Origin of the sequence: Allofournierella sp. (genome assembly GCF_017889395.1) — a bacterium.
Taxonomy (GTDB): Bacteria; Bacillota; Clostridia; order Oscillospirales; family Ruminococcaceae; genus Allofournierella.
Genome location: NZ_JAGHKE010000010.1, coordinates 1 through 49,005, shown reverse-complemented (window position 1 = coordinate 49,005; position 49,005 = coordinate 1). Strand labels below are relative to the sequence as shown.

The window sequence follows — 49,005 nt, the reverse complement described above, 5'->3', positions numbered from 1 at the left end:
CCCTAGTGCTTTGCATGGCGCCTGCCGGCGGCCTTCTTCTGCCTGCCCGGGCAGAAGGCCAACCGCCCCGGGAGTTTGCCAACGTGGTACTTTTCGCCTATTTCAGCGACGAGCCAAATAAGGACTATTTCAACGCCCCTTCCGCCCAGCCGGACAAAAGCCGTGCCCAGGCGTTGATGGAGCTTTACGACGGCGAACAGGGCCGCTCCTTCCGCCAGTACATGAACACCATCTCCGGTGGTCAGTTCCGGGTACACAACATCTTCCCTCAGTGGGATGGCCAGACCCTTACCGCCTGCGAACTGCCGTTCACCATCCAGCAGGCTCAGACCAGCAGCATTGACTCCTCGATTCTCACCGAGCTGGTGCGGCAGCTCCCCGCGCTGCAGGGTCAGACTCTGGACTACGACGGTGACGGCTGCATCGACAACCTGAGTGTGGTGCTGCTGGGCAAGGCGGACAACACCACCGGTTCGCCGCCCTCGCTGTACCCGCATCAGAACACCCTGCCCGCCGGCCTGCAGTACAGCGGCAAAGAGGTGGCCAATTACAACATGCTGAACACCGACCGTCTGCTGGACTCCACCCAGGCGGACGGCTCCGGCGTGATCTGCCATGAATTCCTGCACACCCTGGGCTACCCGGACCTGTACACCCGGGACGGCTCGGTCCCGGTGGGGGCCTGGGATATCATGGCCCTTTCCTCCCGGTATCTGAGCTGGCCGCTGGCCTATCTGCGCGCGCATTTCACCGGCTGGACCCAGCTTCCCGAACTGACCAGCTCGACCCGGAACGTTTCCATCTGCGCCCCCGGCGAAGCCGGCAACCAGGCCTATGTGATCCGCTCGCAGCGCAATCCCTATGAGCTGTTTGTGGTGGAGATGCGCCGCCAGACCTCCCCCTACAGCGACGATACTCTGGACTCCCGCGTCGGCGGCACCGGCCTCATCGTCTACCGGGTGGACACCACGGTGGACGGCCTGAGCAACTACTTCGGCTCCACCGGCGTGTACGTATTCCGCCCCCAGCCCGGCCAGAACGGCTATGTGGAGGGCAGCGAGCGGGCCACCGTGGGCAACGCTTTCCTCTCTGCCGAGAGCGGCCGCACCTCCATCGGCAGTGCGGACCCGAATGCCGGGCTGGCCCAGGGTGCGCTCACCTTCTCGGATGGCACCAATTCCGGCATCGTGATTTCGAATGTCTCCTCGGCCCAGAACGGGTCCATGACCTTCTCGGTCACCATTCCCCAGGCAGATCCTCAGACCCTGTGGCAGGATGCCCAGTTCCCCACTCACTCCGGCGCAGCGCTGGCCCAGGGGCCGATCCGCGGCCAGATCATGGCCGTCGGCTACGATCTGCCCTATACCGGTGATGAGCTGCAGCTCTACGCCTTTGCTGACCCCGGCTGGGCCCCTGTAACCGCGCAGCCTCTCACTCAGGCGGGCGGCTTCGATCGGGTGACTCTGACCATCCTGCGCGACACCCCGGTGGTCGCATGGCGCGCCAGCGACGGCGCATTGTACCTGTCCATGCTGGCAGATGGCGCATGGAAAAGCCTTGGCCTGCTGCCGGATGTGGACGACTACTCTCTTACCGCCCAGGGCGGGACCCTGCATCTGGCCTATGTGACCGGCGGCTATGCCCAGGCAGGCTATGCCACCATCACCAAAAGCGGTCTGATGCGGCAGGGCTACTGTGCCTCCGGCCGGATGTTCGACAATCCGAAGGTCGCAGTGACCAGCCAGGGCCAGGTGTATCTGGCTTTCCAGGATGTGACCAACAACAACGAGCTGTTGATCTATCAGGCGCAGGATGGCGGCTTCTCCCGCCTGGCCAGCCCGGGCAGTGCCAGCTCCTATGATCTGGCCGCCGGCAGCAACGGTCTGCTGGCTGCCCTGGGCGGCGAGACCCCGGTGCTGAAGCAGCTGGACGGCGACACCTGGAACGATCTCGCCAAGCTGGACCGCGCCGCCTACGAACCCCGCCTGGCCTTCGGCACGGATACCACCTTCCTGCTGGCCGCACCCAATGGTGCTTCGGCCAAAGACCTGCAGGTCTATCAGCTGGTAAACGGCACGTTCACTCCGGTGGGTGAGCGCGTGGACAAAGGCGGCAGCAACGCGACTCTGACCGTATTCGGCGACCGCCTGTTCACCTCCTACCATATGGACGGCAAAGCTATGATCCGCTTCAACGCCCCCGATGTGACCGATTCCCTGCTGTCCATATCGGTCACACCGCCTTCTCTTACCTCTTACCATCAGGGCGATGAGGTTTCTACCCAGGGACTGCGGGTATTCGCCAACTATGCCTCCGGTCCCAGAGAGCTGAGCAGCGGAGAGTACACGCTGACCGGCTTCGACACCACCCAGACCGGCACCCGACAGGCTACTGTAACATATCAGGGCATGAGCGCCAGTTTTTCCTTCACTGTTTTTGAAAAACCCGCTCCCACCGTGACTCCCAGCCCTGTTCCCACCGCTCAGCCCACTGCAGTTCCCACAGCGCAGCCTACTGCCATCCCCACGGCGCAGCCCACCGCTGAACCCACGGCGCAGCCTACTGCTGCTCCCACAGCACAACCCACTGCTGAACCCACGGCGCAGCCTACTGCTGCTCCCACAGCACAACCCACTGCTGAACCCACGGCGCAGCCTACTGCTGCTCCCACAGCACAACCCACTGCGGCTCCCGCAGCGCAGCCTACCGCAGCACCTGCGGCGCAACCCACTGCGGCACCTGCTGCTACCATTCCCCCCAGCACCGCTGTGATCCGTCCTGCGCGTCCCACTGCACAGCCCACGGCAGTTCCCTCTGCCACTCCCTCGGCGGAGCCCACAGCTCCCCCCACTGTGCAGCCCACAGAGCAGCCTTCCGCCACACCGAGTCCCTCCAGTGAACCCGCCACCGCGAACTCCTCTTCGTCCGGCGGTCTGCTCCAGTCCAAGCCCGCGCTTGTGCTGGCCGGCCTGGTCGGGGTATGCGGCTGCGGTGCCGTTGGCCTGTGGTTCTTCCTGAAGCGCCGGTAACGCATCGGCCAAGCTCCGCCCGGGCTTGCCGGTCCTCTCTCCTCACACCGGCACTGTTTCGGTCAAAGCAGGGATAAATTCCTGTTTCCCCGCTTCGTTTTGGAGCGCACGAAGCATTTTCCCCATCGTTTTCTTTCCTTCCTTAACCCGGCTGGTTCCCAGCCGGGTATTTTTTTGTGTTATAATAGAAAAGATAGGGACCGGGCGGCAGAGCCACCGGAAGCACAGAGGGGAGAATCGATGCATATGATGGAGCATCTGCAACGCTTTTTCGAGGAGATGGACGAGTTCGTCTATATCTCAGATATAAAAACGCACCAGTTGGTCTACATGAATCGCCGGCTGCGGGAATCACTGGGCTATCAGCAGACCGCAGACTACGCCGGCAAACGCTGCTACGAGGTTCTGCAGGGCAGTACCCAGCCCTGCGCATTCTGCAACAACCATCAGCTGAAAGAACAACATTTTCTCTCCTGGGTTCACAAAAACCCGGTCTTCAACAAACGCTATCTGATCAAGGACAGTCTGCTGACCGAGCAGGGTCACAGCTACCGCATCGAGGTTGCCGTGGATGTGGACGCCGAGGTCATATGCAATACACCCTACTATTACGCCCGCAGCGAAACCATCCTGAATGAATGTATGCGGCAGATCTTCTCCACTACCAATCCAAACGATGCGCTGGAACTGCTGCTGAGTTATCTGGGCCAAACCTTCCAGTGTGACCGTGCCTACGTGTTTGAGATCGGCACCGATGAGCAGGTGGACAACACCTATGAATGGTGCCGGGAGGGCGTCACCCCGCAGAAGGATATTCTGCAGGGCGTGCCCCTTTCCAGCATCGACTGGTGGATGCAGGTATTCTCCCGGGATGAGGTGATCCTAATCCGGGATCTGGAGGATATCCGCCTGCAGTATCCCATGGTCTATGCCATGCTCAAGCCCCAGGATGTGACCACTCTGGCGGCAGGGCCGGTGACCAGCGAGGGCAAGGTGATCGGCTTTTTGGGAGTGGACAATCCCAATCGGGAGATGATGGGCATGCTTGCGCCCATCATCAATGTGGTGGGCCGCTTCGTGGCCTCGCTGCTGGGCCGCCGGGATCTGCTGCGCCGGCTGCACATCTTAAGCTACCACGATCCTCTTACCAATCTTTACAACCGCAACGCCATGAACGCTATGTTCGAGCAGGATACCCGTCTGGGCAGTCTGAGCCAGCTGGGCGTGATCTACTGTGACATTACCAGTCTCAAGCAGACCAACGATTCGCTGGGGCACGACGCAGGTGACCGGCTGATCCGCCATTGCGCCGCTCTGCTGCAGGAGACTCTGCAGACCCCCTGGATCTACCGCTCCGGCGGTGACGAGTTCGTGGCTCTGTTCCGGGACCTGCCCCGGGAGCGCTTTGAGGAAAACATCCAGTCGCTGCGCCAGCGCATTCAGCAGGACCAGCATCACATGGCCGTGGGGTTTGCCTGGTCCGATCAGCCTCCCTTTGATCTGGACGCACTGATCGGCCAGGCCGACCATGTTATGTACCAGGACAAACGGGACTACTACCGGATCAACGGCTCCATCCCCGGCATCGACCGGCGCAAAAGCGACCGCCGCCCGGAAAATGCCGCGGCGGACAAAAGCAGCCTGTTTTACCATTTCCTGGCCTCTACCTACCACGACATGGAATTCCTGTTCCAGTCCATTTCCCAGCAGAACACCGTAAGCTATTTTTATTTCGGCGACATGGCAAAGGATCTGTTCTATATTTCCGACAACATGCGGGATGAATTCGGCTTCCGCAGCAATGTGGTGCCGGGTCTTCTGAAGGAATGGGCCAAGCGCATCCCTTCCCCGCAGTACCGGGACATGTACCGCCGCCAGATTCAGACCATGCTGCAGGAAAAGCGCACCGTGCATGATCTGCGCTATCAGATCCGCAACGCCGCGGGCAAAACCGTCTGGATTCGCTGCTTCGGCCTGATGCAATGGAGCGAGGACAAGACCAAGCCCCTCTTCTTCGCCGGGCGGGTCACCCATCAGGACGACGACTTCGTGGTGGACCCGGTGACCAATTTCCCCCGGGTCACCGCCATGTTCGGGCGGATGGATCAGCTGCGGCAGACCGGCCAGCAATGCCTTGCCATCGGCTTCAGCCTGAACAGCATTACCGAACTGAACAACGCCCGCAGCCGCACCTACAGCGACCATCTGGTGAGCAACATCGCCGACGAGCTGATGAAAAATCTGATGGGCAAAATGTCCTTTTACCGGCTGGAGGGCATGCGCTGCCTGGCCCTGGTGGACCCGGCCTGTGCCGAGAGCCGGGAGGAGCTGGTGCACCAGATCCGTGAGATCGTGGAGGCCGGTTACCGGAGCGTGGGCCTTTCGGTCCATCATCCCTGCTCCTTTGCCCTGATGGACTGCCCCAAAGACCAGCTCTCCCCCTCGGATTTTGTGGAGAACATGGTCTCGCTGATCAAGGTCGCCAAGCAGGATTCCCGCCAGCTGTATGTGGTGGATTCTCCCGAAAACGGCGAGAAGATCAAAAACATGTCCAACATCGCCCTGGCCCTGAGCCGGGACGTGCTGCGGGGCATGGAAAATTTCCGCATCGTGATCCAGCCGGTGGTCTCCGCACAGGATGGCCGGGTGGTGGGCGGCGAGGTCCTGCTGCGCTGGTCCTTCCAGGGGCGGGATGTTTCTCCCGCCATCTTTATCCCCCTGCTGGAAAAGGGCAACCTGATCCAGCTGGCGGGCCGCTGGGTCTTTGAGCAGACGGCCTGCAACTGCATGCGCCTTGCCGCCTGCATGCCGGAGTTTTATCTTACCTTCAACGTGAGCCTGCAGCAGCTGTCCGACGAGAAATTCACCGACTTCATGCGCGCCACCCTGGAAAAATACCGGGTCAGCGGCGAGCGCCTGGTGGCGGAAATGACCGAAAGCTGCATGGACGAGCAGCCCGAACACCTGATGCGCTTCGTGGATGCCTGCCATGAGATGGGCATCGGCATCGCACTGGACGATTTCGGCAGCGGGTATTCCTCGCTGCGCATGCTGCTGCAATATCCTTCCAGCATCATCAAGCTGGACCGTTCTCTGCTGCTGGAGATGGCAGCCTCGGAGGACAAGATGAACTTCCTCTCCAGCATCGTATACGCCTGCCACCGGTTCGGCAAAAAGGTATGTATGGAGGGCGTTGAGACCCCGGCCCAGAACCGGATGATCCGGGAATCCGGCTGCGACATGATCCAGGGCTTTTACTATTACCGCCCCATGGAGCTGGAGGATGTATACCGCCTGATCTCCGGCGGCGCCGGAGAAGCCCCGGCAACAAACGAGAAGGAGGAGCCATGACCAACAATGCACTGCCCGGCAGTCAGGTCCGTACCTGGCTGAACGAATTCTGCCTTCGATATTTCCAGCTTCGGGACCCGGAAGGCACGCTGGCGCTGCTCTCTCCGAATTTTATCAGCGTGGGAACCGGCGATGGCGAGGTAGCCGTCAACAAGGAGCAGTTCCGCCGCCTTCTGCGAGACGAGCTTCAGGCCGTGCCCTGGCCGCTCAGCTATAAAATCGACAACTACACCCAGCACCAGCGGGCGACCACCTGCTGGGATTGCTTCTGTGATGTTCACATCGGGCTGGAGCAGCCGGAATACGGCATTCATGTGATCTATCACATCCGCCTGACCGCCGGCTTCCATCTGGAGGGCGAGCGCTGGTTCATCGATACCATGCACGCCTCCGAGGCAAGCCACACCCAGGAGGAGGGCGAGTTCTTCCCTCTGTCCTTCGCTTTGCAGGGCACCAGCCAGATCAACCGCAGCACCCAGAAGGAACTGATCGAGATCCTTGCGCAGCTCATGCCGGGCGGTGTGGTGGGCGGCTACGTGGAGGACGGCTTCCCGCTTTATGTGGCCAACGACCGAATGCTGCAGATGGCCGGTTACCAGAGCTATGAGGAGTTCTCCCGCCAGATTCAGGGCCTGGTGATCAACAGCATCCACCCGGACGACCGGGAGTTTGTGAAAATGGTGGTGGCGCAGGCCCTGGCCAAGGGCGATCAGTACGAGGTACAGTACCGCATGAAGCGCCGGGACGGCACCGACATGTGGGTCCACGACATTGGCCGAAAGACCGTTGCCGACAATGGCCGCGAGGCCATCATCAGCGTGCTGGTGGACATCTCCGAACAGATCAATGCCAAAAAGGACCTGGAAAAGGCCGCCGATAAGGCCCCCCTCACCGGTCTTTTCAATCGAAAGGCCGGCCAGAACCGGATCGAAAACGCCATGCACAGCAGCGCCGGATATCTGTTCGTCATTATGGATCTGGACAATTTCAAGCAGGTGAATGACCTCTATGGCCATCAGCAGGGCGACCGGGCGCTGCATGAGTTTGCAGCCCTGCTCACCCACACCTTCCGCCGCACCGACATCCTGTTCCGGCTGGGCGGCGATGAGTTTGGCGTGTTCTTCTCAGCGCCCCGGGACCTGGGCGTGCTGGAGCGCAAGCTGAACAGCGTGGTAAAGAGCTATCAGGCGCTCACCCAAAAGCACTGGCCCGCAGCCCGCTCTTCGGTCTCCATCGGCGGCGTATACGGGCAGCTGCCCCGGGAGTTTTCCGAGCTGTACCGCACGGCAGACCAGGTCCTCTATGAGGTGAAAAACGCCGGCAAGGGCGCGGTGCTCATCCGCCCTTTGTGATTCCCGGCGCAAAAGCGTAAATTTTTCTGTAAACAAAACCCGCCGTTCCCAACTGCTTGTGAGGAACGGCGGGTTTTGTGGTTTTAACTTTATCCATCACGCTCAGCCGGGCGAATCCCATCTTGTGCCGGAACATCCTCCTTTCAAAACAGGCATCGGTATACCTTATTTATATTGGCTTTGAGAACTGCTTTGCGGGCCAAACCTTTTCCCGAGCAGCTCTTTTTCTCCACGCATCGTCTTCTGATTCGCGCTGAAAAGCCGGATTTTTCTTTTGTCTATATGCTTTTTGCACAAAAATTAACAAATTAATTTGGCAACAGAAATGCCACATATGCCACGATTTGCACCACTTGGGGAAAGAGATTGAAATGCCTGCCTCATATATTATAAGCTTAAAACATCGAAACGAAGTTGCAAAACACCCCGTCAGATGCGCGGGCATGGAGGGCGATTCATGAGAACAACAATCAATTTAAACCGGCAGTGGACCTTCACCGGTCCCGACGGTACCGACTCTGTGGTGGATGTTCCCCACACCTGGAACGCAGTGGACGGCCAGGACGGCGGCAACGATTACTGGCGCGGAACCTGCGTTTACCGGAAAAGCTTTGCGGCCCCGGCGTTTGACCCCGCCACCCAGGATGTCTATCTGCAGTTTGAAGGTGTGAACGCCAGCGCCGATGTGGAGCTGAACGGTCAGATGGTGATCCATCACGACGGCGGCTACTCCACCTTCCGGAGCTGCATCACCGAGCTGCTGAGCGCCGACAATCAGCTGGTCGTCCGTGTGGACAACAGCGTCAACGACCGGGTATATCCCCAGAAGGCCGACTTCACCTTCTACGGCGGCATCTACCGGGATGTGAGCCTGATCGTCGTGAGCAAGCATCGCTTTGCCATGGATCATTTCGGCGGCCCCGGCCTGAAGGTCACCCCGAAGGTAAAGGGCTCCGACGGCGAGGTCCGGGTGGAGAGCTGGTGCAATGTGGAGTCCCCCAACGTGGAAGTGATCCTCACCGACCGGGAGGGCAACCAGGTAGCCAAGGGTACCGGCACCGATGTGACTCTGCGCATTGAAAACGTGCATCTGTGGGACGGCGTGGCCGACCCTTACCTCTACAACGCCACCCTTCGCCTTGTGGAAAACGGCAGCGTGGTAGATGAGATCGGCTGCCGCTTCGGCGTGCGCACCTTCCGGGTGGACCCGAAGGAGGGCTTCTTCCTGAACGGCCGCCGTTATCCTCTGCACGGCGTTTCCCGCCACCAGGACCGCAAGGGCATCGGCAACGCGCTCACCCGCGCCCATCACGACGAGGATATGGCTCTGATCCGGGAGATCGGCGCCAACACCATCCGTCTGGCCCATTATCAGCACGATCAGTATTTCTATGATCTGTGCGACGAATACGGCATGATCGTCTGGGCCGAGATTCCCTACATCTCCGAGCATATGCCCAATGGCCGGGAAAACACCATCAGCCAGATGAAAGAGCTGATCGTGCAGAACTACAACCATGCCAGCATCGTGACCTGGGGTCTTTCCAACGAGATCACCATCTCCACCAAGGATAAGGCGGACATGCTGGACAACCACCGGGTGCTCAACGAGCTGTGCCACAGCATGGATGAGACCCGCCCCACCAGCCTGGCCTGCTACGCCATGTGCGGCCCCTTCAACCGGGTGGCCCATCTGTCCGACATCGTGTCCTGGAACCTGTATCTGGGCTGGTATGTGCCCGGCCTGTTCCTGAACGACTGGTGGATCAGCTTCTTCCACAAGGTCTACCCCAACCGCTGCCTGGGCTATTCCGAATACGGCTGCGAGGGCATGCCCAACCTGCATTCCTCCAAGCCCCGCCGCGGCGACCACACCGAGGAATACCAGGCCATCTATCACGAGTTCCTGCTGAAATGCTTCGAGCGTCATCCCTACATGTGGAGCACTCACGTTTGGAATATGTTCGACTTCGCGGCAGATGCCCGCGACCAGGGCGGCGAGCCGGGCATGAACCACAAGGGTCTGGTAACCTTTGACCGCAAGACCAAGAAGGACAGCTTCTATCTGTACAAGGCATACTGGAGCAGCGAGGCCTTCGTTCACATTGCGGGCAGCCGCTATATGGACCGCCCGGAAAAGATGACCACCGTGAAGGTGTACTCCAACCAGCCCAAGGTCGGCTTATATGTGAACGGAAAGCTGCTGGAGGAAAAGTCCGGCAGCAAGGTATTCACCTTCCGCGTGCCGCTGGAGGGGAAGGTCAAGCTGAAGGCAGTGGCCGGCAGCTGCACCGACACCGCCGCACTGCGCCATGTTGAAGCCCCCAATCCGGCTTACAAGCTGAAAAAAGGCAAGAGCACCAGCGCAAACTGGGTGTAAGCCTTTCCAAAACCATGCAAGAGCATGGAAAGGAGGTCGGTTCACTGCGGTTGAAAACGGCGACCACACCATTGTGGAAACAATAAAAGGAGGAAACACGCAACTATGAAACAGTCGACCAAAAAAGCGTTGTGGCGCGGCCTGAGCAGCGCTATGTGCTTTACCATGTGCCTGTCCATCATTCTGGGCAATGCGCTGGAAGCCAACGCTGCCACCATCGACACCTATCTGGGTACTTCCAGCGAGGTGCTGACTTCGAAAAACGATGCAGAAAATCCCCTGTACGATAAGTTCACCCCCCCTGCGGAACTGCTGAACGAGGATGGTACCGGCAACTCTCACGCCCTGATCCAGGCGGCCATTGATCTGAATCGCCGGGAGGCTGCCGAAGGCGCTGTTCTGCTGAAGAACAACACCGAGAACGGCCAGGGCCTGCCCCTTGCCAGCGGTTCCAACGTGACCCTGCTGGGCATCCGTTCCCATGTGCCCCTGATCGGTTCCAGCTTCGGCGTTAAGGCTCAGGGCCCATTCATCAGCCTGGAGCAGGCTCTGTCTCAGAACAAGACCGATTTCGCCAACACCATCACCACTACCCAGAACACCAACGCCACCACCCGTGAAGAGGCCACCAGTGTAAGCAAGACCATGGAGTCCTGGAGCGGCGACGAGTTCGAGTTCGAGGGTGCGGGCCTGAATATCAACCCCACTATGGTGGAGGTCTATAAGGAACTGAACAAGACCTACAACCATGCCAACAACGAAAATCCTGAAGAGATCTACACCCCCGGCGAACCCTCTGTGGATGAGATCGCCGGCGTGAACAGCGATTACCAGTCCAGCTTTGCCGAGTACGGCGATGCTGCCATCGTTGTGCTGGGCCGCCCCAGTGCCGAGTCCAAGGACTTCCTGCCCGGCGGCATCAAAGAGGGCCTGGGCGCTGAGGAGCCTCTGGCCCTGACCGACAACGAACGCGCTGCCATCGAAATGGCAAAGCAGGCCAGCGACAACGTAATCGTCCTGATCAACAGTGCCTCGGCCATGGAGATCGGCGATCTGAAAAACGACCCTGATGTTGATGCCATCCTGTGGATTGGTTTCCCCGGCTGCTACGGTATGTTGGGCGTGGCCGACATCATCAGCGGCCGTGTGAGCCCCTCCGGCGGCCTGGCCGACATTTTCCCCACCTATAACATGTCTGCTCCTGCCATGCAGAACATGGGCAAAATGTATTACAGCAACACCGATGAAGTGATCAACCGCACCGGCGGTGTTCTGGGCTTTACCCCCGGCTCCTACACCATTGAGGCCGAAGGCCTGTATGTGGGCTACCGCTACTATGAGACCCGTTATTATGATTCTGTTGCCGGCAATGGAAACGCTGCCAGCCCTGTGGGTGCCTATGCTTCCGACACAGAATGGAATTATGCCAACGAAGTGGCTTACGGCTTTGGCTATGGCCTGAGCTACACCGACTTCCAGTATGAGTTCGACGGTCAGCCCGTGTTCGATATCAGCGTTGACGAGGAGACTGGCGCCCCCAGCGCTTACGCCACCTTCAATGTGAAGGTGACCAACGTGGGCGACGTGCCCGGCAAGACCTCTGTGCAGATCTACGGCCAGGCTCCCTACATTGCCGGCGGCGTTGAGAAGTCTGCCATCCAGCTGCTGAACTTTGAAAAGAGCAGCGTTCTGGAGCCCGGCGCTTCTGAAGTGGTTCCCGTTCGTGTGGACCTGCAGTATATCGCCAGCTACGATGAGAGCTACGACAACGGCGACGGCACCATGGGTACCTACATCATGGACCCCGGCGCTTACTACTTCGCAGTGGGCAACGGCGCTCACGACGCTCTGAATCACATTATGGCCGCTCAGGGTATGGACGCTGCCCGCATGGTAGGCGAGGGCAATCCCGCTCAGGCTTACATGCAGCAGATCGACGAGAACTTCATCTCCAAGACCATGTTCTCTGTTTCCAAAACCGGCCACAAAATCTCCAACCAGCTGCCCTATGCAGACTGGAACTACTACCAGCCCGGTGAGGTGACCTACCTGTCCCGCAGCGACTGGGCCGGCACCTATCCCAAGAGCTACACCGAGATGACCCTCACCAACGAGGAACTCATCAATAACCTGAACGGCAAGACCTACACCCTGCAGACCGGGGATGATACCTCTGATATTCTGTGGGGCCAGGACAACGGCATCCAGTTCTATGAGATGTTCGGTGTGCCCTACGACGATCCCAAGTGGGATTCTCTGCTGGACCAGCTGACCCTGGAAGAAGCCATGTACATCTTCTCCTTCGGTGGTCCGTCCATCCCCGGCGCTGACTCCATCGGCACTGTGGAAACCTACATGACCGAGAACGCTGGTAACGGTGTGGCTGTAAGCCTGAACGCTTCCAAGGACCCCAATGCTCCCTGGGCTATCCCCTCCAGCGATGTGAACGGCAACTGGCATCCCCAGGTATTCGGCAACGCGCCTCTGATCGCTGCCTCTTTCAACCCGGAACTGATGTATGAGCTGGGTGAGTTCACCGGCATTGAGTCTCTGTTCACCGGCATCAATATCCTGTGGGGTCCCGGTCTGAATACCCACCGTCACGCTTACAACGGCCGTAACGGCGAGTACTACTCCGAAGATCCCGTGCTGTCCGGCGTTGCCGCCATGGAATTTGCCATCGGCGCTTTGGACTACGGCCTGGTTGCTGCTCCCAAACACTTTGCTTTTAACGACCAGGAATCTGAGCGTGGCGGCGTATCTCCCTACATGACCGAGCAGCGTGCCCGTGAGGTAGAGCTGCGCGCCTATCAGATCGCCTTTGAGGCCACCAAGTACGACACCGAGGAAAACGATGCCGGCATGCGCGGCCTGATGACATCCTTCTCCAAGATTGGTTCCATCGAGTGCACCACCAGCGAGGGGCTGATGACCGAGATTCTTGCCAATGAGTGGGGCTTTATCGGCTACGCCGTTACCGACATCTACGATGACACGGATCTGTGGAGCGCTGTGCTGAACGCTGGTACCACCTGCTTCGATACCCGTGGTCAGTCCGGTTTCTACGGCACCACTACTCTGGAAAACTGCAGCCTGTTCCAGAATCAGGTTGACGGCAGCAAGCTGTCTGCTCACATGATCGACGGTGACGCCAACCTTCAGATGAAACTGAAGGAAGCTGTTCACAAAAACATCTACGCCTGGACCGAAAGCCATTTGATGAACCGTTACAACGCAACCACCCACATTGAGAGCCAGATGACCTGGTGGCGTGCCATCTACTATGGTATGACGGGTGTTTCCGGCGCTGTGCTGGTGCTGAGCGTGGTCATGTATGGCGTGACCTCCATCCGCAAGAAGGAGGAAGAATAACATGAAAAAGGGCATTGCATTTTATCTGAATCTGCTTGCCGCACTTCTGGGCGCGGCAGGTCTGGGCCTGGCCGTATATAGCAGCGTCCTCTCGGTGGACAATGCGCTCACCGGCCTGCCCCTGGTGATTGCTGCCGGCGTGATCGGCGTTGTGCTGGTCGTTCTGGCTGCTGTCGCCCCCGCCCGCATGGGCAACCACAACCCGGTCACTGCGATTTCCGTAATTGCAGCGATCGCGCTGTACAGCTACGTTTACGGCCAGTGTACACTGCAGCGCATCATGCTGATTGCCGGCCTGTTCTCCTTTAACTCCGGCAACACCGTGGGCTGGACCATCTTCTATGTGACGGTGGCCTGCGCGGTTTGCATGGTTCTGGCCTGCATCTTGCTGATCGTGAGCAGCTTCTGCAAAACCGTAAAGCCTGTTCAGCAGTAAACAACCAAAACAGCGTAAGTTGAACACACCGGCCGCCCGCCTGGCGGGCGGCCGGTGTATTTACAGGAAAAGGAGAGAATACAGGTCATGAGTTCACAAGCTTCACAGTCCAGCGGCGTAAACCGTGCCAAGCTGTACCAGCTGGTACTGTTCCCGCTCAACAACGGCGCCACAAACGTTTATTATGTTCTGGTGCTCAGCTACATCGCCACCTTCGGCGCCAACGTGCTGAGCCTGGGCACTCTGTTTGCATCGGCCATGGTAACGGGCATGCGCGTATTCGATGCCTTCACCGACCCGGTGATCGGCGCACTGATGGACCGTACCAACGGCAAGTTCGGTAAATTCCGTCCGTTCATGGTGATCGGCAACGTGATCATGGCGGTTAGTATTCTGGTGCTGTATGGCCTGACTCCCCTAATCCCCGCCGAGATGATGGGTGCCCGCTACGCCGCTTTCGTGGCTCTGTATGCGGTGTGGGTGATCGGCTATACCTTCCAGACCAGCTGCACCCGTTCCGGTCAGACCGTTCTGACCAATGACCCCAAGCAGCGGCCGCTGTTCACCATCTTCAACACCATCGGCAGCCTGCTGGGCATGGGCGCCATGCAGTTCTTTGCCCCCATCCTGGCAAAAAGCTTCGAGACCGGCTATTCCTCCGCGGAGTTCTTCCGTGCTCTGGCCCCGGTGGGCATCATCATTTCGGTGATCCTCACCATCCTGGCCATCGTGGGCATCTGGGAAAAGGACCAGCCCAAGTACTTCGGTATCGGCGGCAGCAAGGCCGAGAAGGTCAAGGTTAAGGAGTACCTGAATATCATCCGCGAGAACAACCCCATGCAGCGTCTGATGGTTGCCGGCGCCGGCTGCAAGCTGGCCCTGTCCATCGCCACCAACACCACCGTGCTGTGCATGCTGTACGGCTGCATGATGGGCAACTACGACGGTCTGTACCTGCCCATGATGGTGCTGGGCTACGTGTTCAGCGTTCCCTTCTTCCTGCTCACGGTTCGCACCAGCCAGAAGAAGGGCCAGAAGGCCAGCCTGATGCGCTATGTGAGCGTGGCGCTGATCTGCTACGTGGGCGTTCTGGTGCTGCTGCTCCTGTGGGGTCGCGGCGATGCCTTCACCCTGTCCCTCCTGGATGAGAATGGCCTGTCCATCAACCTGTACACCATTCTGTTCATCATCTTCTTCGGCGTGGGCTATGGTGCCTACTATGCCACTGCCGACATGCCCATTCCCATGGTCGCCGACTGCTCGGACTACGAGACCTATCGCTCCGGCAACTACATCCCCGGCATCATGGGCACCCTGTTCAGCCTGGTAGACAAGCTGGTTTCCAGCCTGTCCGCCACCGTGGTAGGCATTGCCGTCGGCCTGATCGGCCTGGACATCCTGCCCACCCAGTACAGCCCCTACACTGAGGGCATGAACGTAGTGGTCATCGTTCTGTTCTGCGTCATTCCCATGATCGCCTGGGCAGCAACGCTTCTGGCCATGAAGAATTACAGCCTGACCGGCGAGCGCATGAAGGAAATTCAGGCGGTCAATGCTGTGCGTAAGGACGCAATCGCAAACGGTATGAGCATTGAGGAAGCCATGAAGACCTGGACGACCATCGACCAGGTGCCGGAGAAGTTCCGGTAATCGCAGGCAAAAACAACGCTGCCGGCTTCCTGCAAAACAGGGAGCCGGCAGCGTTTTCTGTTGGATCAGGTTTGTGTGAACTCGGTGGGGCTGCAGCCGTATTCCGCCTTAAACGCCCGGTAAAAGCCCGCGTAATCCCGGAAGCCGCAGGCCTCGTATACCACACTGGGCCGGAGCCCGGTGGTCAGCATCTGGCGGGCGATGAGCAGCCGCTTCAGGGTAATGTAGCGGTAAACGCTGACGCCCATCACACGGGCAAATTCATGGGACAGATGGTACTTGCTGACGAAAAATTCCTCCGCCAGTCCATCCAGCGAAAGCGGCTGGGCATAGTGATCGCCGATGTAGGCGATGACCCGGTCGGTCAGGCTGGACTCCTTTTCCGGCTCCTGCGTGCCGGAGCCGTCCCGAATCTGGCGGTTCAGCTGCACCAGAAACTGCAGCAGCAGCGCCTGACACAGAATATCCCGGCCGAACTGATCGGTTGCCGTCTGGCGCAGAAGCTCGTCCAGCGTTTGGCGGATCAGCTCCTGCTGCTGAGGCGCCAGCCGAAGCAGGTTGGTGTGGGCCGGGCGGCTGATGTCAAAGCAGTGCACAAGGCTTGTGCCGGCGGTGGAGTACCGGTGCAGGAACTCAGGCTTGATCCAGAGCACGATCCGCTGGTAGGGGTCCCGGTCCGGATGGATGATGGGCTGGTGCAGCTCCAGCGGGCTGATCAGCAGCAGATCCCCCGGCTGCAGCTGGTAGGTCTGGCCCTCCACCAGATAATCCACACTTCCCCCCAAAAAGAAATACACCTCGTAAAAATCATGGTGGTGCAATGCCACCGGCCCCAGGTGCCGGTCCTGATAATAGAAGATTTCATAGCTGTCACCCTTCATTTTTTGCCGGGTGTCGAAATGTTGGAATCGATTTGGCACGGCAATCACCTCCCCTGTTATTATACAGCAAGATTCACAATCTTAACAGCAATTTTTGCAATTTTAGTTGTAATTATTAAAGTGTATAGTAAACAAAAAAGAACCGGAGAAAGGAAGACGTCTCGTGGAACGCTTTTTGAGTGAAGACTTTTTGCTGAACACCACCGCTGCCAGGCAGCTGTACCATGGCTATGCGGAGGGAATGCCCATTGTGGACTATCATTGCCACATCGATCCGAAGGAAATTTTTGAGGATCGCCGCTTTGAAAACATCACGCAGGTCTGGCTGGGAGGCGACCACTACAAGTGGCGCCTGATGCGCTCCAACGGTGTGGACGAGCGCTTCATCACCGGCGATGCATCCGACCGGGAGAAGTTCCAGAAATTCGCCGAGAGCCTGCCCCGCGCCATCGGCAACCCCATGTACCACTGGTGCCATCTGGAGCTGAAGAACTACTTCGGCTACGAGGGCGTGCTGAACGGCGAGACCGCCCAGCAGGTGTGGGATCTGTGCAACGAGAAGCTGCAGAACGATCCCGCCATGAGCGCCCGGGGCCTGATCCTGGCCAGCAACGTGGCCATGGTCGGCACCACCGACGACCCCTGCAGCGATCTAGAGTGGCACAAGAAGCTGGCAGCCGATCAGAGCTTCCCGGTTCGGGTATGCCCCAGCTTCCGTCCGGACCCGGCGCTGAACATCCACAAGCCCGGCTTTGTGGAATACATCGCCAAGCTGGGCCAGACCACCGGCAAAACGCTGGACAGCGTGGAGGCCGTCTGCCAGGCACTGAGCGAGCGGATCGCCTACTTCGACGAGAACGGCTGCCGCGCCGCCGACCACGGCCTGGATTACGTGATGTACCGTGAGGTGAGCAGCGAGCAGGCCAGCGAGACCCTGCGCAAGGCGCTGGCCGGCCAGGCAGTGAGCCGTGAGGAAGCCGAGGGCTACCAGACCGCACTGCTGCTGCACTGCGCCCGGGAGTACAAGGCCCGCGGCTGGGTTCTGCAGCTGCACTTCAGCTGCAAGCGCAACCCCAACAGCCGGATGTTCACCGCTCTGGGTGCCGACTGCGGCTACGACTGCATCGCCGTCACCGACAGCTGCAGCGCCACCTACGCCCTGATGGACGCGCTGGAGCGGGAGAACAACCTGCCCAAGACCGTGCTGTACAGCCTGAACCCCGCCGATAACGAGTGGATCGACACCCTGCTGGGCGCGTTCCAGAGCAGCGAGGTTCCCGGCAAGATCCAGCACGGCAGCGCCTGGTGGTTCAACGACAACAAGATCGGCATGACCCAGCAGATGGAAAGCCTGGCCAACCTGAGCGTTCTGGGCAACTTCATCGGCATGCTCACCGACAGCCGCAGCTTCCTGAGCTACGCCCGCCACGAATACTTCCGCCGCATCCTGTGCAGCCTGCTGGGCCGCTGGATCGAAAACGGCGAGTACCCCGCCGATATGGAGTATGTGGGCGGCCTGGTAAAGGACATCTGCACCAACAACGCGGTTCGTTATTTTGGTCTGTAAGCCATTTGAAACAATCAATCAGATAAGGAGAAATCGTATGAAACTGTCTTTCCGTTGGTACGGCGAGAGCGATCCCATCTCGCTGGAGTACATCCGTCAGATCCCCGGCATGCGCAGCATCGTAAGCGCTGTGTATGACGTAAAGCCCGGTGAGGTATGGCCTGAGGAAAGCATCGAAAAGATGCGCAAGCAGTGCGAGGAGAACGGCCTGGTGTTCGACGTGGTGGAGTCCATTCCCGTGCACGAGAACATCAAGCTGGGCCGCGGCAACGTGGACGAGCTGCTGGAGGTCTACTGCGAGAACATCCGCCGCTGCGCCAAGCACGGCATCAAGTGCGTGACCTACAACTTCATGCCCGTATTTGACTGGACCCGCACCCAGCTGGACAAGAAGGCCGCCGACGGCTCCACCAGCCTGGTGATGTACTGGGAGCAGATGAAGGGTCTGGACCCCCTGAAGGACGACATCCATCTGCCCGGCTGGGACTCCAGCTACAGCCAGGACGAGGTGCGCGAGCTGATCGCCGCCTACGGTGAGCTGGGCGAGGAAGGCCTGTGGAAGAACCTGGAGAAGTTCCTGAAGAAGGTCATTCCCGTTGCCGAGGAATGCGGCGTCGTGATGGCCATCCATCCGGACGATCCCCCGTACCCCATCTTCGGTCTGCCCCGCATCATCACCTGCGAGGAGAACCTGGACCGCTTCCTGGCCCTGGTGGACAGCCCCGCCAACAGCCTGTGCCTGTGCACCGGTTCCCTGGGCTGCGCTGCCAGCAACGACGTGGTCAAGATGATCCGCAAGTACAGCGCCATGGGCCGCATCGCCTTCATGCACATCCGCAACGTGAAGATCATGGAGGACGGCAGCTTTGAGGAGCGCGCCCATCTGTCCAGCTGCGGCAGCCTGGACATCTACGAGATCGTGAAGGCTCTGGTGGAGACCGGCTTCGACGGCTATGTTCGTCCCGACCACGGCCGCATGATCTGGGGCGAGACCGGCAAGCCCGGCTACGGCCTGTATGACCGCGCTCTGGGCGCCACCTACATCAACGGTCTGTTCGAGGCCTGCGAGAAGACCTTCAAGGCCTGATTCTGCGAAACTGAAAAGAAAGGATGCATCAAAATGGAAAAGAATGTACTGAATACTGATCTGACCGGCAAGGTTGCCGTTATCACCGGTGCCGGCGGCGTGCTGTGCTCCGCTTTCGCCAAGGTGCTGGCCCGTGCCGGCGCCAAGGTGGCTCTGCTGGACCTGAACCAGGAGGCTGCTCAGAAGTTCGCAGATGAGATCGTTGCCGAGGGCGGCGTGGCCCGCGCTTACAAGTGCAACGTTCTGGAGAAGGAGAGCTGCTACGCTGTGGCCGATGCGGTTGCCGCCGATCTGGGCAGCTGCGACATCCTGATCAACGGCGCCGGCGGCAACAACCCCCGCGCCACCACCGACAAGGAGTACTTTGAGCTGGGCGACATCGACGGCGACACCAAGAGCTTCTTCGATCTGGAGACTTCCGGCGTGGAGTTCGTGTTCAACCTGAACTTCATCGGCACCCTGCTGCCCACCCAGGCCTTTGCCCGCCAGATGGTCGGCAAGGAGGGCTGCAACATCCTGAACATCTCCTCCATGAACGCCTACACCCCGCTGACCAAGATCCCCGCCTACTCCGGTGCGAAGGCTGCCATCAGCAACTTCACCCAGTGGCTGGCCGTTCACTTCAGCAAGGTGGGCATCCGCGTGAACGCCATTGCCCCCGGCTTCTTCTCCACCAAGCAGAACCAGAAGCTGCTCTACAACGAGGACGGCACCCCCACCGCCCGTACCGGCAAGATCCTGGCTGCCACTCCCATGGGCCGCTTCGGCGACACCGAGAAGGAGCTGGCCGGCGCAGTTCTGTTCCTGCTGAACAACGAGGCCGCCAGCTTCATCACCGGTGTGTGCATTCCCATTGATGGTGGATTTTCTGCTTATTCCGGTGTATAATAGGCCTCAGGGTATCGCAGACCTGAAAGGAGAAAACAAAAATGAATCAGATTGCACAGCGTATTTCCGATATCGGCGTTGTTCCTGTTATCAAGCTGAATCATCCCGAGCGTGATGCCGCTCCCCTGGCCAAGGCCCTGTGCGAGGGCGGCCTGCCTGTTGCTGAGGTGACCTTCCGTGCAGCCGGCGCCGCAAACGCCATCCGCCTGATGGCCGAAACCTGCCCCGAAATGCTGGTGGGTGCGGGCACCGTGCTGACCACCGCTCAGGTGGACGAGGCTCTGGCCGCCGGCGCGAAGTTCATCGTGACCCCCGGTCTGGACCCGGAGATCGTTCGTTACTGCCAGGAGAAGGGCGTGGCCGTATTCCCCGGCTGCACCACTGCCACCGATTACCACACCGCTTACAAGCTGGGCCTGGAGGTTCTGAAGTTCTTCCCCGCCGAGCAGTCCGGCGGTCTGGCCAAGATCAAGGCTCTGAGCGCTCCCTTCGCCATGTTCAAGATCATGCCCACCGGCGGCATCTCCCTGAAGAATCTGGAAGAGTATCTGTCCTGCCCGGTCATCTGCGCCTGCGGCGGCTCCTACATGGTAACCGCCGACCTGATCGACAACCAGAAATGGGATGAGATCAAGGACCTGTGCCAGAAGTCGGTTGCGATTCTGAAGGCAGCCCGCAACGCCTAAGCACCGGACAGCAGCCGCGGAAAGAATCTGAACGGCCCCTGCAATCCCACCGGATATCATGTGGGCCATATCAACCGTAGCACAAACGGAGCCGGACGGAACTGTTCTGTCCGGCTCCGTCTGCTTTTTATGAGAGGAGCGCATACCATGGAATTGTGTCAGATGGCCAAACCGGGCCGTTTCATTACCGTGGGTGAGGTCATGCTTCGACTGACCCCTCCCAATTACAATACGATCCAGATCGCCAACAGCTTTGAGGCGGTTTACGGCGGAAGCGAAGCCAACATCGCGGTGGGTCTGGCCAACCTGGGCGTGGATACCACGGTTTTCACCGTAGTGCCGGACAACAGTCTGGGCAAAAGCGTTATGCGCATGCTGCGCGGCAACAATGTGCACTGTGCACGGATGATCCTGAGCACCCCCGAGGAAACCCCGTCCCACCGGCTGGGAACCTATTATCTGGAAACCGGCTACGGCGTCCGTTCCAGCCAGGTGGTGTATGACCGCAAGCACAGCGCCTTTGTGGAATACGACTACAGCCGCCTAGATATGGAGCAGATCCTGGACGGATACGACTGGCTGCACCTGAGCGGCATCACCCCGGCCCTTGGCAAAAACTGTGCCGATCTGATCCTCACCTGCCTGAAGGTGGCCAAGAAGAAGGGCATGACCGTAAGCTTCGACGGCAACTTCCGCAGCTCTTTGTGGAGCTGGGAGGAGGCGCGGGATTTCTGTACCCTCTGCCTGCCCTACGTGGATGTGCTGCTGGGCATCGAGCCCTACCACCTGTGGAAGGATGAGCAGGACCACTCCAAGGGCGACTGGAAGGACGGCGTTCCCATGCAGCCCTCCCTGGAGGAGCAGGCACGGATCTTTGAGGCCTTTGTGGCCCGCTACCCCAACCTGCAGTGCATCGCCCGCCATGTGCGATATGCCCACAGCGGCAGCGAAAACAGCCTGAAGGCCTATATGTGGTACCAGGGAAAAACCTGGGAAAGCAAGCAGATCGACTTTATTATCCTGGATCGCGTGGGCGGCGGCGACGCATTTGCCAGCGGCCTGATCTACGCGATCATGCATGGCTATGAGCCGCAGGAGATCGCTGACTTTGCCGTGGCCAGCAGCGTGATCGAGCATACCATTCACGGCGATTGCAACATTATCGACGATGTCCGGGTCATTCGCAGCATCATGAACCAGGACCACGATATCAAACGATAAAACGAATAAACAAAAGCCCCGGCATCTGCCGGGGCTTTTGTTATTTGTTTCTGTGATTCCGATCATTCAGGGCTGACCTGATTCGGCGTTTGCGGCGGTATTTTCGGCAGAAGCAGCCGCAGATAGAAGGCGCCGTCCTCAACCTTTACCGTCATAAATCCACCATATTTTTTGACCGTATGGCGGATGCTGCGCAAGCCAAACCCGTGGTACCCATTCTGCTCCTTGGTGGTCACTGGCAGATCCTCCGCGTCGAACACCAGCTCCTGCGTGATCGGGTTGATGATCTGAATGACCAGCATCTGCTTTTCGCTGTACACCTGTACATCGATGATCCGCCGGGTCCGGTCCTCAATGGTGGAAACGCTCTCGATGGCATTGTCCAGCGCGTTGCCGAAGATGGTGTACAGATCCACCGGGTCCATAAACGCAAGAACCCGGCCGTCGGCCACACAGTTCGCCTGGATGCCATTGGCCTCGCACACAAGGCTTTTTTCCGTGAGCACCGTATCCAGTACCTCGTTCCCGGTTTTCGCCAGCACATCATAAATGCGCACCGACTGCTCGATGTCCTGGAAGTATTTTTTCTGCTGCTCTTCCGTGAATATGGCGCGCATAGCCCGAATCTGGTGCTTCAGATCGTGGCATTTCCGGTTGATCAGCGCAATGTTCTCCTTGGACAGATCGTACTGTGCCTTTTGCTGCATCCAGAGGGTGTTCATCATGGCCAGCTCCTGGCGGATCGCACTTTTCTGGAAAAGCCCGTGCTGCAGGTAGAGAACCGTGATGCAGTAGAACTTGATCATCAGCAGCAAAACCCAGTCGCTCACATACTCCATCGGCGGGTTCCAGATGACCCAGAACAGATCTGCCAAAACCGAGATGACCCACAGTCCCAATGCAAAGGCAAACTGGCGCGGTCCCGTATGGTATCGTCCCTTGTCCGGCATCCAGCGGGCGATCGTGCACCCTACTCCACCCGTCAGAACGAGCAGCAGAACCATTCCCACCACTGCGGACCAGATCGGCTTCAGCATCAGATTCCGGTAGAGCAGCGTGTTGCATTCGATCAGAAAGTCGCCCAGCATCGTGGACCAGACCGCGCAATATACAATGGAATTAAAGGAAAGATCCGCACACTGCCAGAACAGCACCCCGGTAAACACCAGAAACACCGCCGAGCGCACGCAGGCCATGAAGGGAAAATGCGCAATCACCACCGGCATCCCCAAAAACACCAGACCGCCAAGCGCAATGCAAATCACTGCCCGCCGCACCCACCTGCTTTCCTTTTTCTTCAATGGAACGAGAAACGCAAGGGCGATGCAGCATACCTCCAGCATACGCCAGATTTCCAAAGTCACCGATGTCAGATCCATTCGTTGCTGCCTCCCACATATGCGGTCAGCGCGGTCAGAAACGCCTTTCGGTTTCGCCGGCTGATTTCCAGTTCTGTCTGCCCTACCAGCACGGTGTCGCGCCGTAGCTCGGTAACATGACGGAGATTCACAAGATACCAGTGGTTGCAGCGTACAAAATTGTAGCGGGAGAGCTCGTTTTCCACGCTCTGCATGGTGCCCCGCAGCACAAACTCACCCAGCTGGGTGTGATAGTGCAGCATCTTGTTCATGACCTCGATGTAATAGATCTGCTGGGTCTCGATTCGGCGCACGCAGTCCGGCAGATTCAGCAAAATCTGGGCGCTCTTGCGCAGGCCTGCCCGCTTGATCGCCCGGGCAAAGCGCATGGAAAAGGTGCTGTAATTGATGGGCTTGAGCACAAAATCCAGTGCTCCCACAGAATAGCCGCCTACCGCATACTGAGCCATATTGGTAATAAACATCAGCACCACATCATCGTCCTTGGTGCGAATGTATTCCGCAATCTCCATGCCGTTCATTCCGGGCAACTCAATGTCCAGCAGAATGATATCGTACTGGGAGGAATAGCCATCAATAAGGATGCGGCCATCCGCAAACGCTTCCACAGAAAAGCTCATCCCGTTTTCCTTGGAGTATTGCTGAATATAGCTCTGCAGCAGGTCCCGCTGCTCCTGCTCGTCTTCCACAATAGCGATATGCACCGGCGGTCCCTCCTATCTTTCAATTGCCTTATTATATCATGGACCGGAGCGCTTTGCAAAAAGCGAATACCGCACACCGTTCCGGCAAAGCCCACACAGTGAGGGACCTCTGGTTGGCATGGGGTATCCAGCCTCTTATGAATCATTCTCCTCCCGCTGCAGATAAACTTGTGCCGTAAAAATCTCATCCCGGATATGAATGGTCAGGTCTCCTTTGTATTTCCGTGCAATGGCGCGCACGCTTTTCAGACCATACCCATGATAACCGGTTTCCTCCTGTTTGCTGGTGCAGGGCAGCCCATCTTCCTGCAAGGGAACGGTTCCCTGGAAGAAATTCATCACATCAACGGAAACCAGATTTCCCTTTTGTTCGATAACCATGCTGATGATCCGTTTGCCTGTCTCCTCCAGCTGTTCCGCGGCAGCGATGGCGTTCTCCAGCAAATTGCCGAACAGCGAATACGCATCCATGGAATCCAGAAAATCAAGTGCCTTTCCGGAGCCCATGCAGGTAATCGAGATCCCCTTGCCTCGGCAGCGGAGGTTCTTTTCGTTCAGGATAATATCCAGCACCTCACTGCCGGTGTGGTAGATGCTGTCGTAGGTATCGATGATCCTGCGCATGGAGTCGATTTCGCCCTGCGGCAACCGCCCCTCCAGCGCCACCAGCTTGTGCTTCAGGTCGTGGGATTTGATGCTGAGAATCTCGGCATTTTCCCGGCTGATCTCGTATTGCCTGCGTTCCTCCTCATGGATGCGCTGGAACAGGTTGTGCTCATTCTCTTTCCGGAGATTGTAATAAAGGAAGAACTCAAAAAACAGCGCCAGCACACAGCAGGTGATGGCATACAGGGCCGTGGCCACCGTTATATAAAAATTCATTCCCCCTGCCAGGCGCAGTACCCGGGTGATGCCGGTACAGATGAGCACAATCACCACCGACACCGCCACAATCCGGGAATCGGTGTACTCGTAATACTCGATGTTCCGCAAACGGCGCCCCAGCATGGCGTACAGAATCAGAGATACAACGCTCACACAGAAAAACTCCAGCAGATTGTTCCAGTGCTCCACCCAGGGCAGCTCCGCCGCCAGGCGGCTGATATGATGGCCGATGTGCTGGGCTGCCACTCCGGAAACACAGGCAGACAGAACATTCATAAACGGGGCCTCAAAGACGCTCCACATGCACAGAACCACCGCCACAATCGTGAGCTGGAGGCTGACCAGGTTGTACAGCTCCCCCCACTCCTTCGGAAAGGACAGAAGCCACCCCGCTGCCCAGATGGCCGCCAGCGCCGCAGCCATCCGCGCCCAAAAATGTTCTCGCCGGGGCAGTGCCTGCAGGAATACCATCGCCCCCAGTAAAATCTCAATGGTATAGGACATACGAATAAACAGCTGCATCTTATTTCTCCTGCCTTGCTCCGCCCAGAAACTCTGCATATGCCTGCAAAAACTGGGCGCGCTGGGTCCGGGCAATGACCAGCTCCTGCCCGTCCACCACACATACATTCTTTTTAATCGCGCTGACAAACCGCAGATTGACCAGGCAGCCCCGGTCGCACCGGCAGAACAGCGGACTGTTCAGCTTTTTTTCCGCCGCAGACAGCGTCAGATACTCCGCAAACTTCCCCTCCCGGGAATGATACACCACATAGTGGCCTTCCACCGTCAGATAGCGAATCAGATGCACCTGCAGGCCGTACATTTCCCCATCCTGCCGCACGGTGATGCGGTCCGAAGCACTGCAGGCCACCCGGGACAGCACCCGGGTCATCTTGAGCTGAAAGGCATATGGCTCCACCGGCTTGACAATAAAATCCAGGGCGTCCACCTCGTAGCCCTCCACCGCCATCTGGGCAATGTTGGTCACAAAGATGATCACCACAGCAGAATCGATCCGGCGCAGGGCACGGGCCGCATCCATGCCGCTTTTCCCGTGAGGGAACTCAATATCCAGAAAGATCAGATCGTATCCCTGCCGGTATTGCACCAGAAAAGCATCTGCCGAGGAAAATTCGTCCACGCAGAAGGCAATGCCCTTTTGCCGTGTCACTTCCTGCAGATAGCTCTGTAATTTCTGACGCTCCGCCGCCTCGTCGTCCACGATGGCCACGTTCAGCATCCTCACACACTCCTTTTCCGTCTCTCGGAAAGAGGCGTCCGCCGCGTCCTCTTTCCCATTTCATGGTAGCACAAATTCCGGCGGCGAAACAAGCCTTCGCCGGATACCAAAATGCGCCGGGCAAGCCTGCCCGGCGCATTTTGAAAAAGAGGATTTACTGCATCGACTTGTTCTTGGAGCGCTTTTTGCTCTCCTGATAGAGAGCCGCGCCCGTCCAAACGGTGCCGATTGCGAAGAGAGCAATGAAGATGCCGTCGCCAATGTAGAGCAGGCTCTGCCACCAGGGAATAATGCTCACAATTTCCGTGCTGGTGGAGATGCCGTTCATGGCGTTGGACCAGGCGGTCTGATAGCAGATCCGCTTGGCGGATTCCCGCATGGCCCAGGCCATCTGGCTGTATCCGGTCTCAAACTGCTTGAAGTGACCGGCGGTCTTGGGAGTGCTGCCGTCGGGCAGGTCGCAGCCGCCCACCAGCACACCGTAAACCTGTTCGAAGTAGGGATCGCAGTCCTGGCTGCCGTCCATGTCGCCGTAAGCGTCGGTGACGATGATGCCCTTCATACCGCACTCACCCCGCAGGAAGTTGGTGCCCAGCGCAGAGCAGGCAGCGGCAGCCTGGGTGCCGAAACGGGAGAAAGAAGCCATGGTGTTGAAGGCGCCGCCTTCCACAATGGGCAGCTCAAAGGCACGCAGGTAAATTTCGCGGATGGTCTGCTCGTTGGCCCAGGTGCACACACCGTGGCGGTTGGTCTCCTGGTCGTTCAGCGCGCAGTGCTTGTTGTACACATGCACACCCTTGGCCTCGATGCTCTTGCACTCGGCCGCGCCCATCAGGCCGGTCAGGGTGCCGCATTCGCTGAAGTACTCGCAGGTACGGCCGGCATAGGGAGAACGGTGAATGTTCAGGCCGATGCCGTACAGGCCGCTTGCGCCGGCCCAGATGCCGTCATTGCCGATGATGTTGCCGGCTCTTTCGGCCAGCTCCCGGTTGAAGGTAGCCGCCAGGATGCCATTGGCCGGGAAGCCGGTCATTCTGTTGAAGCCTTCGGGATCGGCACCCTCCATGACGTTGCCGTCCTTATCCACAAAGCCCTGTTCCTGGGCAGTGCGGTAGGCCAGACCGTTCTGGCCGGTGTAGTATCCGGAGCCAAAGGCCCAGCCGCCGAAGCCGTTGGGGCCGTTTTCGTCCTTGGTCTGGGGCTTGGCAATGCTTTCCACGGGCTCAGTCATATGGAAGCCGCTGGACACCAGGCGCATGGTTTCATCCCAGCTCAGCTGGTCCATGAAGGTATCCCACAGGGGATCGTTATAAGCGATCTCGTTGCCTTCCCCATCGTACCGCATGTCTACCAGCTTCAGGCCGGCATCCACGCCGTAAGCGGGATATTCGCCGTCGTCCGGCTGGATGGGCTGCAGGTACTGCTCGGGCACACCGGCAGCGTTGTTGTACTTGCCGGTCTGAGCAGGCAGCTGGGCATAGATATCCTGTGCCATCTGCTCGGTCATGGTCAGGGTCGCATGGCCGTTGACCATATCAAAGGATACGGCGTTCCAGTTGTCGCGGCTGTAGTATTCCACGCTGTTGTCGCCGCGGCCCTCGTACAGGTTGATGTCCGCAAAGTCGAACAGATTGGTGACCTGCACATTGGTCTCGCCGTCCAGGCTGGAAACGGCATCGGAGTAAGCGTACTTGTCCTTGTCGAAGCTCAGGGTGAACTTGGACACCAGAGAAGCATCGCCGGTGCCGCCCACCATCTTGGTCTCATCCACGGCAACGCCGTTGGCCTTCTTGGCGGCCAGAACATTGTTCACTGCCTCGTGGGCATTGCCGCCCACAGCCAGGTAGTAATCGCCGTCCATGAGCACATAGCCCTCGGCATTGTAGGCGTCATAAGAGGCAAAGAACTTTTCATCCACCGGAATGGTCAGAGTTTCGCTCTGGCCGGGGGCCAGAATCTGGGTCTTGCCAAAGTCCACCAGCTCAACGGAGGGAACCTGGATGCCGTTGGTCTTGGCATATTCGCCGTAAGGCTTGGAGATGTACACCGGTACAGAGCACTTACCGGAGTAGGTGTCGGAGGTGTTGGTAACGGTAACGGTGACATTGTACTCCCGGTCACCGCTCTTCTGTACACTCATATCGGACAGTGCAAACTGTGCGTAAGACAGTCCGAAGCCGAAGGGACGGGCCACCACGGAGGCGTAGTCATAATCGCCCACATTGGCGGTACCCAGGACCAGGTCCTCGTAACGGGTCTCGGTGTAGCGGTAGCCCAGATACATGCCTTCCTGATAGACCACGTAGCCAGCCAGAGTAGTGGCGGGGTACTGGCCGGTGCCCAGCTCATTGGGCACGCCCAGCTCGTCGGCATTCTCATAGATCCAGCGGCCGAAGTTCACATTGACCGGGTTCTTTGCATTGTCCACCCACATGGTGTCGGGCAGGCGGCCGGATGGAGAAACCGCACCGGACAGAACCTGACCCACAGCGTCGCCGCCCACACCCAGGGCACCCACCCACAGGGCGGCGTCGATATCGGGATCGTTCAGGAAATCGCCCTCGATCATACCGGCGTAGTTGATGAGCACAATGATCTTTTTGATCTCACCGGCAGCCTTCTTGGCCTTCAGGCCCTCCAGCACCGAGAGCTCGTTTTCGTTCAGGCCCAGGTAGTCGGGGCCCAGGCCGTCGCCGTTGTCGATGCCGTCACCGCCAACGCCGATCAGGTCGTAGCCTTCGCCGCCCACACGGCCCACCACGAAGATGGCAGCATCACCGTACTGGGCAAAGCTGCTGCCCGCAGCCTCATCCACCACGGTCCAGGGAGCTTCGTGGATCATCAGGGTGGTGGTACCGAACTTGCCTTCGCTGCCACGCTTGTACTGAGCCCAGTCCTCGGAGGTGTAGGCAGCCTGCAGGTCGGGGTTCACATTGAAGCCGGCCTTGGTCAGGGAATCCACATAGTTCACCGCGTCGTTGACGCTGATGGTGCCGGAACCGGTACCGCCGTAAACGGGGTCATATGCGGTGACGCCCACCAGGCTCACGTTGCTGCCCTGACTCAGGGGCAGGGCATTGTTGTCATTTTTCAGCAGGACCATACCTTCGGCCAGCACTTCGGCCGCAGTCTGCTTGCCCGCAGCACGCAGGTCCGCGATGCTGGAGAAATCAGACTTGTAATATTCGGTGTCCTCATCGGTATCACCGGTCTGGACAACCTCAAAGGTCTTGGTGCCCAGAGTACCGTTGATGGCGTCTGCATTTTCCCCGGTGATGAGGGTGGCCAGCACCAGGACACCCGCCAGCAGCATACTGACGACAGTAAGCAGTTTTCGCTGCAGTTTGTATTTCATGTAGCAGGATTCTCCTTTCTCATTCCTCAACGGTCTGACGCATGAACACACAGGCGATGCTCAGCATCAGGCTCAGCCCGTACAATACGGCGTTCACAAAGAATTCCAGCGGGAAGCCGGAAAACTGAATGCCGGTGGCCACCGAAGAGATGTAGAAGTAGATGTAGTACACATAAAACAGCAGCGACAGGAAGTCGCCCAGCAGCAACGCAGAGGGGGCAAATCGCACCTGCTTCAGGCCGATCAGTACAGCGGCGACCGCAACGCCTGCTACCATGATCCCAAAGGCCTGCCAGGACATATACCGGCTGCTGGAGTAGATGGCCAGATATACCAGCGCCGTCACCAGAGACAACGCCATGGTGACCAGAGTGACGCGGAATCCCAAAGGTTTGTTCGCCATGAAATTTTTCATACTCCTTCTCCTTTTTCAGGTCGGTATAAATTGAATGTTTTGTTTGCCCCCCTTCCGAAACAGAATTTTTACCGATCCCTTTTATTACTATTTATAATAGTCTCCACCGCTCCCTCCTTGGTAATTTCAGCGCGAATTAACATTTTACAGCATGAATTGCTCTGTATGTTGTGATCTATCTTTTGCCCTCCTCGTATCCTTCTTTTCGACAGGCAGCGCGCTGACGGCTGTTTTACCACCTGCCGATCCGGAAAGGCGTGGCATTCTGCCGCCGGGTTGTCCCTTTGCCGGCGCAGACCTCATCTGGGCTGGCAGCATCGGAAGATGTCTGCAGCTCCGGTTTTTACGAAAAATCCCCCCTGATGCAGGTGTGTTTTCCTGCATCAGGGGGGATTTCCTCACGGTCTGTTTTTACTGAACCTGTTTAGCGTCGGTTCTGTTTTTTGAACGCTCGATAGGCAGTGAACTCCGGGCAGGCACGGAATCGACGGGCCCGCAGAATCCACAGCACAATGCCCACCAGCAGCAGCACCGAGAAGGCGCACACGATGATAAGCAGAATGGTCAGCACCAGAGGCTGGGTCAGCTTGACGGTGGTGTTGGCACCTACACCGTTCATGCCGCAGGAGTTGGCAATGGCGTACAGGTTATGGTGGCACGCCTCGCGCATGGCGTTCACGATCACCGCGTCGTTCTCATACTGGGGCAGCTGGTTGGTCACCAGGGGAAGCATGGCGTCATAAATGCTCACACCGGCCATCAGACCGTCCACGCCGTTGACGTAGGAGGTGAGCACGTTGTCGGTGATGTTCATGCCCTGGCAGCCCCACTCCTCACGCAGGATACCGGTCATCAGGCCCTTGTTGCCGCCGGACCAGATGCAGCCCCAACGGGTGTAGGCGGTCATCACGCCGTTGCCGTTGCCTTCTTCGATGGGCGCCTGGAACGCCTTCAGATAGATCTCACGGGCAGCCTGCTCGTTCAGCCACACGCCCAGACCAATACGATCCTGTTCACTGTCGTTCAGGGCGAAATGCTTCATCACCACATGCACGCCCTTGGACTGGATGCCGGCCACCTCATAGGCGCTCATCTCGCCGGACAGGAAGCCATCCTCGGAGTAGTACTCGAAGTTACGGCCGCCATAGGGGGTGCGGTGGATGTTGTTGCCGGGGCCGTACAGGCATGCAATGCCCGCCTCCAGGCAGTTGTTTCCGATGACGCGGCCGATCTCGCTCATCAGGTCCACATTGAAGGTGGCTGCCATCACATCCTCAGAAGTAAAGGCGGTGGCATCCAGCTGGGTTGCGTCAGAGGCGATCAGAGATGCGGTCAGACCCTGAGGGCCGTTCTCATCGCGGGTACCGGGAGCCTCGATGGACTTCACCGGCATGGTCCAGTGGAAGGCATCACCGATCAGGCTGACCATCTCGTCAAAGGTCATCTGATCCAGCAGGTCCTGCCACTTGGGATCGTCGAATTCCAGGCCGATCATGTCGTACAGCTTCAGGCCGTTGTCCTTGCCCAGGGCAGGCATGGTCTGAGCCTCATAATTGGCGGGGTCATACTGCACATCCTGCAGCTGCGCCACCATGGTGTCGGTCAGAGCCAGCTGCACAGATTCCTGAGGGAAGGTGCCGGTCCAGTCGCTGCGGGTCAGGTAGGTCACGGAGGCATCGCTGCCCTCGTACAGGTTGATGTCCGCGTCGGACAACTGATTCTCGATGGGGGTGCCATTGGCGGAAGTGGCGTAGGTGGCGGTGTCCAGCTCCGCCTCGTTCCAGGTGTAGGTCAGCGCAGCGTTGCCCTCAGCATCCATGCGGCCATTCGTGGTCTCAGCGGTGTAGCCCTTGGCGGCCAGAATGTTGTTCACAGCGTTGTGCGCATCGGTGGCCACGGTGAGGTAGTAGTCGCCCGCATCCAGAATGTAGGTGCCGGCACCGTAGGCATCATAGGAAGCGATGTCCCGCTTGTCCACACGGATGGTCAGGACCTCAGAAGCACCGGGAGCCAGCAACTCGGTCTTGCCGAAGCCGCACAGCGCCACAGAGGCCTTCTCCACACCGTTTTCACGGTCGTAGTCGGTGTAGGGGGACTGGACATAGACCTGTACGGTCTCCTTACCGGTGTAGCTGTCCCCGGTGTTGGTCACCTTCACCGACAGCACGAACTGGTCAGCAGCCGCGTCATACTCCACCGCCAGGTCGCTGTAGGCAAAGTCGGTGTAGCTCAGGCCGTAGCCGAAGGGGAAGGCCACGTCGTCGCTGTAGGCGTAGTCACCGGCATTGCCGGTGCCCATAACATAGTCCTCGTAACGGGTCTCATAGTACTTGTAGCCAACGTAGATCCCTTCCTGATAGATCATATAGGTGCTGGCGTTGGCGGGGATCAGGCCCTCGGTATAGCCCTCATACTGGATGGGGGTGAAGTTCTTCATGGCCGGGGCGGAATAGTTGTCGAAGCAGTAGGTATCCACCAGACTGCCGGAGGGGTTGATCTCGCCGGCCAGGATCTTGGCCACAGCATTAATGCCGGAGATACCCACATCACCGATCCACAGGCAGGCATCCACATCGTAGATGTTATCCTTCAAAAAGTCCACCTGCAGGGCGTTGGCGGAGTTGATGAGCACGATGATCTTGCTGACGGTGCCGGCTTCCTTCATGGCAGCCAGGTTCTCCATCATTTCCTTCTCGTTTTCATCCAGAGCCAGATAGTTGCCGCCCTCGTAGGTCAGGTCGGCACCCTCACCGCCCACGCGGGAGAGAACCACAATGGCAGCGTCGCCGTATTCGGCCACGGAGTTCTTCACCTCATCGGTATAGACGCTCCAGGGTGCCTCGGCCACGGTTGCACTGGCAAGGCTCACCATACCGCCGGCTGCACGGGCATACTCGGCCGCGGGGCCCTCGGTGTAGAAGCTCCACAGAGTGTCGTTCACCGCAAAGCCTACCTTCTCCAGCGCAGTGCGCAGATTATCGGCCTTGGAGGCATCGATGTTACCGGAACCGGTGCCGCCGTAGACAAGGTTCACGGAAGATGTGGAGAAGCAGCTCACTGCGGCACCTTTCGCCAGGGGCAGCGCGTCGTTCTCGTTCATCAGCAGGGCTGCACCTTCACCTTCCACGGTCTCGCACAGTTCCATGCCGTAGGCATTCATCTCTTCAATGCTGGCGAAGTCGCCTTCAAAATAGATCGCATTGGGGTCCTCGTTTTCCAACTCCCAGAAGGTGCCGCCCACAAAGGCGGCCACGGTATTGTCGAAGGTTTTCAGTACGCCAAACAGGGGCCACAGCAGTATCGTGATAATAAGGCTGAAGATCGTCAGCACCTTCCAAGGGGTAACCAACCGTCGCTTTTGTCGTTTATAGGCTTTTTTTAGTTCTTTTTTGCGCTGTTTGTTTTCTTCCATTACGTTCTCCTCGCATTCCTTTGTTTGCACTGCTGTTTCTTTGGTTTCTTGCATCCCGCGAAAATTTTCACAATCCTGTTTCAATGCCTCTCAATTATAGGTAGTGTTCCTACGTATTGCAATTTACTTTTCTCAAGTGGTACAAAACACGGCATATATGGTATTTGTGCTTCCAAATCTGTTCATCAGGTTTTGTGCAAAACGTGTAGACGGCAGACTGTATTGACACGAAGGTGCACGGATCACAAACCATCGGCCGCAGTGAAAGGCGGGCACGAATACCCTTCCCTCTGCTTTTTCACGCCCGCCTTCATGCGCTTTTTCTTTTGCCGCCGCATCCGCAGAACAGCCGCATGCCTGGAATTGACGATTTCCGTACTTATCCTTTAGAGCCGTATGTCTGCCAAAATCATTCGGCTGCTTTTCCTTTCGAGCCTGCCCTGTTCCAATTCTGCCGCTGATATGTCCCCATTCGGGTTTCCCGCCCGATCCAACAGGAAGGGCCGGTCGGGCGGTTCGTCTTGTATGTCGGGCCATGCGCCCGGGAATAAATTGCTTTCCAGCGAGATGCGGGGGTATTCCTTTCGCCCGGTGGCTTCGCAGAAAACTGTCTGGGGCTGCGGGGCCAGATCCAGTACCCAGGCAAACCGGGTGCCGTCCATGGGAACCACCTTCTTCACAAAGGTCTGAATGACCCACTCACTCACCTTGCCGTCGGTGAAGGTCACCGCTTCGCACAGGGAAGCCTCGATGGCGTCGATGTCCAGCCCGCCGTCCTGGCTTTCTCGGGCCAGCATCTCCTCCCGCTCCCGGGTGGCCCGGCTCTGCTGGGCGCTGATCTCGTTGCTCTGTTCCAGAAACTGCTTCAGGGTGATCTGGTTGGATGCCTTCATCAGAATCAGGTTGTTCAGCTTTTCGTTCAGCCCGTCGATGCGTTTGTCCAGTGCGTTTAGCTTTGTCGGATCAGCGGTCTCCCGCTGGTAGCAGGCACTCAGCATCCGGCAGGCCTCCAGAACCGCATCACGGCGACTGCCCCACACGGCTTCAAAGATTTTCACTGCCATCAGCTCCAGCTTCCACTCCGGAAAATCCTTTAAATCACAGAGTCCCTCCGGCAGTCCGTGCTGCTGCAAAAACTGAAGGCTGCGCTTGGTGTGGCGGTAACACTCAAAGCCCCAGGTCTGGGTGCCGTCCGCCTTGGTCTGCCACAGACAGCGGCGGAATTTTGCCCCGCAGCTGCACACCAGCTTGGTGACCCACACATTTTTTGCAATGGTGCCGCCATACCGGCGGGGCTTTCCGTTTTCGTCCAGCAGGTGGCGGGTACGCCCTTTCCGGATGGCATTGCATTTGTACCACAGCTCCTCGTCGATAATGGCGGGGAAATCCCCCTTCACCATCACATAGGTGTCCTCGTCGGTGTTGTTCACCCGCCGGTGCTCCAGATAATCCACCGTCCGGGACCGGTTGTACACGCAGTAGCCCATGTAGGTGGCTTTCCGCAGCACCCGGGTCACCTTGCTGGCATCCCAGTTCACATGCCCGGCCCCGTCCTTGCGCCCCTTTTCCATTAAGGTTTTTGCTACCTTGGTCAGACCGTCCCCGGTGGCGTACTGCTCAAAAATCATCCGCACGGTTTCGGCCTGCTCCTCGTTGATGACGTAGGTGTTGTTGGCCTTGTCCAGGTCATAGCCCAGAATATTTCCGTTGCCGTACAGCACCTTCTTTTCCCGGCTCATCCGCTGCCCGGCCAGCACCCGTTCACTGATCTTGCGGCTTTCTTCCTGGGCCAGCGTGGCCATCAGCGACAGGCGGAGCTCACCGTCGTTGTCCATGGTCCAGATGCCGTCGGCAGCAAAGTAGACTTCCACGCCCAGCTTGGCCAGTTCCCGGGTGTAGGAAAGGGTGTCCACCGTGTTCCGGGCAAACCGGCAGACCTCGCGGGTGACGATCAGGTCGAATTTTCCGCTTTTGGCGTCCTCGATCATCCGCAGAAAGGATGGCCGTTTTTTCGCCTGGGTTCCGGTGATGCCCTCATCCACATACTGATCCACCACCGTCCAGTTGGGATGGCTGGAGGCCAGCTCCTGATACCATTCCATCTGATTGTCCAGCGCGGAAATCTGAGCCTCATGTTCAGTGGATACCCGCCCGTAAAATACCACCTTGCGCGGGCGGGCCCGGTCTTGTTTGATGTTGTTCATAGAACTGTCCTCCTTTTGTATGCGCCCATTGTAGCGCAGCTTTTTCTCCCTGAGAAATGTACAAATTCCAATTCAATGTTCGGATGAGGTCGGCGCGCCGTAGGTGGCGCAGACGCATTCGTAGGTCGCCCGGTTGATGGCTCCCTGCTCATACAGCAGGGCGATCAGCTTGAGGGCAATGTAACGGGAATCCACCACGGCGTCAGGCATTGTTGTTCGCCTCGCTTTCCATGGGGATGGCCTGCCGGGGTAACACCGCGTGCTGCATCGCCAGCAGGGTGTGGTCCAGAGCCTGCAAGGTGTTTTGCAGAGCAAAGGGATCAGTGCCGTTTCCCGGCCGCGCCGGAGCATTGGTCAGGCAGAGCTGAATCTGCCGGAGCTGGCGCATCAGTACCCGATAATCGGCAGGCGGAAGCTCTACCGGTACCCGGTGTGAGATCAGCAGGCGGAGATAGGTTTCCCGGGACAAGCCGGTTTTGGCCACATTGTCATTCAGGCGGGCCAGTTCGCCTTCGGTCAGACGGATTTTTACTTCTTTCTTTTTCATCAATGGTTCCTCTATTGCAACAACGCAACAATGCACGAGTCAGCAGTCTTTGCTGCCTTCGCATGATGCGCTGTGTGATTTCATGGTTGTTCTTCCAGCTGCCACAGCCAGCCATCTTTGATTCGGATGCTCTTGATGGGCAGATTACTCTTGGCCAGCTCCACAGTCCGTTTGCTGATGCCCTGCCGGGAAAAATGCAGGATGATATCCTTGTGGCTCACCGGGCCGTTTTGCAGCAGCTGCAAAAGCCCTTGTTCCGCCTGCTGCTGTTTTGTGGGCGCAGCAGGCCCCTGATTGCCGTTCAGAAGCTTGTCTGCATCCGCTTCTTCCAGCTGGTCGAGCCATTCCACATGGTCAGTCACCTCCAGCAGCAGTCCATTGTCTGCGGGTGCAAGATTGCTCTTGACCGGCACCAGCACCCGCTGGGTGGGGGACTTGCGGTATTTGGTCACTGTGAGGATGGAGCGCACCGCGCCAGCCACATCAATAGAACCGCTGGTGCGGTACAAAGCCGAGGTCCCGTTCATCTTGTTCATATGTGCCACGATCAGAACAGCACAGCCGGTGCGCTGGGCCATGGAGTACAGACTGCGGAAGGCGCTGCGCACTTCGTTGGCCTGGTTCATGCTGACCGATTCGCCAATGTACGCGGAAAGCGGGTCCAGAATCAGAAGCCGGGCATTTTCCTGCCGGACGGCGGCTTCCAGCCGGGTGTCATCGAAACGCAGTGGCGTTTTTGATTCGTCGATGATCTTGATGCGGGTGCAGTCTGCCTGCGCCCGTTCCAGACGGGGCTTTATGGTGTCGGCAATTCCATCTTCCGACGTCTGGTAAAGAATTGTAATCGGTTCGTTTGCCTGCGGGGAAAAAGGGAGAGTTGCACCGGTGGAAAGCATTGCCGCCAGTGACAGCGCCACCATGGTTTTGCCGCAGCCCGGGTCGCCCTGTAAAATCGTAATTTTCCCATAGGGAATGTAAGGATACCAAAGCCAGTTCACCTCCTCGGTTGGAATGTCTGCAAAGCAGAGGATTTCTTGGTCGTTCGTGAGAGTCACCTCCATTAATATTAAATTTCACGAACCCGTCCCGCCGCGCAGCGGGCAGGATGATAGGCCCTGCGTGACTGCGCGGCCGCGACGGGAACGCGGATCATTGGGGAACATGGATATTCAGTTGTCAAGGTGCCGTGAACACAAGATACCACGGCTTGACCGAAAATGCTATATGTGTTATCTTGAATTCATGTAATGTTGAAATTACACAATAAATTTGCGCCGATACACATGAAAAAACGGCCTTGTTGAGCCATTTTTTTAGGTTTTCAAAAAAGTGAGGATTTTACGATGTCCACAAGTTTTGTGTTTCGTTTTCAGGAAAAACTGCTGTGTCTGCCCACCCTGATACACCGCGATCCGCCCCCGGAGCAGACAAAAAAAGAACCCCGCCGAAGCGGGGAACGGAGATCTGTAATCGAAGTAATGAACCAGATTCAGCAGAACATGAAAGATCCGGAGTATGTGGAACACAACCAGTCCCGGATCTGGATCGAAGAATCCTGTGCTTTGGGCGATCTGGTATTTGCCGGACTGGATATGCCCTGGCAGGAATTCTACCAGAAAGCCCAGTCGCTGCTCCAGCAGTTTTCCGGGTGCGCGATTTCGGTAAACGCGGAGCTGCTGGAACAGACGGACTGGCGGAATTACCAGCCCTCGAAACCAGCTGAACCCCCTGCTGCCGAGACGAGAAAACGCAGATCGTTTTTCAGCCGGTTCTCCAAAGCGCCGGAAGAGACGCGCCCTGCGGAACCTCAGCCGGAACCGAAACAACCGGGCCGCAGCATCCGGCAGGCATTGGAGAATCCGGAGCAGGCCCTTTATTATCAGCTGGCCCGGCTGTATCAGGAAATCCAAACCGCGCTGGGGGATTATCCGGCCATGCAGACCTTGCTGGAGCGGTATTGCACCCAGGCTGCTTCGGACGTTTACCACCAGATGCTGAAAAAGCTGGGCTTCCATAACCTGACGCCGGAAGAGCAGGGTCTGGTTGCGGAAAATGGATTCGGCAGGATTCTTCAGCAGGAGATCCAGCTCTGCTATGCGCTGGAACAGTCCAGCGAGTGTGTGGAACGGTACCTGGTCTGCTGGCCCAAGCCGGATGCAACCATGGTGAGTTATGCCGACATGGATGACCGGGAGTTAAGCGCCGCCGCGTATACCTCGCTTTCTTTGTTGGCCGGTCAGCTGAAACAGCTGGCAAGTTTTCAACCATCTCTTGCAAGTCTGGTGGAATACACACTGGCCGCAGCGGATGTCGACCCGGAAAAACCGGCAGATTACCGTTATGGAGATGCGCTGATCACAAACCATCGGGCCGCAGTGGAAGGGAACCGGCTGTACGAAAAGCTCCACATGCGAATGCTGGGGCGGCTGTCCATGCCGAAAGAAGATCCGAAAGCCCGAAAGCATCCGGACATCGCCAGCCGTTCCTATCTGGTGGCAGATTGCCTCACCTCGGTGGTGATGGCGGAATTCGTGCAGATGTGCGCCCAGCACCAGACCGTCCGTCCCTGCCAGCGGTGTGGGAAGCTGTTCGTGCCCTTCAGCGGCACCGCAAAATATTGCAGCCGGACAGCCCCCAATCAGGGGAAATGCACCTGCAAAAAAGCCGCCTCAGACGAGGCGGCGGAACAGAGCCAGCGGGAAAACCCGGCCCTGAAACTCTATACCAAAATCGGCAACCGGCTCAACACCGGCCTTTCCCGTGTGGAAGGGCTTACCGCCGAGCGCCGCAGCAAGGTGATGAAATGCTGGCGAGCAGAGGTGAAACCACTGGTGCAGCAGTTCTCCGCTGAAGGGGAAGACTTCGATGTCGCGGCATTCGAGCAGCTGCTCACCGACCATTTCGACGATGTATGGAATCGCAAGAAAACGGAATGGGCCAAAAAGAAGAGGGGAAAGCAAACGGATTGAACGACACTGACCTTCATGGAGGAACTGAAATGAAAAAGATTATCCGAAATGCCATCCGGTGCAAATTCTGCGGAGATGTGATTGAATCGGAAACCGTGCACGATTTCAAATTCTGCTCCTGCAAAACCGTCGCAGTGGACGGCGGACACGAATACCTTCGCCGCTGCTTCAAAAACTCCCCGGAAGATTTCGAGGATCTGAGCGTTACGGAAGAACCATCAGCGGAGTAAAACATTCTTCGCATCGAACGTTAGACTTTCAAAATTTTCGCTTTTTCTGGAGAGAATCCTTTTCAACCCTATAAGTAAAAGCCGCCGATCCATGAAAGGAAGCTAATCTTCTTCATGGACCGACGGCTTTTGCCATATTAAAATAGCCTCAAAGGGACACGGACGATATTTTGGATCAAGAAGAGATCCGCATTTCCTTTTAACAGGGCCTTAACGATGGCGACTTAATTCTATGATTTCTCTCTGCCTCACATCATGCGGACACCCACATAATGGTCATTATCAACTGCAACTTCATTCATTTCTCTGATCATGCTCCACCATCAATTGAATTCTTTCCCTCATCCGGTCTGCCCGGGGCAAGATTTTTGTGTGTTGTGTAGCTTTTTTCGTACCGCACAGATTTTCGGCGAGCTGGTCCTTCTCGGCATGCAGGTGGTCGCATTCCGTCGGATCGCAGCAACGGCGCAGCCGATTGCGACAGTGAGTGCGCGAGTCTCCAGAGTTTACAGCTCCTCGGTTTTCTGCGTAATGAATTGCCCCACTTCCTCCCGAGTTTGCTCCAGCAGATACAACTGGGCTTCAATCTGCTCCCATTGGCGCAGATCCTCTCACATGGCCGGATGGGGTGAGCGATGGTTGGAAATCTTCTCGGGCAGTCTTCCGGGGTTACTTCTCCGGGCGGAAAGCTCTGGTAGGCATGGAATGCGACAATGCCTGTTGTGTCGCCAAACTGTCGTTTGGTCAGCTCCATCTGCTGGCAGGCGATCTCGGACAGGCTGTTTACTCCGCTTACAAACAGCTGGCGATCCTGTGTTGTTTTGGAATGGTTAGCTGCGTACTGGAGCTTCTCGGCCAGATCGTCCTTTGCCGGAACCAGACTCGTCAGGTCCGGCATTCGTTTTTCTTCGTTTTCGGCATATCGGATGAGGGAATCCAGACGGCCCCTCACCAGCCAGATTTTGGTCGCGGCCACAGATCAGGTCTCTTTCTGGGCAGGTTAGTGGACTGGCTGGCCAACATAGTATTCAGCAGTTCTGCCTGCACCAACGGGGTATTCTCCCGCGAGTAAAGCTCAGTGAGCCGGACGAGAATCTGCTGGTATTCCAGCGGCGGAGTAAGCTGGGGTATTGAAACACATAGAGTTACTATGACTTACTCTATCATAGTGCTATTTTTGTTGCGACATATTTCCCGATATGCTGAGGCGGTCATCCCAAATCTCTTCTGAAAATATTGCGAAAAATAGTTACTGCTGCTGAACCCCAGATCACGACTAATGGAGGCAATGCTCTGATTTGTAGTCTCTAACAGAAATTTCGCCTCACGAAAGCGGCAACTAAGCATATACTCAATAGGCGTTATACTATAACGCTTTTTAAACTCTCGTATCAGTCCAAATCGATTTAACCCGATTTTTTCCGAAAGGAGCTCAAGATTTAGGGGATGTGTGTAATTATCATCAATATATTGTTTCACCCAAGCAATGCTACTGTGGAGTCGGTCCGTTTGTGTGCGTTCCTGTTCAATACTAATATTAGAAACACGTGATATATGGATCAGGAGTAATTGGACGATTCGAAGGCAGGCTTCGTTATATCCTTTCTGTTTATTCTGCAATTCTGTGACAAGATCGACCAAAAGGTTTACCACTGCATTTCCATCAAGTGAAAAGTCCCCATGATAGTAACCATCCGCATCGTTGAGCAAATTACTGCGAACTCCTTTTACCCCCAACACGACCCATTCCACAGGGACAGACGGAATAGCTTTTTCCACATGTTCTACATCTGGATTGATAATAACAACCTGCTGGGGCTGCACAATAAACATTTTATCACGCACATGAAATTCGCAGTTACCGCCGACACAGAAAAAGATTTCCACGAAGTCATGGGCATGACGGGTACCATGCCACTGCTTTTCATATCGATAACAGGTAACATATAGAAGCTGTAAATTGTTTTGCACAATATTGTTATCTAAGTTAAAATGCTCATACATAATCTTGCAGAAAACTCCTTTTGAAGGTGCAATTTGCATAACTATAAGGTCAATATAACATGTTTTGCTTCTCAAATCAAGATGCTATACTAGGGGCACGATAAGCAATCCCCTCACACAAACAAAGGAGGAAACAAATGAAAAAGGGTAATTTTTTGAAAGTGCTGTGTGGCGCAGCCGCTGCAACAATGCTGCTGACCGCCTGCGGTGGTGCAACTAATAGCACTCCTGCATCCGGTAGTGCTGCTGCTACCAGTGACACCACCTTGACCTACTGGTCCATGTGGAACTCCACCGAAGGCCAGGCCAAGGTCATTCAGGAAGCAGCTGATGCTTATGAGGCCAAAACAGGCATCAAGATCAACATCGAATGGAAGGGTCGCGATGTTAAGAAGCTGGTTGGCGCAGCTCTGGATGCTGGCGAAAAAATCGATTTCTTTGATCAGGACTACATTTACGTTGCTCAGCAGGCTGGCAAGTACTGCGCAGACCTGACCGACATGGTGGCTGCTTCCGGCTTTGAAGAGCACGCCCTGCCCATCCTTATCGACACTGCCAAGAGCTACAATGACGGTGTGCTGAAGGTTATCCCCTACCAGCCCTACACCACTGGCGTGTGGTATAACAAGGCAATGTTCGAGGCTGCCGGCATTGAAAAAACCCCGGAAACCTTCCCCGAATTGCTGGAAGTTTGCGCCAAGCTGAAGGAGAGCGGCGTGAATCCCATGACATGTGACCAGGGCGACGGCACTGCATTGCTGATGGGTTATCAGCTGGCTCGTTATATCGGTCAGGATGCTCTGCTTGAGGTTGTTGAGAACAAGAGCTGGGCCGAGGTTCCTGAAGTGAAGAAGGCTGCCGAGGATATCTACTCGCTGTTCTCCAACGGCTACATGTCCGAGTATGCTCCTGCAAAGGCCCCTGACGGTGCGAACGAGCTGGGTTACGGCGAATCCGCAATGCTGCTGCAGGCTTCCTGGGTTCCCAACGAAATCGCTCAGAACACCGGCGCCGAGATCGACTGGGGATTCTTCCCCTGGCCCGAGGTAGAGGGCGGCGTTGATGGCATTGAGGCTTCCATGGTTGGCGCTCAGGGCTTCGGTATCGTTGATAAGAGCGAGCACAAGCAGGAAGCGTTCGACTTTATCATGTCTGTTGTTACCGGTGAGAACGACCTGAAAATGGCAGAAGCAGTTTCCGCTATCCCCTCTGATACTGCCAACACCCAGTGGCCTGCTTCTGTGGCTGGTGCTGAACCCTACTTTAAGAATATGACCAAGACTTATCTGTGGGCTGTTGGTCTGCAGGAAAATGTCAACTACAAGGATTACATCCAGCAGGGCGTTGACCAGCTGTGTAATATGGAGATTACTCCGGACGAGTTTGTTTCTCAGTTGGCTGGTATGTGAGCCGTAACCGAATAATGCTGCCTGTTGGTTGAGCAAAGTGATTGTTTGGCTGATCAGGCTATGAGGAAGGGAGCTCTTTTGTTTTGATCAGAGCTCCCTTTTTTTTTGAAAGGAGACGATATCTCTTGAGGAACAATAAAAAAATGATCGTGTGCTTTCTTACCCCGGCACTATTTATGTTCCTGATGGTCTTTCTGTATCCCCTGTGCCGTACCATTGCGATGAGCTTTTTCCATGTGGAAGGAGTCAGCGATGCTGTTAACACTTGGACTTTCGCAGGCTTGGAAAATTATATAACGCTGATCAACACCCCCATTTTCTATGATGCCATGTTCAATATGCTCAAGATTTGGCTTTGGGGCGGCATCATTGTTATGGTCATCTCGATGCTGTTTGCTGCGATTTTGACCAGTGGCGTACGCGGAAAGACGTTCTATAAAACGGTTGTTTATATTCCGAACATTATCAATGCAGTTGCAATGTCCACAATGTGGATTACCGCAATCTTTAACAAGCGTTTTGGTTTCCTGCACACTTTTTTCGAGCTGTTCAACTCGGATCTTGCAAAAACCGATTACATGAACGGCAGCATCAAATTCTGGTCCCTTCTGATAGCATTTTGCTTTGGTTCAGTGGGTTATTATATGCTGATTTTCATGGGTGGTATCGAGCGGATTCCTGCAGATATCTACGAAGCAGCTACTATTGATGGGGCCAGCAAAGTAAAACAGTTCTTTGCCCTTACTCTGCCGCTGATGCGTAGTGTGATCAAAACATGTCTGACCTTTTGGACCATTGGCGTTGTAGGTTTCTTTGTTTGGTCTCAGATGTGGAGCGCCCCTTTGGCCAGCGAGTTGACCACTATAACCCCCTTTGTATATATGTATAATATTACATTCGGCACTCAGGGTAATACCCAAAGAAATGCTGCGCTTGGAGCTGCCGTAGGTGTGCTGATGGCGCTCACGGTTCTGATTGTTTTCTTCCTGATCAATCGTCTGGTTAAGGACGATGATGTGGAGTTGTAAAGGAGGGATAACGATGAAAAAGAATAGAACGAAAACGACCAAACCCTCTCACGGTGCTTTGGATGCAAAAGAGCAGTTCCGTATGCTGCCTGGTCATCTGATTGTTGGCATCTGGTGTGTGTTTACGATTGGAATGCTGCTGTGGATTGTGGCTGCCAGCCTTTCCACCTCAGCGGAGATCATGCGGGGTGAAACGCTGAAATTCGCTACTGGTCTTCACTTTGAAAACTATGTGAATGCATGGACAGCGAATAATATCTCAATCTATTTTATGAACTCGCTGCTGTATTCCGCTTGCACGATGATCGGTTCCTTGGCAATTAGTGCGCCTGCGGCCTATGTTTTGGGCAGATTTGTATTTCACGGAAATCGTTTTGTGCGCAGTAGTTTTGTTACCGCGATGAGTCTGCCGCAGATTATGATCGTTATGCCTCTGTTTTCTCTGGCTACCCGCACTAATCTGACCGGATCCAAGATTGTGTTGATCTTCATCTATATCGGCATGCAGGTTCCATATACCACTACTTTCCTGATTTCGTTCTTTAGCAGTTTGTCGCGCGTTTATGAAGAGGCTGCCGCAATCGATGGTTGCTCTCCGATGAAGACTTTCTGGAGAATTATGCTGCCCCTGGCGCAGCCGGGATTGGTAACGGTTGGCATTTTCAATTTCATGAACATCTGGAATGAATATTTCATGTCGCTGATTTTCGCATCTTCGGAAAAGAATATGTCGGTTGGCCCGGGCCTGAAAAGTGTGCTCACAGCCATGCAGTATTCCGGCGACTGGGGCGGATTGTTCGCAGCAGTTGTTATTGTATTCCTGCCCACTTTGATTATCTTCCTGTGCCTGTCCAAAACCATTATCAGTGGTATCACTGCCGGTGGAATCAAGGGCTGATGTCTTTTCTTCGCACTCCTATGAGGATGTACAAAAATGAATATTAAAGCAAACGACTCAAAATTGAACACAGCCCTTGCACATCTGTGCCGCTGGATGCCGTTCTATACAGATGAGAAGGAACTCAAAGTCACTGTGTTCTGGAAAGAACCCTCAGGTGAAATGAGTTGGCGGCGCACAGACAATGAGATCGTGCTGGAGTGCGCGAACGTGACCGATGCGCTGATGCTGATTGGTCGATCAATGACGCAGAGAGATAAGGTCACTGAGCGTCTCACTCCCCGTGTGCGGGAGCTGACAGCAATGTTGGATGTATCCCGTAACTCCGTTTATAAACTGCCGGTTCTCAAGCGGTTTTTGTGCCAGCTGGCTTTTATGGGATATTCCGCCTGCTACCTTTATATGGAGGATACATATGAGTTGCCGGGCTACCCTTATTTCGGATACCGACGTGGCCGGTACAGTGTGGCGGAACAAAAGGAACTGGACGATTTTGCAGCAAGTCTTGGGCTGGAGCTGATTCCCTGCATCCAGACGCTGGCCCATCTGCGCACTGCAATTCGCTGGAAATATCTGCACCCTGTGCGAGATACGGTGGATAATCTGATGGTTAGCGAACCGGGTACAATCGAGTTGGTGGAGGCGATGATCGCTCATTTCAGCAAAACGTTCCGCAGCCGCAGAATTCATCTTGGAATGGATGAAGCGGTCGGCCTTGGCACGGGGCGCTACCGATTCCACAAGGGCTGGCGCGATCACCGGGATATCCTGAGAGAACATTTGGAAGCAGTGTGCACCCTGTGTGATAAATACGGATTGCAGCCTATGATCTGGGATGATATGCTGTTCCGAGACCACACTCCGTTGATGGATTATTACGGAGACAGTGCTCCGGTTACGGAAGATGAGAAAAAGCAGTATCCCCAAAATCTTCGATTCGTGTATTGGGACTATTACCACGACGAGCAGGAAGATTATGAAAAACAGCTGCGCCGTCGCGGCTGCCTGAATGTGGTCTTTGCCGGCGGTGTATGGAAGTGGGGCGGATGGGTCCCCTGCCTGAGCAAAAGCTTCCGGGATGCGATCATGGCAACACAGGCCTGTTGTGACATGGGCGTTGAAGAAATTATGGTCACGCTGTGGGGTGATGATGGCGATGAAACTCCGTTGGCCACAGTGCTTCCGGGGCTGGCATTGTATGGGCTGCTGCGTTTTGGCAGTGCCGACCCCAGTCAGACCGATGCCTGCTGCCGCTTGTTGAGCGGTGCGTCGTTAACCGTCTACGAAAGCATTGAAAAGCTGGATCGGATTCCTGACCGTCCTGAGCCGAACCTGGAGGCACTGATCCCTCATAAGCTCTTGCTATATGGTGATATTGCCAGTGAACTGTTTCTGCCGGCAATCACAAAGGATGTGCCGCGTCTTGCTGCTCACTACCAGGGCCTGGCGAAGGAATACGAAAAGACGGCTGCCGTCATGTGCGACCCCCATTTCAGAGATATCATGGAAATGTATCGTTCGCTGGCCACGGTACTTGCTTTGCGCTGTACGACATCTCACCAGCTGCATGAAGCCTGGCGCACGAAGAAGCACTCTGGGCTGCATGCAGCTTCGGCGGCGCTGATGCAGCTGGCCGAAGCAGTGGATGCCCTGCACAGCGCTACGGTGTTGGTGTGGGGGCAGGAGTGCAAGGGCCAAGGGCTGGAAGTGCTGGATCTGCGCCTGGGTGGCTTGAGCGGCCGCTGCCGGGCGCTGTGCCAGAGGTTGACTCTGTATGAGCGCGGTGCACTGGAAACTCTAACCGAACTGGATGAGGCGTATCTGCCGTACAGCGGCATCGTGGCGCTGGATGGGCGCACGCCCGGACGCGAAGCGTACGGTGAGATCGTCACCGCAAATACTCTGTGTCACCAGTTCAGTATTTGAAAAGACTGGTATTTAATGTTTGAAATGAGTGAAGATATGAAAACAATCAGTAATATTGAGGAAGCTCATGTTCCCGTAACCTATTATTGCAGTGCAGTCTGCGGCAACGATACCAACGACGGCCTCAGCCCGGAGCAGCCGTTTCAAAGCCTTCAGGCGTTGGTCGCCCGATCCTTTGGACCGGGTGACCGCCTTCTTCTAGAACGCGGCAGTGTTTTTTGTGGTGAAGCTCTACATCTGAAGAATGTCCACGGCAGTGATCAGGCTCCAATCGTGATTGATGCTTATGGTAATGGCCCCTTACCTTGTATCCAAACTAACGGCAGTGGGCTATGGTTTCAGGATTATGGTGTTGAACTGGACAATCCGTTACACCGTCGACGGGGCTATGTGTCCAGTTCGATTCTGCTGTATGATTGCGATGGGATAGAGATCAGCCACATTGCTGTTTCAAATCGGAGACTTCCGTTCGATGCGGTCTACAATGACATTGATGCGATGAACCGCACCGGTGTGGCAGTCGTAGCGCAGAACGCTGGCACCCTTCATCACATTCATTTGCGGGAGCTGGATATCCGCCATATTCACGGAAATGTTTATGATAAGCACATGAATAACGGTGGAATCTACTTCACTGCATTTAAACCTGCAGATGAGGCAGCCACCGGCATTTCCCGATACGATGATATTTTGATCGAGGGTTGTTATCTGGAGGATGTATATCGCTGGGGCATCGCTGTAGCTTATACTGCTTATTGCGAGAAGTTTACTACCCTTGAGATCTCCGATGAGGTTGCAATGCGTTATGGTGCAACTCGAGTGCGCATCCGAAACAATTATGTGAAAGATCCTGGCGGAGATGCAATCACCACGATGTATTGCGACCGCCCCCTGATCGAATACAACGTTTCGGACGGAGCTGGCCAGCAAATCAATAAAACAGATTACGCACAAAGTGATTTTGGGCGTGTTGCGGCAGCAGTGTGGCCCTGGAAGTGCAAAAATGCCCTGTTCCAGTTTAATGAGGTATTTCACACTCGTTATCATGGAGGTGAAAACCAAGATGGGCAGGCGTTTGATGCGGACTGGAGCGATGGCACTATCTATCAATACAATTACAGTCACGATAATGAAGGCGGCTGTTTGATGGTCTGTGGCGTTGAAGCTGTAAACACTGTGTTCCGCTATAATATCAGTCAAAATGATGATCGGGCCATGATTTTGCCGGCAGACAGTCCAGTAGCATACATTTACAATAATATCTTTTATATGAAACCGGGTGTTCCATTCCTAGCAACCAACAGCGAGTTCGTTGGACCAACGGTAATTCAAAACAACATCCTTGTTTCGGCAGGAGATGCTCCTGTACAGCAGAACTGGTTTGAAGATGTAACTCAGTATCAAAACAATCTGTTCTGCGGCTTTACAAATGTACCTTCTGGAAACGGTAATCTTTCTGGCACACATGGTCTGAAAGCTCCCGGAACTGGCGGCACAGGTGGAGCAGACGGAACAGCTTTAGATACTCTCGACGGGTATCGACTGACAACTGACAGCCTGGCCAGAAATGCCGGAATTGAAGTTCCAGATACTTGTGCATATGATTTTTTTGGTAATGTACTGACAAAGCAAATTTCCATTGGCGTGGATCAGGGCGAAATCTGAGACAGTAGGCATGCACCGAATAGAAAGGAAAAACAAATGGATAAAAAAAAAGAGCCCCACTTGTGGCCGGGTAACCATTCCCACCAACCTGGACATCGTGCCGGAGACCATCGACATTCTGAAGCGCTGGGGCGCAGACGCCATCCGTGACTGTGACGGCACCGAATTCCCCGAAGAGCTGACCCAGGTGGGTGCAAAGATCTACTCCACCTACTACACCACCCGCAAGGACAACGCCTGGGCCAAGGCCAACCCGGATGAGGTGCAGCAGTGCTACATCATGACCGGCTTCTACACCGCCACCGGCGATGTGCTGAGCATCCCCCTGATGAAGGGCATCTCGGATGAGCTGATGCAGGTGAACACCCGCGACGACATCAAGCGCTGGTGGGAAGTGATCGACCGCACCACCGGTGAAGTGGTGCCCGTGGAGCAGTGGAGCTACAACGAAGCCACCGGCTGTGTGGAGATCGCCGCTCCCGCCGCCTTCCACGACTACACCGTGAGCTTCCTGGCTTACCTGATCTGGGACCCCGTACATATGTACAATGCGGTGACCAACAACTGGCAGAACTTCGAGCACCAGATCACCTTCGACGTGCGCCAGCCCAAGACCCACAAGTTCACCATGGAGCGCCTGCGCAAGTTCATTGCCGACCATCCCTATGTGAACGTGATCCGCTACACCACCTTCTTCCATCAGTTCACCCTGCTGTTCGACGAGCTGAAGCGTGAGAAGTATGTGGACTGGTACGGCTACTCCGCCAGCGTTTCCCCCTACATCCTGAAGCAGTTTGAGGAGGAAGTTGGCTACAAGTTCCGCCCCGAGTTC

Annotated in this window: 34 protein-coding genes; 20 read left to right on the top strand and 14 right to left on the bottom strand. The window is 56.4% G+C overall.

The window, feature by feature from the left end; translation table 11 throughout:
• From J7G73_RS02265 to J7G73_RS02235, 7 genes are all read left to right on the top strand, one after another.
• Positions 1–3,029 (top strand): bacterial Ig-like domain-containing protein (locus tag J7G73_RS02265; protein ID WP_291245066.1); only part of this gene is annotated, 3,029 nt, incomplete at its 5' end.
• 246 nt (positions 3,030–3,275) lie between these two features.
• Positions 3,276–6,380, top strand: coding sequence for an EAL domain-containing protein (locus J7G73_RS02260; RefSeq protein WP_291245065.1), 3,105 nt, complete (start codon positions 3,276–3,278; stop codon positions 6,378–6,380).
• Positions 6,377–7,732: a diguanylate cyclase gene (locus tag J7G73_RS02255; RefSeq protein ID WP_291245064.1), complete on the top strand. Its 1,356-nt coding sequence runs from the start codon at positions 6,377–6,379 to the stop codon at positions 7,730–7,732. The genes J7G73_RS02260 and J7G73_RS02255 overlap by 4 nt, the downstream gene beginning before the upstream one ends.
• A 457-nt stretch (positions 7,733–8,189) precedes the next feature.
• Positions 8,190–10,112: a glycoside hydrolase family 2 protein gene (locus J7G73_RS02250; RefSeq protein ID WP_291245063.1), complete on the top strand. Its 1,923-nt coding sequence runs from the start codon at positions 8,190–8,192 to the stop codon at positions 10,110–10,112.
• A 105-nt stretch (positions 10,113–10,217) separates the two neighbouring features.
• Positions 10,218–13,484: a glycoside hydrolase family 3 C-terminal domain-containing protein gene (locus J7G73_RS02245; RefSeq protein WP_291245062.1), complete on the top strand. Its 3,267-nt coding sequence runs from the start codon at positions 10,218–10,220 to the stop codon at positions 13,482–13,484.
• A gap of 1 nt (position 13,485) precedes the next feature.
• Positions 13,486–13,920 carry a hypothetical protein gene (locus J7G73_RS02240; protein ID WP_087296037.1) on the top strand — a complete coding sequence of 145 codons (435 nt, stop codon included), beginning with the start codon at positions 13,486–13,488 and terminating at the stop codon, positions 13,918–13,920.
• An 87-nt stretch (positions 13,921–14,007) separates the two neighbouring features.
• Complete coding sequence (locus tag J7G73_RS02235; RefSeq protein ID WP_291245061.1) at positions 14,008–15,570, top strand: MFS transporter; 1,563 nt, start codon at positions 14,008–14,010, stop codon at positions 15,568–15,570.
• Positions 15,571–15,635: 65 nt separating this feature from the next.
• Here J7G73_RS02235 and J7G73_RS02230 read toward each other — a convergent pair whose 3' ends face one another.
• A complete protein-coding gene (locus J7G73_RS02230) occupies positions 15,636–16,490 on the bottom strand; it encodes an AraC family transcriptional regulator (RefSeq protein ID WP_247643476.1) in 855 nt (284 codons plus the stop codon).
• Positions 16,491–16,614: 124 nt separating this feature from the next.
• Here J7G73_RS02230 and uxaC point away from each other — a divergent pair, with 124 nt between their 5' ends.
• The 5 genes from uxaC to J7G73_RS02205 all read left to right on the top strand — a co-directional run bounded on the left by uxaC (position 16,615) and on the right by J7G73_RS02205 (position 21,900).
• Positions 16,615–18,018, top strand: coding sequence for a glucuronate isomerase (uxaC, locus tag J7G73_RS02225; protein WP_291245060.1), 1,404 nt, complete (start codon positions 16,615–16,617; stop codon positions 18,016–18,018).
• 37 nt (positions 18,019–18,055) lie between these two features.
• Positions 18,056–19,105, top strand: coding sequence for a mannonate dehydratase (gene uxuA, locus J7G73_RS02220; protein ID WP_087296034.1), 1,050 nt, complete (start codon positions 18,056–18,058; stop codon positions 19,103–19,105).
• Between the two features lie 33 nt (positions 19,106–19,138).
• A complete protein-coding gene (locus tag J7G73_RS02215; RefSeq protein WP_087296033.1) occupies positions 19,139–19,993 on the top strand; it encodes an SDR family oxidoreductase in 855 nt (284 codons plus the stop codon).
• Positions 19,994–20,034: 41 nt separating this feature from the next.
• Positions 20,035–20,679, top strand: a complete 645-nt coding sequence (eda, locus tag J7G73_RS02210) for a bifunctional 4-hydroxy-2-oxoglutarate aldolase/2-dehydro-3-deoxy-phosphogluconate aldolase (RefSeq protein ID WP_087296032.1) — start codon at positions 20,035–20,037, stop codon at positions 20,677–20,679.
• A 147-nt stretch (positions 20,680–20,826) separates the two neighbouring features.
• Positions 20,827–21,900, top strand: a complete 1,074-nt coding sequence (locus J7G73_RS02205) for a sugar kinase (protein WP_087296031.1) — start codon at positions 20,827–20,829, stop codon at positions 21,898–21,900.
• A 62-nt stretch (positions 21,901–21,962) separates the two neighbouring features.
• Here the strand turns inward: J7G73_RS02205 and J7G73_RS02200 are convergent, their stop codons facing one another.
• The 11 genes from J7G73_RS02200 to J7G73_RS02150 form a co-directional block, all read right to left on the bottom strand.
• Positions 21,963–23,279, bottom strand: a complete 1,317-nt coding sequence (locus tag J7G73_RS02200; RefSeq protein ID WP_291245059.1) for an ATP-binding protein — start codon at positions 23,277–23,279, stop codon at positions 21,963–21,965.
• On the bottom strand, positions 23,270–23,983 hold the full coding sequence (locus tag J7G73_RS02195) for a LytTR family DNA-binding domain-containing protein (protein WP_206423082.1): 714 nt from the start codon (positions 23,981–23,983) through the stop codon (positions 23,270–23,272). The genes J7G73_RS02200 and J7G73_RS02195 overlap by 10 nt, the downstream gene beginning before the upstream one ends.
• Before the next feature lie 135 nt (positions 23,984–24,118).
• A complete protein-coding gene (locus tag J7G73_RS02190) occupies positions 24,119–25,390 on the bottom strand; it encodes a GHKL domain-containing protein (RefSeq protein ID WP_291245058.1) in 1,272 nt (423 codons plus the stop codon).
• Position 25,391: 1 nt separating this feature from the next.
• The gene (locus J7G73_RS02185; protein ID WP_291245057.1) at positions 25,392–26,111 is read right to left on the bottom strand and encodes a LytTR family DNA-binding domain-containing protein; all 720 of its coding nucleotides are present in this window, start codon (positions 26,109–26,111) and stop codon (positions 25,392–25,394) included.
• Between the two features lie 154 nt (positions 26,112–26,265).
• On the bottom strand, positions 26,266–29,466 hold the full coding sequence (locus J7G73_RS02180; protein ID WP_291245056.1) for a glycoside hydrolase family 3 protein: 3,201 nt from the start codon (positions 29,464–29,466) through the stop codon (positions 26,266–26,268).
• A gap of 19 nt (positions 29,467–29,485) precedes the next feature.
• On the bottom strand, positions 29,486–29,881 hold the full coding sequence (locus J7G73_RS02175; protein ID WP_291245055.1) for a hypothetical protein: 396 nt from the start codon (positions 29,879–29,881) through the stop codon (positions 29,486–29,488).
• Between the two features lie 424 nt (positions 29,882–30,305).
• Positions 30,306–33,293, bottom strand: coding sequence for a glycoside hydrolase family 3 protein (locus J7G73_RS02170; RefSeq protein WP_291245054.1), 2,988 nt, complete (start codon positions 33,291–33,293; stop codon positions 30,306–30,308).
• A gap of 386 nt (positions 33,294–33,679) precedes the next feature.
• Positions 33,680–35,497 (bottom strand): recombinase family protein, encoded by a 1,818-nt coding sequence (locus J7G73_RS02165; RefSeq protein ID WP_291245053.1) that lies wholly within the window; start codon positions 35,495–35,497, stop codon positions 33,680–33,682.
• Between the two features lie 72 nt (positions 35,498–35,569).
• The gene (locus tag J7G73_RS02160; RefSeq protein WP_291245052.1) at positions 35,570–35,707 is read right to left on the bottom strand and encodes a hypothetical protein; all 138 of its coding nucleotides are present in this window, start codon (positions 35,705–35,707) and stop codon (positions 35,570–35,572) included.
• Positions 35,700–36,044, bottom strand: a complete 345-nt coding sequence (locus tag J7G73_RS02155) for a plasmid mobilization relaxosome protein MobC (protein ID WP_291245051.1) — start codon at positions 36,042–36,044, stop codon at positions 35,700–35,702. The genes J7G73_RS02160 and J7G73_RS02155 overlap by 8 nt, the downstream gene beginning before the upstream one ends.
• Positions 36,045–36,124: 80 nt before the next feature.
• Entirely contained in the window at positions 36,125–37,105 is a 981-nt protein-coding gene (locus tag J7G73_RS02150; RefSeq protein WP_291245050.1) for an AAA family ATPase, read from the bottom strand.
• Positions 37,106–37,543: 438 nt separating this feature from the next.
• Here J7G73_RS02150 and J7G73_RS02145 point away from each other — a divergent pair, with 438 nt between their 5' ends.
• Together J7G73_RS02145 and J7G73_RS02140 are read left to right on the top strand one after the other, a co-directional pair.
• Complete coding sequence (locus J7G73_RS02145) at positions 37,544–39,013, top strand: DUF6076 domain-containing protein (RefSeq protein ID WP_291245049.1); 1,470 nt, start codon at positions 37,544–37,546, stop codon at positions 39,011–39,013.
• Between the two features lie 29 nt (positions 39,014–39,042).
• Positions 39,043–39,243, top strand: a complete 201-nt coding sequence (locus J7G73_RS02140) for a hypothetical protein (RefSeq protein ID WP_291245048.1) — start codon at positions 39,043–39,045, stop codon at positions 39,241–39,243.
• 310 nt (positions 39,244–39,553) lie between these two features.
• Here the strand turns inward: J7G73_RS02140 and J7G73_RS13650 are convergent, their stop codons facing one another.
• The gene (locus J7G73_RS13650; protein ID WP_367113930.1) at positions 39,554–40,141 is read right to left on the bottom strand and encodes a relaxase/mobilization nuclease domain-containing protein; all 588 of its coding nucleotides are present in this window, start codon (positions 40,139–40,141) and stop codon (positions 39,554–39,556) included.
• Positions 40,142–40,398: 257 nt separating this feature from the next.
• A complete protein-coding gene (locus J7G73_RS02130; protein ID WP_283129087.1) occupies positions 40,399–41,247 on the bottom strand; it encodes an AraC family transcriptional regulator in 849 nt (282 codons plus the stop codon).
• 137 nt (positions 41,248–41,384) lie between these two features.
• Here J7G73_RS02130 and J7G73_RS02125 point away from each other — a divergent pair, with 137 nt between their 5' ends.
• From J7G73_RS02125 to J7G73_RS02100, 6 genes are all read left to right on the top strand, one after another.
• Positions 41,385–42,656, top strand: a complete 1,272-nt coding sequence (locus J7G73_RS02125; protein WP_291245047.1) for an extracellular solute-binding protein — start codon at positions 41,385–41,387, stop codon at positions 42,654–42,656.
• Positions 42,657–42,781: 125 nt separating this feature from the next.
• Positions 42,782–43,684, top strand: coding sequence for a carbohydrate ABC transporter permease (locus J7G73_RS02120; protein WP_283129089.1), 903 nt, complete (start codon positions 42,782–42,784; stop codon positions 43,682–43,684).
• 13 nt (positions 43,685–43,697) lie between these two features.
• Entirely contained in the window at positions 43,698–44,582 is an 885-nt protein-coding gene (locus J7G73_RS02115; RefSeq protein ID WP_283129090.1) for a carbohydrate ABC transporter permease, read from the top strand.
• A 36-nt stretch (positions 44,583–44,618) separates the two neighbouring features.
• Positions 44,619–46,508 carry a beta-N-acetylhexosaminidase gene (locus J7G73_RS02110; RefSeq protein WP_283129091.1) on the top strand — a complete coding sequence of 630 codons (1,890 nt, stop codon included), beginning with the start codon at positions 44,619–44,621 and terminating at the stop codon, positions 46,506–46,508.
• Positions 46,509–46,544: 36 nt separating this feature from the next.
• Entirely contained in the window at positions 46,545–48,173 is a 1,629-nt protein-coding gene (locus J7G73_RS02105) for a polyhydroxyalkanoate depolymerase (protein ID WP_291245046.1), read from the top strand.
• A gap of 10 nt (positions 48,174–48,183) precedes the next feature.
• Positions 48,184–49,005, top strand: an 822-nt coding sequence (locus tag J7G73_RS02100; protein WP_291245045.1) for a 1,3-beta-galactosyl-N-acetylhexosamine phosphorylase N-terminal domain-containing protein, incomplete at its 3' end; no start/stop codon positions are given.

Bases quoted from the DNA above. Each gene is read 5' to 3' on its own strand.
- J7G73_RS02115 (WP_283129090.1), top strand. From the start codon at position 43,698: ATGAAAAAGAATAGAACGAAAACGACCAAACCCTCTCACGGTGCTTTG.
- J7G73_RS02205 (WP_087296031.1), top strand. From the start codon at position 20,827: ATGGAATTGTGTCAGATGGCCAAACCGGGCCGTTTCATTACCGTGGGT.
- J7G73_RS02130 (WP_283129087.1), bottom strand. From the start codon at position 41,247: ATGTATGAGCATTTTAACTTAGATAACAATATTGTGCAAAACAATTTA.
- J7G73_RS02180 (WP_291245056.1), bottom strand. From the start codon at position 29,466: ATGAAATACAAACTGCAGCGAAAACTGCTTACTGTCGTCAGTATGCTG.
- J7G73_RS02260 (WP_291245065.1), top strand. From the start codon at position 3,276: ATGATGGAGCATCTGCAACGCTTTTTCGAGGAGATGGACGAGTTCGTC.
- J7G73_RS02255 (WP_291245064.1), top strand. From the start codon at position 6,377: ATGACCAACAATGCACTGCCCGGCAGTCAGGTCCGTACCTGGCTGAAC.
- J7G73_RS02160 (WP_291245052.1), bottom strand. From the start codon at position 35,707: ATGCCTGACGCCGTGGTGGATTCCCGTTACATTGCCCTCAAGCTGATC.
- J7G73_RS02110 (WP_283129091.1), top strand. From the start codon at position 44,619: ATGAATATTAAAGCAAACGACTCAAAATTGAACACAGCCCTTGCACAT.
- eda (WP_087296032.1), top strand. From the start codon at position 20,035: ATGAATCAGATTGCACAGCGTATTTCCGATATCGGCGTTGTTCCTGTT.
- J7G73_RS02245 (WP_291245062.1), top strand. From the start codon at position 10,218: ATGAAACAGTCGACCAAAAAAGCGTTGTGGCGCGGCCTGAGCAGCGCT.
- J7G73_RS02170 (WP_291245054.1), bottom strand. From the start codon at position 33,293: ATGGAAGAAAACAAACAGCGCAAAAAAGAACTAAAAAAAGCCTATAAA.
- J7G73_RS02105 (WP_291245046.1), top strand. From the start codon at position 46,545: ATGAAAACAATCAGTAATATTGAGGAAGCTCATGTTCCCGTAACCTAT.
- J7G73_RS02190 (WP_291245058.1), bottom strand. From the start codon at position 25,390: ATGCAGCTGTTTATTCGTATGTCCTATACCATTGAGATTTTACTGGGG.
- J7G73_RS02150 (WP_291245050.1), bottom strand. From the start codon at position 37,105: ATGGAGGTGACTCTCACGAACGACCAAGAAATCCTCTGCTTTGCAGAC.
- J7G73_RS02155 (WP_291245051.1), bottom strand. From the start codon at position 36,044: ATGAAAAAGAAAGAAGTAAAAATCCGTCTGACCGAAGGCGAACTGGCC.
- J7G73_RS02175 (WP_291245055.1), bottom strand. From the start codon at position 29,881: ATGAAAAATTTCATGGCGAACAAACCTTTGGGATTCCGCGTCACTCTG.
- J7G73_RS02125 (WP_291245047.1), top strand. From the start codon at position 41,385: ATGAAAAAGGGTAATTTTTTGAAAGTGCTGTGTGGCGCAGCCGCTGCA.
- J7G73_RS02200 (WP_291245059.1), bottom strand. From the start codon at position 23,279: ATGGATCTGACATCGGTGACTTTGGAAATCTGGCGTATGCTGGAGGTA.
- J7G73_RS13650 (WP_367113930.1), bottom strand. From the start codon at position 40,141: ATGCCGGACCTGACGAGTCTGGTTCCGGCAAAGGACGATCTGGCCGAG.
- J7G73_RS02185 (WP_291245057.1), bottom strand. From the start codon at position 26,111: ATGCTGAACGTGGCCATCGTGGACGACGAGGCGGCGGAGCGTCAGAAA.
- J7G73_RS02240 (WP_087296037.1), top strand. From the start codon at position 13,486: ATGAAAAAGGGCATTGCATTTTATCTGAATCTGCTTGCCGCACTTCTG.
- J7G73_RS02165 (WP_291245053.1), bottom strand. From the start codon at position 35,497: ATGAACAACATCAAACAAGACCGGGCCCGCCCGCGCAAGGTGGTATTT.
- J7G73_RS02250 (WP_291245063.1), top strand. From the start codon at position 8,190: ATGAGAACAACAATCAATTTAAACCGGCAGTGGACCTTCACCGGTCCC.
- J7G73_RS02215 (WP_087296033.1), top strand. From the start codon at position 19,139: ATGGAAAAGAATGTACTGAATACTGATCTGACCGGCAAGGTTGCCGTT.
- J7G73_RS02235 (WP_291245061.1), top strand. From the start codon at position 14,008: ATGAGTTCACAAGCTTCACAGTCCAGCGGCGTAAACCGTGCCAAGCTG.
- uxuA (WP_087296034.1), top strand. From the start codon at position 18,056: ATGAAACTGTCTTTCCGTTGGTACGGCGAGAGCGATCCCATCTCGCTG.
- J7G73_RS02140 (WP_291245048.1), top strand. From the start codon at position 39,043: ATGAAAAAGATTATCCGAAATGCCATCCGGTGCAAATTCTGCGGAGAT.
- J7G73_RS02145 (WP_291245049.1), top strand. From the start codon at position 37,544: ATGAAAGATCCGGAGTATGTGGAACACAACCAGTCCCGGATCTGGATC.